Source organism: Stenotrophomonas sp. OVS01A, from assembly GCF_019969775.1.
GTDB lineage: Bacteria > Pseudomonadota > Gammaproteobacteria > Xanthomonadales > Xanthomonadaceae > Stenotrophomonas > Stenotrophomonas indicatrix.
In genome coordinates, this window is sequence record NZ_JAHXYV010000004.1 from 171,945 (window position 1) to 229,615 (window position 57,671).

Consider the following 57,671-nt stretch of genomic DNA (forward strand, 5'->3'; position numbering starts at 1 on the left):
CTGTGTCAGTGATGTCAACGCGGCCTGGATCCGCCCTCTCCGTTCATCCGCTTACCAGCGCCAGGGTCTCCCGTTCGCGCTGCTCTTCCCGCACCAACCGCTGCAGCAGCAGGGCCAGGGTCACCACGTCCTGGTGGTTGTGGTCGGCCACCCGGCGCAGATTCACCGCATCACCGCCACGCAGGTAACGCAGCCATGCGGCGGGGGCTTCCGAGCCGGGCAGGTCATCTTCGCGCACCACGCGCAGCAGTTGCCGCTCGATGGTGGACAGCTTGCAGTTCTCCCACGTACCGCGGTAACGGCGGCGAGTGGGATACAGCAGGTCGACATGGTCCAGCGCGGTGATGGGATCGGCCCGGCGGGCCAGCCGATAGCGCGTCTTCAGCAGAGGGGCGTCGTAGCTGCGGCCGTTGTAGCTGCAGAACACGGTATGCGGCTGCAGCCAGCGGGCGAAAGCGGCCAGCATCTCCTCCTCGGCAGCCATCGTCGACATCAGCAGCTGGCGGATGCGCAGGCCTTCGCCACGCTGCGGGCACACATGCCAGTCGGCCGCGCCGATCATGAAGGCGCGGGTGCCGGTGCCGCCGGCCAGGCCGGTGGTCTCGGTATCGAAGAACAGCAGGTCGCGCGCAGCCACGTGCTCACCCTCGCGCTTGGCGAAGGCCAGCGACAGCGGCATGGCGGGAATCGGCTGCGGCAGCAGTGACTCGATCAGGAACAGGCCGGGCGCAATCTCGTTGCCGGGCAGTTGGCGATCCTGCGCGCTGGCGCGTGCCGGCGCAGGTCCACCCCGCGAGCGCATGCCGAGCAGGCGATGCAGGCTGCCGACCTCGGGCCGTCGCAGTGTTGCCGGCGCAGGCGTGGTGGTGGCGGTGCCGGTCGGCTTGTGGCGGATCTCCTGTTCCACCCAGGCAAACACCGAACGCTCGGCCGGTGGCTGCCGCGCATCGTTGGCGGCCATCAGTGCCGGCGGCGTCTGCTGCGTCGGCGCGGCAGGCGTGGCTGCTTTCGGGTCACCCGCCTGCTTGCGAAGCAGCCGCAGCTTGTCCAGGCTCAGGCTCACGGGGCGATCAGCTCCATCGGGTCGCGCGTGCTCACCACCACATCGGCCACCTGCTGGCAGGCCTGCGCATCGAACAGGTCGAGCACGCGCAGCGCCAGCGCACGCGGCGAGGTTTCATCCTGTTCCTGCGCGGCCAGCACCGGGCCGACGCAGGCAGGGCAACCCGCCTTGCAGTCGCAGCGCTGTACCAGTTCGCGCGCGCGCTGCACCAGCTCGGCCTGGCGCTGCCACAGCGGCTCGCTCAGGCCGACGCCACCGGGGAAGTTGTCGTACAGGTATACGGTCGGCACGAATTCCTGCAGCAGTTCCACCGCGCCAGGCTCGCCATCGCTGCCCCGCAGCTGGCCGCGCCCGCTCTGGTCGGCAATCGCGATCCAGGTGCCATCGCCGTTGCCCACCGACTTCTGCAGGTCGCGCGCATCGGCCATCACCGCCACCGTGGCTACGATGTGCAGTGCATAGGCGGCGCCGAGGAACCCATCCAGCGCATCCTGCTTGCTGGCGAAGGCGCGCAGCAGCAGCGCCTGCGGCAGCTGCCACCACACCGCGGTGGTGTGCAGTTCCTGGTCGGGCAGGTTGACCGGGCCGTAGCCGATGTTCTCGTGGGTGTAGTAGCGGATCTTCTTGTAACCGGCCACGCGGCGCACCACGTGCACTTCGCCATGGTGCGAATCACCACGGCCGGCCACGCCGCCATCGAAACGGTCCAGCACCTTGAGCCTGGTGAAGTCGATGCTGTCGGTGTAGTAGTCCACGTGGGTGCGGGTGACGTAGGCCTTGCGGCCTTCCCAGTCCAGCGTTTCCACCTGGTAGGGCGTGGACTGCACCATGTGGATGGCGCCTTCGTACAGGGTCAGCGCTGCAGCGGAGTAGTCCACTTCGGCGATGATCTGCTGGCGGCCATCGCTGCGGTCGACCACCACGAAGTTGCCATCGGCCACCGCGCGCAGGCTGACCGCGTTGGCCGGATAGCTGTCGGCGATCCACTCCCAGCGTTCGCCTTCGCGGTGGATGACCTCGGTTTCGGCCAGTGCTTCCAGGAACACTTCAGGATCGATCGGGCCGAAGCCATCGCCGACCCGGAACGGCAGTTCGAACGCCGCGCAGCGGATGTGATCGAACAGGATCAACGGCTGGTCGGGCGCGATGCGTGCGTGTTCCGGCGACGCCTCGGCGAAGAAGTCCGGATGGCGCACCACGTACTGGTCCAGTGGCTGCGAACTGGCCACCATCACTCCGAGCGCGGGCTGCTGGCGGCGTCCGGCGCGGCCGAAGCGCTGCCAGGTGGCAGCCACGCTGCCGGGGTAACCGTTGAGAATCACCACGTCCAGGCTGCCGATGTCCACGCCCAGTTCCAGCGCCGAGGTGCTGACGATGCCGTCGATGTTGCCGGCACGCATCGCACGCTCGGTCTCGCGGCGCTCGGTGGGCAGGTAGCCGCCGCGGTAGGCGCGGATACGCGGTGGCTTGCGCGGATCGTGATCGAAGATGTCCTTCAGGTACTTGGTCAGCACCTCCACCATCAGCCGGGTCTGCGCGAACACCAGCGTCTTCAGGCCGGATTTGATCGCGATGCGGGCGATGCGGTTGCTCTGCGAGCGCGCCGAGGCACGCAGGCCCAGATCGGGGTTGATCACCGGCGGATTCCACAGCAGCACCTGCTTCGGCCCGCTGGGTGCACCGGATTCGGTGATGGCGGTGACCGGTGCTTCGATCAGCGCCTCGGCATGCGCCTGCGGGTTGCCGATGGTGGCCGAGCACAGGATGAACTGCGGTTGCACCCCGTAGAACGCGCAGATGCGCTTGAGCCGGCGCAGCACGTTGGTGACATGGCTGCCGAACACGCCGCGATAGGTGTGTACTTCGTCGATGACGATGTAGCGCAGGTTCTCGAAGAACTGCGCCCACTTGGTGTGATGCGGCAGGATCGCCTGGTGCAGCATGTCCGGGTTGGAGACCACGATGTCGCCATGCAGGCGGATCGCCTGCCGCGCGTCGCCCGGGGTGTCGCCGTCGAAGGTGAAGGCCTTCACCCCGAGGTCGCCGGCGCGGTTGAGCTCCAGCAGTTCGGCCACCTGGTCCTGGGCCAGTGCCTTGGTGGGGAACAGGTACAGCGCCTTGGCCTTGTCCTGCATGGCAGCGCTGACCACCGGCAGGGTGTAGCACAGCGACTTGCCGCTGGCGGTGGGGGTAACGATGGCGACGTGGTCGCCACGCTGGCTGGCCTCCCAGGCCTCTGCCTGGTGGCTGTAGAGCTGTTCGATGCCACGTGCCTTCAGTGCTGCAGTCAGGGCCGGTGGCACGGAATCGGGAATCGGCGCGTAGCGGCCTTCGCGGCCGGGAATGGCGAAGCTGCCGGTGATGCGGTCCTGGTAGCGGCGCTGCAGGCGTGCACTGAGCAGTGCGCCATCGCGTGCGGGCAGGCCATCACGGGTGGCGAGCTGCTGCTCCGCATCGGCGGTGCGCTTGGCGAGTTCGTAGGCCATGGGAAGTCGATTTTCAGGGGTTCACATGGCAACACAGATGGATCTCAGCATGTGAGACGCCGCGACGGGATGGCGTGAATCATTCAGTGCCGGGGGCCGGGCGCGCCTTGAGCGCGGCGCCAAGTGCGGCAGTGCGGCTGACGGACCGACGAACACACACGACGAGCATCAGCACGTGCCAGCCCGCCGCCAACAGCGCGAACAGCTGCCAATGGAGTACGCCCGGCCAGCCCAGGTCCGGCCGCTGCGGCAGGGGCAACCAGATGACGCCGAGCACTTGTAAAAGCAGCAGCAGGCCGAGCCAGGCCAGGTGCCAGAACCCCCCGCTGGCCGGGTAGCTCAGCCGGTCGCTGGCCAGGCACCATCCTGGTCCGGCGGCCAGCACCTTGCCATCACAGGCGCGTACATCCAGGCGCATCGAGCGACCCGTGGTGAATCCCTCGGCGTCCACCCACTCCCATGGAAGCTGCACGCGCAGGTCGTTGCCCAGCAGCCACGCCCGCGATGTCTGTCCGTTCCGCTGGTATGCGCGCAGGCGCCCCTGCACCTGCAGCACGCGCTGTGCCGTCGCAGGGCCACTGCGGCGCGGTCGACCCAGCCAGAACCCCAGGCCGGCAATGGCGAGCAGGGGCACTCCTGACAGGTAGCTGACATCACACGGCAGGGGCAGGCAGAGCAGGCCGGACGCATCGGCAGCGGCCCATAGCGCCAGTACCGCGATCAACAGCGCGGACGGGCGCAATCCGGGTCCGCGTCGCATCGCGACTTCTTCCGGTGTCTCCAGACGCTCGCCCCGGATCCTGCTGGCGGCTGCAACCGGTCGCATTGCGGCCACATGGAATCCATTGAGACGCACCACAACGGCCCAGCGTTCGCCCAGCACCACTTCGGCGTCATTGTCCGCCGCAAGGTGTGGGCATGCCTGCCGCGGCAGCAGCACGGGAATGCCACCCAGCAGGCCGTCGGAGACCGGGTAGTGGCGGCTGACGGAGCCTCCGGTGAACTTTCCGCGCAGTACCTGCACCTGGTCGTCATGGACGCAGCCGGTCAGTGCGCGCACCGTTGCCAGTGCCGCGTGTTCATCGGCATCCAGCGTTCGCAGTGCGCTGCTCCGGCGCAGCGAGGCCAATCCGGTGCGGACGCGCGACGTCCATTCGGCAACGGCGGCAACGATCATCGCCAGCAGCAATGCGAGTACGACCAGCAGCGCAGCGCGGGACATCAGCGGCCGAACCGCTGCAGCGACATGGAGGTGGAGGGCGGTGCCATGGTCGACAGCGGAATTGGGAAATACCGCAGCTTGTCGGCCCAGCGTCCTGATGGGAATGACGATTATTGCAAACTTCGGCGCGCCGGCCGGGTCCGGTGATGCGGGACACAGCCTGAACGCCCACGTGGTTGCCAACGAAATCTGAAGCCCGCATCCGTATCCTCGACACTTGGACGCAACAGGCAAGGGCGGATGGCTGTGGCAAAACGCGCAACGCAGGGAGCACTTCTGGCCGGCCTGCTGCTGGCCGGCATCGCGCAGGCGCAGCAGGCGCCCGTGGCAGTGCCCGATCCTGCCCCTGCAGCCCCTGCAGCCCCTGCAGCCCCTGCAGCCCCTGCAGACGCGCCGGCGGCAACCACGCCGGTTTCCAGCACCCTGCCGCAGGACACCGTGACCACGCTGGGCGAAGTGCGCGCGCTCAAGCCCGAAGACGACCAGCCGCTGGACCTGTACCGCTTCAAGAACCCGATGCGCGCGGAGAACAACCGCTTCAGCCGCGACTGGAGTGAGCCGCCCTCGCCCGAGCAGGTCAGTATGGGCGGCGGTTACATCATGATGGGCGTGGTCAAGGGCGTGATGGCTGCGGCCAAGGGCCTGAACAAGATCACGGGTGGGCCGGACCAGATCCAGTCGGCCATCGCGCGGCCGCCACCGGAACTGAGCGCCGAGCAGCAACGGCGCGCGCTGCAGTTCTGCGCCCAGCAGGATGGTTGCGGCGCACCGCCGGAGAAGTAGGCGGTATCCTGCGGGCCTTCCCTTCGAGGCTGCCTGGATGCTGCTGCGTACCCTGTTCCTGCTTGCAACGCTGAGCCCGCTTGCCGCGTCCGCCAGCGACCTGACCGATGGCGGTTCGTGCCGCAATGGCGCGTTCCCTTCGGAACAATCGGGCTTTGCCTTGGCCAAGGTGGTGGGCACGCCGCGCCTGTACCTGCTGGGCGACATGGACGGCTGCCCGGCCAAGGGTGAACCCGCCTGCCGCCAGCGTAGCTACGTGGTGAGTGGCGACACGGTGGTGACCGGGCGCGATCTTGGCCGCTACCGCTGCGCGTTCTTCCCGAACAAGGTGGGTGGCAGCGCAGGCTGGGTGGATCGCAGCAAGCTGCAGGTGGTGCCGGTACCCGCGCCGACGCTGCAGGCCTGGTCGGGAGACTGGGAGGACAGTGACAACGGCCTGCGCATCCGCGTGCGTGACGGCCAGCTGCATGTGGAAGGCGATGCCTACTGGCCCTCGGCCAACCCGACGCCGGCAGAACGCCCAGGCGGCCCGAACATCGGCGCGGTAAGCGCGCAGGCAGTACCGCGTGGTGCCCAGGTCGACTTTGTGGAGGACACCTGCACGGTGCACGCGCAGCTGCTGGGCGATGTGCTGATCGTGGCCGACAACAGCGAGTGCGGCGGCATGAACGTGCGCTTCAACGGTGTGTATCGGCGCAAGTAAATCCACGCCATGCGTGGATGAAACGCGCGGACGGCCCGGCGCCAACCAAGGCGGCATCTACCCTGCACGGCATCAGTAGATCCACGCCATGCGTGGATGGTGTCCGCGATCCAAACGGTGGGGTCAGGGCCCTTTCGCAGGCGAAAGGGATCCGACCCCGGGATCAACCCCGGGATCAGCGTCGGCGCTCCAGCCACCAGAGCAGCGATGCGCACAGCACGAACGCCAGCCACCACGGCCAGCGCGGCCCTGTTACACGCTGGCTCGCCTGCGCGGTTGCTGGCGCCGCAGTGGCCAGCCGCTGCGCGGTGGCATCCATCATCGCCTGCCGGTGCAGGGCAGGGGCCTGCTTCGGATCGAACACGTAGCGCCACTGCGTGCGGTCGCCGTGCTGCAGGCGCTGCCAACCGGCCTGGCGCGGCCACCAGCCCGCGCATCGTGCTGTGCCGGTGGTGCTGTCGACGATCAGCGGCACGCCATCGCCGCGTCCGTCAAAGGCCCGCAGCGGTGCCTGCACGCCGCACAGCGACTGCCGTTCGCCGGCCCAGGCCAGTGCCTGTGTCGACCACGGTCCTTCGGTACCGGGCTGCGCGCGAGCGAGGGCGGCGAACACCGTGCTCCACAACTCACCGTGGCGATCCTCGCGACCGGCCAGTACCCAGCGCCAGCTGTCAGTGATCGGCAGCAGCCCGATGCGCCCCTTGCCGACGGCGCGCCACCCACCGATGGGCTTGCCGTCGCGATCCTGCAGCAGGGGGCGGCTGTCGGCTGCCTGCAGCGCCAGGTACTCCAGCGCCGGCAGCGCCGCGGCGTGCGACGCGCGGTCGGCGTCTTCGCCATCCGTGGTGGGCAGGGTGCCGGCGGCAAGCGGCCCGCGACGTGCCTGCAGCATCGTTGCGTCACCCTCGCCGGGCATCGCCGCAACCTGACTGCTGGCATCGCCCTGCACAGGCAGGCCGAGATCACGCAGGCGTTGCCGTGCGCTGGCTGATGGCGCGCCGGTACTGCGCACCAGCAGGCCCAGGCCATCGCGCAGGGCCTGGCGCACGGCCGCCAGCTGAGCAGCACCGAGCGCGGCCAGGCTGCGTTCGTCGAGCAGCAGCAGATCGCTGCGCGCCAGCGTGGAGGCGTCCAACGCCACGTTGCCGTCGCCCAGGCTGAGGCCTGCGCCGGTCTCGGCCTGCACCTGCACGCGGATGCCGGCATCAGTGGCCCAGCGGCGCAGGTACTTCAGCTCGGCGCCGGGGGCAGCCGAGCGCACCAGCACGCGCAGCGGAGCGGCGGCCAGTGTCTGCTGCGGCACCGGCACGCTGTCGGCCACATGGCCCTGCGCATCCAGCAGGCGCAGCTGGAACACGTTGCGGCCCTCGGCGCGGGCGATGCCGCTGAGCTGCACGTGGCCATCCGCTGCCAGCGGTGCACGATCGACCACCGCACCGGCCGGGTCCAGCAGTTCGGCCTGCGCGCGGTCTACCCCACGTGCCTGTGCATGCACATCGAAGCGCGCGCCGGGAGCGGTGTCCACGGGCGGCTGCAGGGCGATCCAGCCGTTGGCTGCAGGGGGTGCCTGCCAGCGCGTATCGGCGGGCAGCACGGCATCGCGGTCACGCGCGGCCAGGCCGGCACCGATCAGTGTCACCGTGGAGGACGGATAGCGGCGCAGTGCGGTGGCCAAGTCCGGCACGCGCGCTGCACCGGCCATATCGGTTGCTTCCGGCAGCAGCACCCGGGTGCCGCCGGTGGGCAGTGCACCGGTCTTGTCGGCCCCGGCGCCGATCACCACCAGGCCGGCCAGGGAGGCGCGCTGTGAGGGCGGCAGCAGGCAGACGTACAGCAGCGCAGCGGCGGCCGCCTGCAGCGTGAGCACGGCGATAAGACGGCCGCGCCTCTGCGTGGGCGAACGCAGTTGGCGTGCACTGGCCACGAGCACGATCAGCGCCAGCGCCACTGCGACCCACACGTTCAATGCCGATGTGCTCATGGCTGTGCCTGCAGCGCGTCGAGGTAGCGCTGGCCCATGGCATCGGCCGCACGGCGTCGCATCACCTGCGGCAGTGGCCGCTGCAGTGCGCGCCACAGCTGCGCGCGCAGGCGTTGCCGGCACTCGGTGCAGCCGGGGTCGATGCGTAGTTGTTCGATGGCGGCAGCCAGGTCCAGTGCATCGGGCAGGAAGGCATTGTTGCGCTGCTGCCAGGTGGCGAGCTTGTCCAGATCTGGCGTGCCGTCCTCGTCGCCCAATCGCTGCCAGGCCTCGACGACGGCCGGATCGGGCGGCGTGCGCGCGGCCAGCGGCAGGTCGCGGCTGGCCAGCCCGGCACGGTCGCCGCTCAGGCGCCGGCTCTCGTCGATCGGCGGCAGCTCCGGGCCGACGCGGGCCAGATAGATGCGCTCGGCCTGCTGCACCTGCTTGATGAACGCCAGCGCCTTGTAGGCAAACGGCAGGGCCTGCTCGGGGCGGCCCTGGCGCAGCTCGCCTTCGGCCGACCACATCTGGTCCAGCGCGGCCTTCAAGGTGGCGCGTGTCTGCGGGTCAAGCAGCGTCGCCGCCTCGGCGTGGTCGTGGGTATGCCCGTACTCGGACAGCACGTCGGTGGCGCTGCCGAACACCGGTGGCGTGTTATTGCCGCTGGCTGCGCCACCGTGGTCGTGGCCGTGCTCGTCGTGTGCGCCGGCCTCGGCGCCGTGACCGTGCTCATGATCGTCATCGTGTGCGTCTGCCGCCGGCGTATCGCTGGTGGGCAGGTCGCTGGTCGGCGGTGGCTTCGGCGCGCCCTCGCTTTCTTCGCCCAGGAACTGGCCGTAGCGCAGGCGCAGGATGCGCTGGTCGACGCCGATCGCATCGCTGCGCTTGATGAAGGTATCGGCGGCTACGCTCCGGCGTTCGCGGATCAACGCCTCGGCGTCGATGATGATCTGCCGCTGGCTGCGGAAGTACGCGGGCAGGGTCTTCTTGATGCGGCCTTCCAGTTCGGCACCGAGCACGGACTCGGCGCTGGGCAGGCGCAGGATCACGCTGCTGCTGCGGCCGATCTGTGCTGCCGGCGCGTGGTTGTCGCGCACTTCCAGCTGGGCGATCACATCGTTGCCGGGCTGTGCGCCCAGCGCGGCCAGATCAAGGGTATGGGCAAAGCGCCGTGCCTTCGCCTCGCCGCTGCCGCTGAGCGTCACGCTGCGGCGTACGAAGGTGATGTTCTCGCCGCTGCCCTGGGTGATGGTGATCGACAGCGTCGCTTGTGGGGAGACGCCATGATCGTCGCTGGCCTCGAAGCGCAGCGTCCACTGCCGTTGCCCGGGGGTGCCCAGCACCAGGCTGGTGGCAGGCTCGATCACGCGCACCGTCGGCGCACGGTCGGCGACCACGTCGAGCCGATGCAGGCGGGTTTCGGCCAGCGCCGGTTCGCTGACCACGCGATACAGCACCGGGGTACGCGCTACGTCCTGCGCCTGCCATTCACCATTGCGCTCGCGCAACGGCAGGCGTCGACCGTCGTGGAACTGCAGCCAGGCGTTGCTGGGTGCACGGTCGAAGCGCAGTGACCAGGACAGGCGACTGTCGGCGGCGACCTTGGCGTCGAGTGCGTTCTGCGTACGTGTGGGTTGGCCGGTGTAGGCCGGTGCGTCGATGCGCAGTCGAGTGGACTGCAGGCGCAATGGACCGGCCTTGGCGCTGCTTTGCGGCGAGGCAGGCGCCGTTGGGCGCGGTGCGCCGCTGTGCGGCCAGCCCAGTGCCAGCACAGCGACGGCGATGCCGCCAATCCAGCACAGCGCCACTGCCCTGCGTGGCCAGCGTGGTCGCAGCTCGGGGAGGTTGTGTTCAAGCGCAGCCAGCACGTGCGTGCGCTGGCGCTGCTGCAGTGGGTTGAGCGCAGCGCCATCGGCAAACAGCAGATCGGCGCTGTCTTCGCTGGCGCCACTGGCATCGAGCCTGCGCTGCAACCAGCGTCGGTCCAGCTGCCGGGCGCGCATCGTCGCGGCGGCCGCAATGATCAGCAGGGCCACGGTCGCCACGACGCAGGCGATATCGAAACCGGACACGCGCAGCGCGAGTGCCGCTGACGCCAGCGCCCACGGCAGGCCCAGCAGCAGGGTGATCGCCGCGCGGCGCCGACGTGCGCGCTGCCATGCCTGTTGCAGCGCCTTCATGGTGCAGCCCTGCGTCGCGCGCTGCTCGCCATCCAGCGCTCAAGCGTGAACAGCAGCACGATCACCAGCAGCAGCCAGGCGGTGGGTTCGCGCAGGGGCGGCGTTGCGGCGGGCAGGGGCGCCTGGCGTGGTGCCTGGTCCCGCGCATCACCCAGCTGCGGCGTTGATGGCGGTTGCAGGGCCTGCAGCAGGTCGCGCGGCAGGCCGTCATCGCGCAGTGCACTGTTGCGGGCCACGTTCCATTCGCCGGGCAGATGCAGCAGGCGGCCCTGGCCGATGCGCTGCTGCCACAGCAGCGGTGCATTGTCTGCATCGCGCAGCAGTACGGGTGCACCCGCTGGCGGTTTCGCAGCGGTCAGCACCGTGCCGCCCTGCTGCAGCCAGCGCTGCCAGGTGCCAGGCAGCGCATCGGTGGCGGTCCATACGCCGATCTCGCCGCGGGCAGGCAACGCGTCGTCGGCCAAGGGGGCCGCCAATGGTTGCGTGCTCCACGCGCGCTGCAACGCGCCCAGCCATTGCAGCGCAGCGGCCGGTGCATCGCTGCGCGTACGCAGGCGTGGTGCCGGGGAAGCGTGTGGCGGCGCGGTGATGGCCAGCGCGTGTGGCTGCCACTGCACCTCCCGCGACAGCTGCAGGCGGGCACCATCAAGGCCGGGCAAGGGGTCGGGTACGTGTACGGTCAGCGCGGTGCCGGCCGGCAACTGCGCGTCCAGCTCACGCAGCAGGCTGGGCAGGGCAGCAGCGTTGGCCGGCGCTGGCTGGTCGACGGTGGGGAAGCCCGGCGCCAGCCAATGCCAGTTGCGCGCATCGGTGCTGCCGCGCAGCGCGGTCGCGTCCAGGCCCGGTGCCACCACCGTCCACGCTGCTGGCACGGGCGCAGGACCGGTCAGCGCCGGGCGCGCCAGCAGCAGGGCCAGTGCGGCCAGCAACAGCAGGCGCACCAGCAACAGCGGCCAATCATCGAAGCGGATGCGCTGCCGCGGTCGTACCTGGGCGCGCAGCCAGCGCAGCGCAGCGAAATCCAGTGGCGTGTAGGGATGACGGCGGGCGAGGTGGATCAGCAGTGGCAGCAGCCATGCGGCCAGCGCCGCCAGGCCCAGCGGGAACAGCAGGCTCATGCGCCGCCCCTGCGGCCGAACAGCGCCTGCAGCGGCTGGTCCAGCGGCTGATCCAGCCAACCGGTCGCGCAGGCGATGCCACTGGCCTGCAGGCGCGACTGCAGCGCGGCGCGCGCCTGGGTGAAGCGCTGCAGGTAGTCGGCGCGGATCGCGGCGCCATCGCCGAGAAGTTCATCGCCCGTTTCCGGATCGCGGAAACGATGGCCTGCGTCGAAGGGGAAATCGCGCTCGTCGGCCGTCAGCACCTGCAGCAGCATCACCTCGCGGCGGGCGCTGGCCAGCTGCTCCAGCAGCACGATGCCCGCGTCGTCGAAGCCATCGCCGATGGCCAGCAGCAGATCGCCGGGGCGCACGCGCTCCCACAGCGGTCGCAGCCGCTCTGCGGCCGGCCATGCGCCGCGCGCCTGCAGGGCATGCAGCTGCAGATGCACGCGGTCGCGCTGGCGCGCGCCATGCGCGGCCGGCACCAGCTGCAGGCCTTCGCCGTTGATCGCCAGCAGGCCGAAGCGATCACCCTGCTGCAGCGCCAGCTCGACCACGCAGGCAGCCAGCTGCCGCATGTGGTCCAGTCGGCTGCGTCCGGGCGCTGTACGGTCGGACTGGCCCGCCGAGGCCGTGGCATCGAGCAGCAGCCAGACGGCAATCGGGCTTTCGCGCTCGGATTCGCGCACGAAGAAGCGGTCCGAGCGCGCATACAGCTTCCAGTCGATCTGGCGCAGTTCGTCACCGGGCTCGTAGGCGCGGTACTGGGCGAATTCCAGGCCGGCGCCGCGGCTGCGGCTGGCATGCTGGCCGATGCCGCTCGCACCGCTGGCCAGGCGTGGCCGCAGGCGCAGCGCACGCAGGCGCGCACGCAGGTCGGGTGGCAGCAGCAGCGGCGTGCCTGCGGTCACCAGTGGATCAACCCGGGAAGGGAACGGCCTGCAGCAGTGCGGCGACCACATCGTCGGCCCGCTTCTGCTCGGCTTCGGCGGCAAAGGACAGCAGCAGGCGATGGCGCATCACCGGTGCCGCCAGCGCCTGCACATCCTCGCGGGTGGCGGCGAAGCGTCCCTGCAGCAGGGCGCGCGCCTTGGCGGCCAGCACCAGCGACTGCCCGGCACGCGGACCCGCGCCCCATTTCACCCACTGGTTGATCGCTGCCGGTGCACCATCGCCGGGGCGGCTGGCGCGGACCAGGCGGGTGATCCAGGCCAGCACGTCGGGGCTGACATGCACTTGGCGCACCGCCGCCTGCAGCGCGATCACCGCTTCGGCATCCATCACCTTCGGCACGCTTTCCGTGGCACCGCCGGTGGTCTGTTCGAGGATCTGCCGCTCTTCTTCCTCGCTGGGGTAATCGACCAGCACATGCAGCAGGAAGCGGTCCAGCTGTGCTTCGGGCAAGGGGTAGGTACCGGCCTGTTCGATCGGATTCTGCGTGGCCAGCACGAAGAACGGCGCCGGCAACGTGTAGGTCGTGCCGGCGTAGCTGACCGTACGCTCCTGCATCGCTTCCAGCAGCGCCGCCTGGGTCTTGGGCGGGGTGCGGTTGAGCTCGTCGGCCAGCAGCAGGTTGGTGAAGACCGGGCCCTGCTGGAAGCGGAAATGGCGATGACCGGTGCCGTGGTCTTCTTCCAGCAGTTCGGTGCCCAGGATGTCGCTGGGCATCAGGTCCGGGGTGAACTGCACGCGCCGGAACTGCAGTTCCAGTGCCTGCCCCAGCGAGCGCACCAGCAGGGTCTTGCCCAGCCCCGGCGCGCCTTCCAGCAGGCAGTGGCCACCGGCCAGCAGGCCGATCAGCAGCTGCTCGACCACGGTGTGCTGGCCGACCACGGCGTGGGCCAGGGCGCTGCGCAGCGCATGCAGGCGCGGCAGCAGGGAATCGAGGTCGGGGGAGGTCATGGGCGTGGTCCGTTCAATTGTTCAATGCGTACATCACGATGTTGACGCCGAAGCGGGTGTTGTCTTCGGCCAGGAAACGCTTGTTGCGCCAGTCGTAGTCCCACTCGCAGCCGTAATCCTTGTTGCTGTAGAGCAGACCCAGCCGGCCATCGACCTCGATGCCTTTCAGGTAGTCGTGCACCAGGTCATCGCCCCAGCCGTTGAGCTCGAAGCTGGTCGCGGGCGGGCCGTCGGGGAAGCGGAAGAAGCTGCGGTACAGCGCGTGGCCGTTGGGCAGTTTCTGCAGCGCCTTCGGCCCGAACAGCCGGCCCATCTGCGCTTCGAACGAGGTGGCGAACAGGCCGTCGATATCGTGGTTGCAGTCGTCGACGAAGACGAAGCCACCATTGCGCACGTAGCGCACGAAGTTCTGCCGTTCGGCGGCGTTGAACTCGACCAGGGTGTGCCCGGCCAGGTAGCAGAACGGCGCTTCCAGCATGCGCGGGTCGGCCAACGCCACCACGCGTTCCTGCGGGTCCACCCGCAGGGAGGTGTAGTCGATCAGCGAGGTGATCAGGTTGGACGGCATGCGCGCGTCCACGTCCCAATCGCCGGAGTCGTACTGCAGGCGGGTGAACCAGAAGTCGTAGCGCGAACTGCGCGGGCCTGCCTGCGCCCATGCCGGCAGCGCCGCCGCCGAAGCGGCAGCGGCCAACCAGCGCAGGCAGGCCCGCCGATCCATCAGACCGCGTCGGACAACGAGGTAAAGGTGAAATCGCGCAGCTTCATCGGCGGAATCATCATCACGAAGTTGGACTCGTCACCGGCCACGCGCACCGGCTTGCCCAGCTCTTCGATGTTGTTGAGCATGATCACCGGCGATTCGTTGAAGCGGAAGTTCTTCACCGGATGCTTGATCTGCCCGTTCTCGATGTAGAAGGTGCCATCGCGGGTCAGGCCGGTCAGCAGCACGGTCTGCGGATCGACCATGCGGATGTACCAGGTACGGGTGACCAGGATGCCCTTCTGGGTGCCGCGCACCAGTTCGGCGGTGCTCTTCTCGCCACCGCTCATCAGCAGGTTGCCGGGCGTGGCCTTGGCGGTCTTGCCTTGCTTCTGTGCCCAGAAGCGCGAGTAGTCGAGGTTGGCGACCTTGCCGTTCTCGATGATGGCGATGCGCTCACGCGGCATGCCCTCGTTGTCCCACGGCAGCACCGGCGCGTCCGGGTGCCACGGGTCGGCATGCATGTTCACGCGCGGATCGTAGACCTGCTCGCCCAGCTTGTTGCCACCGCCCTTCTTCGACAGGAAGCTGCGCCCTTCATCGGCCGAGCGTGCGCTGAAGAAGTTCATCATGAAGCTGATCAGGCCGGCGGCTGCTGCTGGCTCCAGGATCACCGTGTACTTGCCGGGTTCCAGTGCCTTGGCTTCCTGCGACTCGGTCGCCTTGCGCATGGCGATGCGGATGTCCTGGTCGGCCTTGAAGTCGGCAGCGTCCTTCAGGTTGCGACCCACCCAGCCCGAACCACGGCCGTCTTCGGTGCGCACGGTGCAGGTGTAGTCGAAGTTGGTGGTGCGCTGGTAGCCGAAGTTGCCATTGCTGTTGGCCGTGGCGTAGAAACCCTGGCCGTCTTCGAGGAAGCCGGCAGCGATCAGCCCGTTGCCACGGCACGGCGCGATCGAATCGGCGGCGACCTTGGCGCGGAAGGCCGGATCGATGGCGGCGGTGGATTCGCTGAAGGTCGGGCTGGGGCGGTAGGTCTGCTTGCCGATGGCCGGCATGAACTCCGGGTTTTCCGGGGCCAGGCGGGCCAGGTCTTCGGCGCGACGCACCACGCGCTGCAGCGCCGCGTCGTCGAACTCGTTGATCGAGGCGGTACCCACGCGCTTGCCGAAGGCCACGGTGACGGCCAGTTCGGTGTTGTCGACGATGCCGCTGGTGGACACGTTGTTCAGGGCGAAACGGATGTTGCCGTTGATGGAACCGGCCAGTACGGCCGTGCACTCATCGGCCTTGGACAGGGCGATGACCTTGTCGAGGATGGCCTTGGCCTGGGCTTCGGTGAAGATACTCATGGTGTAAGGGCTCCTGACCGGTCAGCCGAGGCTGCGTGCGGTGTTGATGACGTTGATGCCGTTGAAGCGCGCGGTGGACGAACCGTGCGAGACCGCCGAGACCTGGCCGGGCTGGCCCTTGCCATCGAAGAACGAACCGCCCAGGCGGTAGTCGCGTTCATCGGCCACGGCGCTGCAGGCATTCCAGAATTCCGGCGTGCGGATCTGGTAGGCCACGTCTTCGAGCATGCGGGTGATCTTTCCGTTCTTGATCTCGTAGAACAGCTGGCCGCCGAACTGCGCGTTGTAGCGCTGCTGGTCGATCGAGAACGAACCATCCCCGATGATGTAGATGCCGTTCTCCACGTCCTTGATCATGTCCGACACGCTCAGCGGCGACTTGCCCGGCGCCATGGACACGTTGGCCATGCGCTGGAACTGCACGCTGGACCACGAGTCGGCATAGCAGCAGCCATCGGATTCGGTCTTGCCGAGGATGTGGGCCTGGTCGCGGATGGTCTGGTAGTCGACCAGCTTGCCGTTGCTGATCAGGTCCCAGCGCTTGCACTTCACGCCTTCATCGTCGTACGCCACGGCGCCGAGGCTGCCCGGCTGGGTCTTGTCGGCAAAGATGTTCACGTGCTCGCTGCCGTACTGGAAATGCTGCTCGCGCTTGTCCAGGGTGGCGAAGCTGGTGCCGGCGTAGTTGGCTTCGTAGCCGAGCACGCGGTCCAGTTCCAGCGGGTGGCCGATCGACTCGTGGATGGTCAGCCAGGTGTGCGACGGATCCAGGATCAGGTCGTACTTGCCGGGCTTCACCGACGGCGCCTTCAGCTTCTCCTGCGCCTGCTTGGCCGCCGCGATGGCATCTTCCTTCATGTCGTAGGACGAGCCGTAGTTGACCACGCCATTGGGCGTGAGCACCTTGCCGGCAGCCGCGCCATCGAGGTACTCGTAGCCCAGGCCCATCGGTGCGGACAGGCCTTCGCGGGTGCGGAACTTGCCGCTGGCCTTGTCGATGGCGGTGATCGTCATCGGTGCCCAGATGCGGTGCACGTCCTGGTCGATGTAGGAACCGTCGGTGGAGGCGAAGTACTTCTGCTCGTTCACCAGGAACAGCATCGAGTTGACGAAGCTGGCACCGGCGCCCATCGCCGCAGCGTTGACGTCCAGCAGCAGGTCGACCTTCTCCTTGATCGGCACCTCCATCGCGTTCTTGCGGATCGGCGTCTTCCAGCTGACCTCGCCCACGCCCGGCGCCTTGGCCAGCTGCACCGGCGCGGTCTGCACGCCTGCGTTGGCCTTGGCGATCGCCGCGGCCTGCTGCGCGGCACGGGCCACGTCGGCGGTGCTGAGCGCATTGGTGGCGGCAAAGCCCCAGGCGCCGTTGACGATCACGCGGATGCCCACACCGGTGGACTCGGTGTTGACCACGTTCTGCACCTTGTCCTCGCGGGTGATCACGAATTGCCGCAGGTAGCGGCCGATGCGCACGTCGCAGTAGGTGGCGCCGGCGCTGCGCGCGGCCTGCAGGGCGGCGTCGGCCAAGCGCTTCTTCAGCGCAGGGTCGAGGCTGGACTGCAGTTGCTCGGCGGCGATCGCCTTGCCGAAGAACGACGGCACGATCAGGCCGCCAGCGGTAAGCCCGGTCAGGGCCAGGAAGTCACGTCTGTGCAAGGCTGCTCTCCATGAAGGACGGGTGGCTCAAGCGCCGAGACTGCGCGCGGTGTTGATGATGTTGATGCCGTTGAAACGGGTGGTGGACGAACCGTGCGAGACCGCCGACACCTGGCCGGGCTGGCCCTTGCCGTCGAAGAACGAACCGCCAAGGCGGAAGTCGCGTTCATCGCAGATGGCGGTGCAGGCGTTCCAGAACTCCGGCGTGCGGATCTGGTAGGCCGCATCCTCGACCATGCCGGTGATCTTTCCGTTCCTGATCTGGTAGTACAGCTGGCCGCCAAACTGCGCGTTGTAGCGCTGCTGGTCGATGGAGTACGAGCCGCGGCCATGGATGTAGATGCCGTTCTCCACGTCCTTGATCATGTCCTCCACGCTGAGCGGCGTCCTGCCCGGCGCCAGCGAGACATTGGCCATGCGCTGGAACTGCACGCTGGACCACGAGTCGGCATAGCTGCAGCCATGCGAGGCGTCGCGGCCGAGGATGTGCGCCTCATCGCGCGTCGCCTGGTAGTCGACCAGGATGCCGTCGCGCACCAGGTCCCAGCGCTGGGTCTTCACCCCTTCGTCGTCGTAGCCGACCGCGCCGAGGCTGCCCGGCTGGGTCTTGTCGGCGAAGAAGGTGACGATGTCGCTGCCCCAGCGGAAACCAGCATCGCGCTTGTCCAGCGTGGCGAAGCTGGTGCCGGCGTAGTTGGCCTCGTAGCCGAGCACGCGGTCCAGTTCCAGCGGGTGGCCGACGTTCTCGTGGATGGTGAGGAACAGGTTGGACGGATCCAGCACCAGGTCGTACTTGCCGGGCTTCACCGAGGGCGCCTTCAGCTTCTCGCGCGCCTGGCGGGCGGCGGCGATGGCGTCCTCGACCGGGTCATAGGAATCACGGTACGCAGTGATGCCACCGGGCAGCTGCACCTTGCCGCGTGCATCGCCATCAAGGAACTCGTAGCCCATGCCCATCGGCGAGGACAGGCCCGCGCGGGTGCGGAACTTGCCGCTGGCCTTGTCGATGGCAGTGGCGGTGAAGGGCAGCCAGATGCGATGGATGTCCTGGTCGATGAAAGAACCGTCGCTGGAGGCGAAGTACTTCTGTTCGTTGACCAGGAACAGGGTGGAATTGATGTAGTCGGCGCCCGCATTCAGCGCGGCGGCGTTGAGCGCCAGCAGCAGCTCGACCTTGTCCTGGATCGGCACTTCCATCGCATTGCGGCGGATGGGTGTCTGCCAACGCACCTCGCCGACCGCCGGGGTGGGCGCCAGCTGCACCGGGCGGGACTGGATGCTGGCATTGGCGCGGGCGATGGCGGTGGCCTGTTCGACGGCGGTGCGCACCGCCGCTTCGGTCTGCTGGTGGGTGGCGGCGAAACCCCACGCACCGTTGACGATCACCCGCACGCCCACACCGGACGATTCGCGGTTGGTCACGTTGCCGACCTGGTGCTCGCGGGTGATCACCGACTGGTTGAGGTAGCGCCCGATGCGCACGTCGCAGTAGCTGGCCTTGGCCGAACGCGCGGCAGCGAGGGCGACCTCGGCCAGGCGCCGGCGCTTGGCCGGGTCGACCGGGGCCAGCAACTGCTCGGCGGCGATCAGCCGCGAATGCGGCAGGGCCAGGCCCGCCAGGCCCAGAGCGGAAAATGCCAGGAACTCACGTCGTTGCACAGCGTCTCTCTCTCACTTCCGTGCGGCCGGCAAAGGACCGATCCGATCACGTCAACTCCTCGACTTTCGCCAGCGGCGGACATTCGGGCAAGTGACTGCAGTCATGGTCGGGGAGGGTTTCGGCAGGGCTTGCAGCCCTGCACCTGCTGTAGTGCCGGCCGCTGGCCGGCAACCTCAGCAGCAACGTCAACGTCAAAAGCGGGCTCTCCGTGGGTGGGCGGCGCGGTGTCGGAGTGCGGGGACGCCGTGAATCCGTCCCTGGAGGCTTGGCAGCCGCATCCATGCGGCTGACACCCCACACCGCCCCACCTCTGACAGATCTCCGCGGCTGTTGGTAGGTGTCGACCTTGGTCGACACATCTGTCAGGTATCGAAATAAATCTGGGGTCAGATCCGTTTTCCGCAGGAAAACGGATCTGACCCCAAGAGCCGTTCCAGCAGATCGCGGAGAACTGTCGAAGGCGGGATGGGTCCGGTGGCGGGGGTGTCCGCGGCATGGATGCCGCGGCCAAGCCCCCAAGGGTGAGGGCGCTTTGCTTGCGAAGCACTGCTTCGCAAGCGCCCGAACGTACAGCCGCCAGCGGCTGGGCCGGTCTGGGGGTTTACGGCGTCCCCCGCCACCGGACCCAACCCGCCATCCCACAGGAAGCCCGCATTTGCTGTTGCTTCGGCTGTTGCCCCGGCTCCTGCCTCTGCAGGTGCAGGGCGCAGCCCTGCCGAGCAATACCCCCCTCGTGCACAATGAGGCCGACCCCGCCTGGACGCCGTCTCGATGTCGAGCAAGCCGTATTCAGAAGCCTGCGAACGCAACCGCGAACCGATCGCCGCTGCGCTCGACCCGTGGATGGGAGATCGCCACCGGGTGCTGGAGATCGGTAGCGGCACCGGCCAGCATGCTGCTTTCTTCACCGAGCGCTGGCCATGGCTGCGCTGGCAGCCCAGCGACCATCCGGATCATCTGCCGGGCATCGAGGCCTGGCGCGCGGAGGCGGCGCTGCTGAACCTGCTGCCGCCGGTGGCGCTGCAGGTGGAACTGCCGCCAGCGCCCGGCCTGAGCTTGCCGGAAGGCAGCACGTTCGACGCTGCATTCAGTGCCAATACCCTGCACATCATGAGCTGGGAGCACGTGCAGGCGTTGTTTGCCGCACTGCCACCCCTGCTGCGCCACGGCGCGTTGCTGGCGGTGTACGGCCCGTTCAACTACGGCGGTCGCTACACCAGCGACAGCAATGCGCAGTTCGATGCGTGGCTGAAGGCGCGTGATCCGCGCAGCGGCATCCGCGATAGCGAAGCGGTGCAGGCACTGGCCGCCGACAACGGCTTTACCCGCCTGGGGGATGTGGCGATGCCGTCCAACAACCGTCTGCTGCTGTGGCGGTTGGGGTGATCAGGCGTCGGGTTGTTCAAACTGCCGCAGGCAGCGCTGACAGCTCATATCGATGGCATCGAGCAAGCGGTTCAGTACCGGGTGACAAATCCCCTCCGCGTGGAGTTCCGCATGTAACTGTCGCGCGAGCGTGGGAAGTTGGCTGGCCATGTCGAACAATCCAGACAGTGCCTTGTCTGCATCAAGTCTCATTGCCTCAGCGGTAGACCGCCAATCCATCAAGCGGACGTCCCACCAGCGGTAGTGGCTGCCAATCTTCATCGCCATCTTGATCTTGCGGTGCTCAAGTTCGGTGTAGGGCAGGGCACTGGAGATATCGTACAGAGGGGCAAGGCGGGCCCTTCCCTGGGCGCCTATCAGCAGCGAATAATTCTTCGCGTGCGCATCCGTGCCGCCGATGAGGTAGTTGAATTGCAGTGCCTGCAGCAGTGCCTCGACATCCGAGCGCGGTTGACTGGAGTGATCCCATAGCGCTCGTGCAAGATCGGCAGGACCGGGTCCACCCTGATTCTGATACTTGATTTGGGGCATCACGCCCAGAGCCTGGCAGAAGTCTTCCTGGTGTACACGCTGCCATCCAGCCGCCGTACGTATGCGGTCGTATCGCCTTACGGAGATTGCCTGTGCGTCTTCCACGCAGATCATTTCAGCAAACGCGGCGGACATGCCAACGTGTCTGGCCAGACGTAGGCAGAACACCTCATTCTCGATGAATCCGTCGTAGTCGCCGCTGGGTGGCTTGAGGATATGGGTCGTTGGAATACGACCGGCGGGAATCTCCCAGCCCCCGTCGTCGCGCTGTAACAGGGCGATCTTGGCTTGCGCCCCGGCCAGGCTGAACTGTCCGACATCATCGAGTCGCCGTGCTGCGGCTTGGTCCACACGTACACGCTGCAGGCGTTGGGCGATTTCATGCGTGGACAGTGGCTCCTGCCTGTCGCTCTCGCCCGAAAGGACGGCCGCGAGCCGTTCACTTCTCACAAACTGGACGGCTCCCGCGCAGTCCTCACCCACGTGGGAGAGCAATGCGACCGGATTGCGGGCTGATACATGGAATCGCGAGGCCCATCGTTGCAGCAGTACCTCGTTGTCCGGAAGCAGTCCCCACAGCACCGCCGATAGCGTTGCGCTGGGCGCACTGTCCTGCGCCAACGGAAGTGCGAGAGACAAGGGATAGGCCCCCGGCGTCTGGCGCCAACTGTCCGCGTAACGGAACGTTGGATGCCCATGTGCATCCTGCCCAAGGTATCCAGCCACTCTGTTGGAAAGGAGTACGTTGAGGTCCATGCCGGAAGCGCGGTTTCCAGGGAGAAGAGGTTCTCAGAGATCCTTGCTGCGGTTACGACCATCGATCGGCACACCTGCCTTGCGACGTTCATCCGGGTACAGCCGGTTGCCATCCACGATAGTGTCGATATCGGGCAGCACTAGAGGCATTTCCGACGAATCAGCAACGGATGACTCGCCCTCGACGTTACCGACGGTCAGTACCAGGCCGAGTACATTCAGTGTCCGCAGTACAAGTTGCAGTTCGGCCCGGGGTTTGCCCTTCTCCATTTCGATGACCCACTGCCGGCTCACTCCCACGCGTTCGGCCAACTGCGCCTGATCCCAGCGGAGTGTCTTGCGACGTTGGCGGATGACCACGCCCAGGTCTCGGGAAGTTCGGAGGACGTCCATTCCGCGAATGTATGCGCTCGACGACATCCAGGCAATAGTCGCCGTTCGATGACATTTCGTCGAATGTAATCGAACGGCGACTATTTACAAAATGTCAGCGTTCGTTGTCATGAAGCGACGGTATGCGTGGGGCAGGCAGAGGCCGGCCAGCGGCCGGCACTCCCTTCAAGCCACCTGCACGATATGCAGCGCCTTCGGGTTGCGCCACTGCGCCAGCAGCACTGCTTCGCGGGCCTTGGCCTTCTCGAAGTGCGCTTCCTTGACGTGGCCGAAGCCGCGGATGTGCTCGGGCACGCTGGCAATCTCCACCGCCAGTGCCAGGCGGTCGTCATCCAGTCCGTCGATCAGCTGCTGCACAGTCGCCTCGTAATCGGTGATCAGCTGGCGCTCCATGCGACGCTCTTCGGTGCGGCCGAACACATCCAGGCGACCACCGCGCAGGAACTTCAGCTTCGCCAGCAGGCCGAACGCCTTGAACATCCACGGGCCGTATTCCTTCTTCTGCAGCCGGCCCTGTTCGTCCTTCCTGGCGAACAGCGGCGGTGCCAGATGGAAACGCAGCTGGTAATCGCCTTCGAACTGCTGCTGCAGGCGCCGCTGGAAATCGCCGCTGGTGTACAGACGCGCCACTTCGTACTCGTCCTTGTACGCCATCAGCTTGAACAGGTAGCGGGCCACGGTTTCGGTCAACGCGGTGGAGCCGCCGATGCGCTCGGCTTCGGCCGCGCGTACGCGCTCGACCAGGCTGCGGTAGCGGTTTGCGTAGGCGGCATCCTGGTAGTCGGTCAGGAAGGCCGAGCGGCGCTCGATCATCTCGTCCAGCGAGCGCGACAGGCGCGCGTCGTCCAGCGGCAGGAAGGCGACATCACCACCGTGCGTCGGCAGCCCGCGCAGCTCGCGCTCGTCACCGGTGTTGCGCGGTGCGGCGGTAGCGCCCCACTCGTTGCCTTCCCATTCGCCCGGCGGCAGCGCATGCAGCGGGCCCGGCGTGTTCTCGGTGTCGGTGTGGCGGTTACGCACCAGGCCGGCGGCCTGCTGCACGGCCTGCGGATCGACCGCGGCCAGGCGGCCCCAGGCGAAGGCCTGCTGGTTCATCGCCACGGCCGCGCCGTTGAGTTCGATGGCGCGCATCAGCGACTCGAACGACAGCGGCACCAGGCCCTGCTGCCAGGCGTAGCCGAGGATGAACAGGTTGGCGGCGATCGCATCGCCGAGCAGCGCGGTGGCCAGCTGGGTTGCGTCCAGCAGCAGCGGCTCCTCGCCACCCAGGGCCACGCGCACGCCGGCGATGATGTCGGCGGCGGGGAACTGCATGTCCGGGCGGGTGGTGAAGGTGCCCGGCATCGCTTCGTAGGTATTGAGCACCACCTGCGAACGGCCGGCGCGTACCTTCGACAGTGCCCAGTAGTCGTTGACCACCACCATGTCGCAGCCCAGCACCAGATCGGCTTCACCAGCGGCGATGCGCACCGCATGGATGTCGTCCGGGCGGCGGGCGATGCGGATGTGCGTGGTCACTGCGCCACCCTTCTGCGCCAGGCCGGTCTGGTCGAGCACCGAGGCGCCCTTGCCTTCAAGGTGACCGGCCATGCCCAGCAGGGCGCCGATGGTCACCACGCCGGTACCGCCAACGCCGGTGATCAGGATGTTCCAGGGTTGCTCCAGGGTGCCGCGCACCACCGGTGCCGGCAGGTTGTCCAGCAGCGTGGAGGCATCGCGCTTGCTGCCCTTGCGCGGTTGCCCACCGTGCACGGTGACGAAGCTCGGGCAGAAGCCGTTGACGCAGGAATAGTCCTTGTTGCAGTTGGACTGGTCGATGTCGCGCTTGCGACCGAACTCGGTCTCCTTCGGCAGCACCGACACGCAGAAACTCTTCTTGCCGCAGTCGCCGCAGCCTTCGCAGACCAGCGAATTGATCATCACCCGCTTGGCCGGGTCTTCCAGCTTGCCGCGCTTGCGGCGGCGGCGCTTCTCGGTGGCGCAGGTCTGTTCGTAGATCAGGATCGAAACACCCTTCACTTCGCGCAGGCGCTTCTGCACCGCATCCAGCTCGCTGCGGTCGTGGAATTCCACGTCGCTGGGGAAATGCTCGCGCTGGCGCGTCCACTTGGCGATGTTGTCCGACAACACCATGATGGTGTGGATGCCCTCGGCCCGCATCTGCTTTGCGATGTCCGGCACGCTCAACGGGCCGTCCACCGGCTGCCCGCCGGTCATCGCCACCGCGTCGTTGTAGAGGATCTTGTAGGTGATGTTGACGCCTGCGGCGATCGCCTGGCGGATGGCCAGCGAACCGCTATGGAAATAGGTGCCGTCGCCCAGGTTCTGGAACACGTGCTGGGTGTCGGTGAACGCGGCCTGCCCGGCCCACGTCACGCCTTCGCCACCCATATGGGTGAAGGTGTCGGTGCTGCGGTCCATCCAGGTCACCATGTAATGGCAACCGATGCCGGCCAGCGCACGCGAGCCGTCCGGCACGGTGGTGGAGGTGTTGTGCGGGCAGCCGGAGCAGTAGTGCGGTACGCGCGGGAAGCTGGCGCGCGGCAACGCAAGCTCGGCTTCCTTCTCCTGCATCCACTGCAGGCGCTGCTCGATGGATTCGTTGTTGAAGAACTTCTGGATGCGGCGACCGATCACGCCGGCGATGGTGGCCGGGGTCAGTTCGCCGGTGGACGGCAGGATCCACTCGCCGGCCTCGTCGTACTTGCCGACGATGGACGGGCGCTGGCCCCAGCTGGCCGGCCAGTTGAAGAACTGCTCCTTCATCTGGCGCTCGATGAAGGCACGCTTCTCCTCCACCACGATGATGTCTTCCAGGCCCTGCGCAAAGCGCGCGATGCCTTCCGGTTCCAGCGGCCAGGTCATGCCGACCTTGTACACGCGGATGCCGATGTCGGCGCAGGCCTGCTCGTCCAGGCCCAGGTATTCCAGGGCCTGCAGCACGTCCAGGTAGCTCTTGCCGGTGGTGACGATGCCCAGCCGCGCACGCGGCGCGTCCATCACCACCTTGTCGATGCCGTTGGCACGCGCGAAGGCCTGCGCGGCTTTCACCGCATAGCGGTGCAGGCGCATCTCCTGGTCCAGCGGCGGATCGGGCCAGCGGATGTTGAGGCCGCCGGCGGGCATGTCGAAGTCCTCCGGCAGCACGATGCGCCGGGCCAGCGGATCAACCTCGACCGAGGCCGACGATTCCACCGTCTCGGCAATCGTCTTGAAGCCGACCCAACGCCCGGTGTAACGGCTCATCGCCCAGCCGAGCAGGCCCATGTCGAGGATGTCCTGCACGCCGGCCGGGTTCAGCACCGGCATCATCGCGCTGACGAATTCGTCCTCGCTGCCATGCGGCAGCGTCGAGCTGCGGCAGGCATGGTCATCGGCGGCCAGTGCCAGCACACCACCATGGCGCGACGTGCCGGCGGCATTGGCGTGCTTGAACACGTCGCCGCAGCGGTCCACGCCCGGGCCCTTGCCGTACCACATGCCGAACACGCCCTGCACGTTGGCACCGGGGAACAGGTTGGTCTGCTGGGTACCCCACACCATGGTGGCGCCCAGGTCCTCGTTGAGGCCCGGGGTGAACTTCACCTTGGCCGTTTCCAGGTGCTTGCGCGCGCGCCACAGTTCCAGGTCGAAGCCGCCCAGCGGGCTGCCGCGATAGCCACTGATGAAACCGGCGCTGTCGATGCCCGCAGCTTCGTCGCGCAGGCGCTGCATCAGCGGCAGCCGCACCAGCGCCTGCACGCCACTCAGGTAGATCCGCCCTTCGTTGCGGGTGTACTTGTGGTCGAGCGTGTAATCACGGTCGAGCAGGTCGGCGGAAGCGGGCGAGGTGAGTTGCGCGGTACTGGTCATGGCTGGCCTGTCAGGATCGGCTGGCACCGGCCGCGCAGGTGCACGCGGCGGGAAAGGCGCGAATTGTAACAGTGGGGGGCCAGGGCCCCCGGCACTCGCGCCGGGGCCGTGCTGGGGTTAGGATCGGGGAGAGAGAGGGAGGGTTGGTGTTTCAACCTTGGGGGAATTGGGATGTCAGTTGCAGGACAGTTCCTGGCCGGCGTGTTGCTGGTTTCGGGAGCGGCCACTGTGTGGGCCGCGCCGGCATTGCCGGCACCGCAGGAGTTCTATTTCGACAGCGACGCCGCTGCCGCGCCGATCACGGTGGTGCAGGGTGAAGGCGAAGACCTGGTGGCACAGCTGCTGAAGCATCGCGAGCGTGGCCGCAAGGGGCTGGAAGCCACGGCGCAGCTGGCGTCGGTGGCCATCGCGCAGGGGCGCGCGGAACTGGGCGACAAGCTCTATCGCGAGGCACTGGCCGAGGCGCCGGTGCAGAGCGCGCTGGGCCGCAGCGTACGCTGGAACTATGGCTGGGACCTGTTGCGGCAGGGCCAGGCGCTGGCCGCGCTGGAACAGTGGCAGGCCGCTGCCAGCACCCTGCGCAGCAATCCGGGCTGGGTACCGCCGAGCTATGCGTTGGCGCTGTGGCGGGCCGGCCAGCAGCAGGAGGCGGTGAAGTGGTATGCCGCCGCCGTACGGACCGAGCCGGGGCAATGGCGCGACAGCAGTCATTACGCGCAGCTGTTGCCGCAATGGCGCGACGACGAGCGTGCCACGCTGGGTGAAGTACAGCAGGCCTGGGCGGCCGCACCTCCAGCCTGGCCCTGACAGCGGCCGGCCGCTGGCGGCGTGCAAGGGGGCCTACAATGGTTGGCCCTTCGCTGCCATGAGCTCCGGATGCGCCAACGCGCTACCTTGCTGTTGTTCCTGTCGCTGCTGCTGCCAGGGGGACTGAATGCTCAGGACCGGTCCGTGCCGGACTGGCTGCAGCCGGTCGTCACCCGCATCGCCGCCCTGCAGGCCAGCGATGTCCCGGCCGAGCGCTGGCAGGGGGCCGAGTTGTCGCTGGCATTGGGCGTACAGGCCGACGGCCAGCGCCTGACCGATGCCGATGCACTCACGCCGGTTTTCCTGGACGCCTGGCAGGCCGCGCCAGCGCACCGCTTCCACCGCCACCGCCTGTTGCGGCTGTGCCAGGGCACGCTCACCTGCGGTGACCCCGTCGGTCGCAATCTTGGCTTGCCCACGGCTGCGCCCACAGGTGCCGGGCTGTTGCCGTCACTGCTGGAGGCGCAGCGTGCGGATGATCAGGACAACGGCGAGGGCGCGTGGCAGGCGGTGCAGGTGGCCTGGCGGTTGGAAGAAGTCGGCATGGCGACACAGCAGCTGCGCGCCGCCTCGGCACGGCAACCGTTCGGTGATGGGACGCGGCGGCTGCTGGCGATGCAGCTGCAGGCGCTGGCAGGGGTGTCGTTGTCCGACACGCCGCTGGAGGAGGCGGGCCGCAGCCCGCGGCAGATCGTCGAAGACGCCCTGCTGGGGTCGCTGGAGGAACGCACCTTGTGGGACTTCGCCGGCATTGCGCTGTGCGGGCAGGCACAGCACAGCGCAACGTGCAGGAGGCTGGCCACGCAGATGACAGCCAGTGGCGATCTGGGTCTGCAGGAACTGGCGCTGCGGCTGGTGCCCGCCGATCCTGATGCCCAGCGCGCACTTTACTGGCTGCAGTGGCAACAGCTGAGTGCGCGGCGGCGGGGGCTGCCCGCCGGCTACCTGCAGCGCGCCGCGCGCGAAGGCACGACGGCAGCCATCAGCCGCCTGTTGCAGGAAAACGGTCTGCCGCTGACCCCGCCCGCTGGCTGGAGCCCAGACACCGCACCCTGACCGACAGGGAATCCACGCCCTGCGTGGATGGACGCGGTGGCGGCGACCCTCAGTCGTCCGCGGACACCGTGCGCCCCGACGCCCATTCCCGCAACGCCGCCACCTGCTCGGCCATCAGCACCGACAACGGCCGTGTCGTGCGGATCTCGCCCATCAGCAGCTCGGTGTCCAGCGGCCGGCCTTCGGCATGCGCCGAATACAGCCCGGCCACGATCGCCTGCTCGATTTCCGCACCGGAAAACCCGTTGGCCGCTGCGGCCAGTGCCGGCAGCGCGAAGTCGTCGGCATTGAGCTGGCGCCGTCCCAAGTGCAGCCGCAGCAGTTCCACGCGCACATCGGCCGAGGGCAGGTCGACGAAGAAGATCTCGTCGAAGCGGCCCTTGCGCAGCAGCTCGGCCGGCAGCTCGTGCACCTGGTTGGCGGTGGCCACGATGAACACCGGCGCCTTGCGCTCGGCCATCCAGGTCAGCAGGTAGCCGAGCACGCGGCGCGACACGCCGCCATCCTCGGTGCCGGTGGCCAGGCCCTTTTCGATCTCATCCATCCACAGCACGCACGGCGCCAGCTGCTCGGCCGAGGCCAGTGCCTGGCGCAGGTTGGCTTCGGTCTCGCCGTGGTACTTGTTGTACAGCGCGCCCACGTCCAGGCGCAGCAGCGGCACGCCGAAGCCGGCGGCGGTGGCCTTGGCCAGCATCGACTTGCCGCAGCCCTGCACGCCCAGCAGCAGCATGCCGCGCGGCGGGTCCAGCCCGGCCGGTGCCGAGCCGGCGATGAAGGCGACGCGACGCTGGTTGATCCAGCGCTTGAGCCGGTTGGCGCCGGCCACATCGCCGAAGCGCGCGCTGTCATGTTCAAAGAACAGGTGGCCGCTGCGGTTGAGCAGCTCGAACTTCAGCCGCGCCAACTGTGGCAGGTCGTCGTCGCGCAGCGCGCCATCGGCATAGATCAGCTGCCGCGCGATGCGCCGCGCATCGACCAGGCTCAGGCCCTGCAGGTTCTTCAGGATCTTCTTGACCGCTTCGCTGTCCACTTCCACCCGGCGCCCGCCGTGTTCGCGTGCATAGGCATCGGCTTCCTCGCGCAGCATCTTCAACAGTGCATTGGCGTCGGGCAGGCGCGGGTTGAAGCGCACTGCCAGCGCTTCCAGTTCGGCCGGCAGTTCCACCTTGGCGCCGATCAGCACCAGCACGTGCGGTTCGCTGTGGCGGCGCTGGATCAGGTCGCGCAGGGCACGCTGGTGGCTGGCGTAGCCCAGGTAGGGGTGGAAATCGAGCAGCAGGTACACGCCGCGCTGGTCGGCTTGGCGGATCATCTGCAGTGCGGCGCTGGCATCGGGCGGACCGACCGGCTCGTCCTCGCGCTCCAGGTCGATGCGACGCAGGCCCTCGGTGATCGACCAGCGGTGCAGGGCCCGCCAGACATGCATCAGCGTCTGCCGGAACAGCTCGACGATGCGACCCTCATCCTGGGTCTCGACCACGATCAACGGCGTGTTGGCGCGGATCAGTGCGCTCAGGTCCTGCAGTTCGCTCATGGCGGTTCGATCCTTCGGGGGCGCCACGATAGCAAAGGCCGGGGGCACTGGTTCAGCACGGCTCTACCTTCCGTCACCATCGGCGGTGTACGCTCGGGGCACGTACCCGGAAGCGAGGCTGGCATGAAGACGATCCTGGTGGCCGGTTCCAAGGGCGGGGTGGGCAAGACCACCATCGCCACCCACCTGGCCGCGTACGCGGCATTGCAAGGCAAGGCCACGGTGATCGCCGATGCCGACCCGCAGGGCTCCAGCACCCGCTGGGCACAGCGCCGGGCCGGGCTGGAAAGCGCGGTGCTGCCGATCGACGTGTACCGCAAGAAGCAATGGGCGCAGAAGCTGCCCGACGGTACCGATACCGTGGTGATCGATGCACCGGCCGGCGCGCTGGCCGACGATATCCCGCATTTCCTCGACGCTGCCGATGCCGTGGTGGTGCCGGTGCTGCCCTCGGCACTGGACATCGAAGCCATCGTCGGCTTCCTCAACAGCCTGGCCCAGGTACCGCGCGTGCACAGCCGCAAGCTGCCGGTCGGGCTGGTGCTGAACCGCACCAAGCCCTGGACCCAGACCTCGCAGCAGGCCCTGCAGATGTTGGCTGACTGGCCCTATCCGGTGGTCGCCCAGCTGCGCGACAGCCAGAGCTATGTGGTCATGACCGGCCTGGGCCGCAGTCTTTTCGATTACCGCTCCGCCCAGGTGCGCGAGCACCAGGCCGACTGGGAACCCCTGTTGTCCTGGCTGAAGCTGTAACAGCCGTAGGTCTCCATCCCTTCATTGGAATCCCGCAATGCGCGAACTGATCCTGCTCCGCCACGCCCACGCCGAACCGGCCACCACCGGCCAGGCCGACCTCGACCGGCCGTTGTCGCCGGTGGGGCTCGCTGAAGCCGAAGCCGCCGGCAAGTGGCTGAAGGAGAACAACCTGCTGCCGGACTGCGTGCTGTGTTCACCGTCGCGGCGGACCCGCGAAACCCTGGAAGCGGTGATGGCAGCCATCGGCTATGTCGAAAAGCGCCTGGAAGACCGCATCTACGAGGCCACCCCCGGCACCCTGGCCGCGCTGGTGGACGAGCGCCGTGACCTGGACCGGGTGCTGATCGTCGGCCACAACCCCGGGCTGGAGCAGCTGGTGGCGCTGATGACCGATGGCACCAGCAGTGATTACCGTGGCATGCCGCCGGGCGGCGTGGCCGTGCTCGGTTTCGCCCGCGAGGCGACGATCGAGCCGGGCGTGGCCAGCCTGAACGCCTTCTGGTGGCCGTGAGCCGATGAGGTTGGCGTTGCCGGGCCGCTGTCTGCTGCCAGTCGTTCTGGCGATCGGCCCGGCCTGGGCCGCCACACCGCCACCGACCGCGCTGCCGGCGGTCGTGGCCGAACCGCCGCGTACGCTGCAGCTGGATGTGGTGCGCTCGCAGATCGGTTTCGAAGTCCGCACCCGCTTCGGCCAGCGCATCGAGGGCGTGTTCCCCCGTTTCGAGGGGCGTATCGAGGTGCTGTCCGATGGCCGCCACCAGGTCCACCTGAAGATGTTCACCCGCACCGTGGAGATTCCCGGCAAGGACCGCTATACCGGCTGGATGCGCGGCCCCGAGTTCTTCGACGCCGGTCGTTACCCGTTCGTGGAGTTCGACTCGCTGCCGTACTGGCCGGAGACGGTTGCCGAGGGCGGCGGTATCGACGGCCGGTTGACCCTGCGCGGGGTCAGCCATCCGGAGACGCTCAAGGTCGAGAAAGCGGAATGTGCCCGACCCGGCTATGATTGCGACGTCGTCAGCCGCGGTACCGTGCAACGAGGTCGGTATGGCATGGACAGCTGGCAGCTTGCCTTGAGTGACCGAGTGACTTTCGTATTGCGTGCGCGCCTCAGCGAGGCGCCGAAACCGTGAATCCTTTGCTGCGTGTATTGGCGCTGGCAACCGTGTTGCTGGGCAGCGGCTGCGCGTCGCTGTCGCATGCCCAGCGTGATCGCGCCGAGGCGATTGCCGTGCAGGCGCGCTCGACCCAGGTCGATTGCCAGCAGGCCGACCGCTGCGCGCTGGATTCGCCCCTGCGGGCACTGGCCGGCCGGGCGTTCAGCGAATCGACCCCGGACCAGCCGCGGCACTACGCCACCCTGCTGGACGAGGGCGAAGGTGCGCTGGTCGCGCGCCTGAACCTGCTGCGCAGCGCCACCCGCAGCATCGACCTGCAGACCTACATCTTCGACAAGGACGACAGCGCCCGCCTGGTCATCGACGAGCTGCTGGCGGCATCGCGGCGCGGGGTGAAGGTGCGGTTGCTGATCGACCAGCTTTCGGCGATCTCCGACCTGCAGATCCTCGGCGCACTGGCCGGTGCCCACGAGAACTTCCAGCTGCGGGTCTACAACCCGACCTTCGGCAAGGCCCGTCTGAACTACTTCGACTATGCCGGCAGCGTGCTGTGCTGCTTCCGCCGCTTCAACCAGCGCATGCACAACAAGCTGCTGGTGGTTGACGATGCGATCGGCGTGGTCGGTGGGCGCAACTACCAGGACGACTATTACGACTGGGACCGCGAATACAACTTCCGCGACCGTGACGTGCTGATCGCCGGCCCCGAAGCACGCGCGATGGCGGCCAACTTCGATGCCTTCTGGCGCGCGCAGCGCAGCGTGCCGGCCGAGCGCCTGAACGATGTCGGCCGTACCCTGCTCAAGCAGGGCGTGCCGCTGCTGCCGCCGGCACAGTTCCGCAGGCCCGAGCGGGTGGAGCGGGTCAGCGAGGAAGCCAACGACGTCGCCTTCGTCACCCGTTCGTTCGTGGATACCGCCCTGCCGGTCGCCTCGGTGCGCTATGTGGCCGATCTGCCGCGCAAGCACCGGCGTGAGCGCGCCGACGCCCCACTGGCCGGGCAGCATGTCACCGAGCCGCAGCTGGACGCACTGATCTCCAGTGCGCAGCACGAAGTGATTCTGCAGACGCCCTACCTGGTGCTGTCCAAGCCGGCACAGAAACTGTTCCGCGAGCTGCGCAAGCGCCCGCAGCCGCCGCGCGTGGTGGTATCCAGCAACAGCCTGGCCGCCACCGACAACCCGATCGTGTATGCGCTGTCCTACAAGTACAAGCGGCGCAACATGCGCGAGCTGGGCTTCAACATCTTCGAATTCAAGCCGTTCCCGCTGGATGCCCCGGTCGATTACCGCAACCTGCTGCCCGACCCGATCGCAGCGCCGGGCAGCGATACCGGCCGCAATCCGCTGCTCGGTGGCAGCGCGGCGGGCAGCAATGCCGGTGGCGGTAGTGGTGGTGATGCGGTGGCCGCTGCGGATGTGGACGACCGGCCGGCGCGGGTGATCCATCCGCGTACCGGCAGTGCGTATGAGAATGCCCGTGCGCGCCGGCGTGCTGCCGGCAGCGAAGTCGAGACCCGCCTGCTGCGTACCGAAACGCGCCCCTCGTTCCTGGGCAGCAAGGCGGTCAACAAGCCGCTGCCGGTCACCCGCAAGGGCGCGCGCATGGGCTTGCATGCGAAGTCGCTGGTGGTCGACCGCCGCATCGGCGTGGTCGGCACCCACAACTTCGATCCGCGCAGCGAGAACTACAACACCGAAGGCGCGGTGATCATCGACGATCCGGCCTTCGCCGAGCAGCTGGCCCAGAGCATCCTGCGCGATACCCACCCGCAGAACTCCTGGACGGTGGCGCCGCGTGCCAAGCCGCCGGTCCTGTCCGGCCTGAACTACAGCGTCGGCAAGGCCTCCGAGGCGCTGCCGATCCTCGACTTCTGGCCGTGGCGCTACGCCACCGACTACGAGTTCAAGCCCGGCCCGGACTGCCCGCAGCCACTGCCGCGGCAGAGCGCCGATTTCCACCGTTGCTATGTCGCGGTGGGCGACTTCCCCGAGGTCAATGTCGGGCCGAAGTGGCTGCTGGTGCGCATGCTGACCGCATTCGGCGCCGGCCTCGTTCCCATCCTCTGAAGGTAGCCGCATGACCCAGGTATTCCGCGAAGCCGTTTCCATCGAGCAGCTCAACGCACTCAGCCGCAATACCGCCATCGATACCCTCGGCATCATCTTCAGCGCCGCTGGCGAGGACTGGCTGCAGGCGACCATGCCGGTGGATGAGCGCACCCGCCAGCCGTACGGCATCCTGCACGGTGGCGCCTCGGTGGTGCTGGCCGAAACCCTCGGCAGCAGCGCCGGCAACCTCTGCGTGGATACCGCCAAGCAGGTCTGCGTGGGCCTGGAGATCAACGCCAACCACGTACGCGCCGTGCGTTCGGGTACGGTCACCGGCACCGCGCGCGCGGTGCACGTGGGCCGCAGCACCCAGCTGTGGGAAATCCGCATCGAGGACGAGCAGGGCCGGCTGGTCTGCATCTCGCGGCTGACCCTGGCCGTGGTGGCGGCCGGGCACGGTTGAGCCGTCGCGGCATCGGTGACGGCGGCGGAACCCAGCGTTCCCCGCCGATGGCCGCCGTCAATGAGACTTATGGCCGAATTCGGCTGGCAGCGATGGCAGCCCTCCGGTATCGTGCGTGGATGACTTCCCCCACTCCGGCCCCCCGCGGCGGCGTGGCGCGTGTGTGCCGTTACCTGTACCGCGTACCGCTGCTGTTGGTCCACATCACCGTGTTCCTGCCGCTGATCCTGATCGGCATGCTTCCGCCATGGGGCGAGCTGCGCGTGGGCGATGCCACCTTCGGCGCCAAGGTAGTGAACTGGTGGCAGGGCGGCCTGATGTGGATCTTCGGCTTCCGCCTGTCGCGCGTCGGCCAGCCGCTGCCGGGCGCAGTGCTGTTCGTCGCCAACCATGTCAGCTGGGTCGATATCTCCATCCTGCACAGCCAGCGCATGATGGGCTTTGTCGCCAAGCGCGAGATCGCCAGCTGGCCGGTGGTCGGTTGGCTTGCCGCGCGCGGCCAGACCATTTTCCACCAGCGTGGCAACACCGAATCGCTCGGTGGGGTGATGCAGGTGATGGCCGACCGCCTGCGCGCCGGCAAGGCGGTGGGCGTGTTCCCGGAAGGGCGTACCCGCGGCGGCCATGACGTTGGCCCGTTCCATGCGCGCATCTTCCAGGCCGCCGTCGAAACCAGCGTGCCGGTGCAGCCGGTGGCGCTGATCTACGGCGTGCGCGGGGATGCACAGACCATCGTGGCCTTCGGCCCGGGCGAGAGTTTCTTCGCCAATTTCCTGCGCCTGCTCGGTGAGCCGGCGCGGCATACCGAAGTGCATTTCCTGGAGCCGATCGGCACCCAGGACCTGGAAGGCCGTCGGCGCATCGCGGAAACCTCGCGCGCGCGCATCGTGGCGGCCATGAGCGGGGATTGAGGCGAGGGTGGCCGTGTCTCCGCCACCGACCCTCGACGCTGATGCGCCGATGCTCACCGCGTCCGACTATCAGCCGCCGCGCTGGCTGCGCAATCCGCACCTGCAGTCGATGCTCAGCTCCAGCCGCATGCGCCTGCAGCGCGGCCTGCTGCTGCTGGCCGCCACCGGCGCGGTCAGCGAGGAGCTGATCCTCGATGGTGGCGAAGGTGTGCGGCTGCAGGGCTGGCACAGCCATGTCGAAGGACGCGAACCGCGCGGCATTGCCCTGCTGCTGCACGGCTGGGAAGGCAGCGCCGAATCCAGCTACATGCGCATGGCCGCTGCCCGCATGCTGGAGCAGGGGTTCGACGTGGTGCGGTTGAATTTCCGCGACCACGGCAACACCCATCACCTCAATCCCGGCATCTTCCACTCCAACCTCATCGACGAAGTGGTGCATGCCGCAGGCGATGTCGCCCAGCGCTGGCCCGATCTGCCGCTGGTTGCAGCCGGCTATTCACTGGGCGGCAACTTCGTGCTGCGGCTGGCCCTGCGCGCACCGGCCGCCGGTGTACCGCTGCAGCACGTGGCCGCGGTCTGCCCGGTGCTCGACCCCGGGCTGACCATGGAGAACATCGAGAACGGCCCGGCGATGTACGACTGGTACTTCCGCCGCAAGTGGGCCGGCTCGCTGCGGCGCAAGCGCGATCTGTTCCCCGAACTGAGCGACTGCGACGACCGTGTGCTGAACATGGACATCCGTTCGCTGACCGCCTGGCTGGTCGAGCGGCACACCACGTTCGGTTCGTTGCAGGCCTATTTCGATGGCTACTCCATCGCCGGCGACCGCCTGTCCACGCTGCAGGTACCTGCTGACATCCTGATGGCGCAGGACGATCCGGTGATCCCCTACGCGACCTTCCGCGACTGGCAGCTGCCGCAGCAGGCGCGGCTGGAAACCGCCTGCTGGGGCGGCCACTGTGGCTTCCTGGAAAACTGGCGCGGCGATGGGTTCTCCGAGCGCTGGGTCGCACAGCGCCTGCGGCGGGTCCTGCCGGGCTGAACCGGCACCGGCGCGCGGCCCGCTACAATGCGGGTTTGACCTTGAACCGGACGGCCATGCAAGACCAGATCCTCCAAGCGTTGCGCCAGAACGATGCCGGCCAGGCCGTGCAGCTGGCCCAGGCGTGGACCCGTGACGAACCCGGCAAGGCCGAGGCCCACCGCTGGCTGGCGCTTGCGCTGCAGCAGCAGGGCCAGGCCGAGGCCGCGATGGAGGCGTTGCAGCAGGCGCTGCAGCTGGCCCCCGATGATGCGCAGCTGCACCTGCAGCACGCCGGCCTGCTGCTGGCACTGCGCCAGTTCGACGGTGCCGATGAAGCCCTGCTGCGCACCACCGGGCTGGACCCCAACGCCTTCCCGGCTTACCTGATGCAGGCGCACCTGGCGGTGGGCCGCAACGATTTCGACGAGGCCCAGCGGCTGTCGACCCTGGCCTCGCGGCTGGAGCCGGACCATCCGGAACTGCTGACCATCGATGGCATGGTCGCGCTGCGCCGCGGCGACGCCGACCGTGCGCTGGCCCTGTTGTCGGCGGCCAGCCAGGCGCTACCGGACGATACCCGCGTGCTGTACGCACTGGGCTTTGCCTACCTGGGCAAGGACATGCTGGCGTTTGCCGAGCAGGCGTTCCGTCGCGTGCTGGCGTTGAACCCGAAGATGTCCTCGCTGCACGGCATGGTGGTGCAGCTGGCCTTGCGCCAGGGCAACGTGGAGGCCGCCGCCGAGGCAATGCAGCAGGCGCTGCAGGAGCCGGAGCTGGACGTGCCGCCGATGCGCCGCCTGGCCGGCGAACTGGCACTGCGCAGTGGCCAGCCGCTGCAGGCGCTGGAGCACCTGCTGCCGCTGCTGCAATCGCTGCAGGGTGATCGCCAGGTGCTGCAGCTGCTGCTGATGTCCTGGCAGCGCCTGGGCCGCGAAGATGAAGCCCGCACACGCCTGGATGACGCTCTGGAAAGCAATGACCAGCTGCATGACCTGTGGCTGGCACGACTGGCCGTGGAAGACGTCGGCAGTGCCGGCGCCGTAGCCGTCGTGGAGCGCTGGATGGCAGCGATGCCCGGCCACCTGCCGGCGCTGGAAGCGCGCATGCGCCTGCATGACATGGCCGGCGAGCATGAGCAGGGCGAAGCCATCGCCGAGCGCATCACCACCCTGGAACCGGGCCGCGTCAGCGGTGAAAGCCGTCGCGTCGAGGGGCTGCTGCAGCGTGACCCGGCCGCCGCCGTGGAGCGCGTGCAGGCCCTGATCGCACAGGCACCGGAGGGACACCGCGCTGATCTGCGGACCTGGCTGGGCGAGATCCAGGATCGCGCCGGGCAGCCGGAAGAAGCGCTGCGTACGTGGATGGCGCTGCAGACCGACCAGGCTTCGCAGCGGCTGCCGTTGCCGCCGCAGGCCAAGGCACCGCCGAGCTGGCCGGAGATGGCCAGCATCGACGAAGCGACGCGCGACAGCGGCTCGGCGCCGATCTTCCTGTGGGGCGCTCCGGGTTCGGGCGTGGAGCGGGTGGCAACCGGCCTGGCCGCTGCCAGCCCGGTGCTGCGCAGTGATCGTTACACCGCCACGCCACCGGACGATGCCTTCCAGAACTACAACACGCTGCAGGACCTGGCGTCGGGCGTGCTGAGCCCGGAACGCCTGGTCGAGCGTTGGCGCGAGCACCTGCCCGCCCGCGGCCTGGAAAGTGACACCGTGATCGACTGGCTGCTGTGGTGGGACAACGCGCTGTTGTGGGCATTGCGCCCGCAGCTGCCGCAGGGTCGCCTGCTGCTGGTGCTGCGCGACCCGCGCGACATGCTGCTGGACTGGATCGCCTATGGTGCCGCCGCGCCGCTGGCGATGACCTCGATGGCCGAAGCCAGCCAGTGGCTGGTGCGTTCGCTGACCCAGATCGCCGCGCTGCACGAGGAAGACCTGTATCCGCACGTGCTGCTGCGCATCGACGACATCGGCAACGATGCGCATGCGATGGCCGACCTGCTGGGCCGCGTGTTCGGGCGTCCGATGCCTCCGGCTGCACAGCTGGGTGCACCGCGCCTGCCTGCCGGTCACTGGCGCAGGTATCGCGACGTGATGGGCGCCGCGTTCGCCCAGCTCACCCCGGTCGCGGTGCGGTTGGGTTACCCGGAAGAGTGAGGAGCATCTGATGCAACTGAGCAGTCACAGCCTGGTCAACGGTGCGCCGATCGACCGTGAGTTCGCCGCCGGCGATGCCGCCGGCTTTGCCCCCGACCGCAACCCGCACCTGGCCTGGAGCGGCGTGCCCGATGGCACCCGCTCGTTCCTGCTGGTGTGCGTGGACCCGGACGTGCCAACGGTGCCGGAAACGGTCGGCCGCGATGACATGAGCGTGCCGCGCGATCAGCCGCGCGGCGATTTCGTGCACTGGGTGATGGCCGACATTCCGGCCTCGGTGCAGGAGATCGCCGCTGGCAGCTGCAGCGATGGTTTCGTGGTGAAGGGCAAGACCGCGCCGGCCGGCCCGGCCGGCAGCCGCCAGGGCCTGAATGATTTCACCGGCTGGTTCGCCGGCAATCCGGACATGGCCGGTGATTACCTCGGCTACGACGGCCCGTACCCGCCGTTCAACGACGAGCGCGTGCACCGCTACTTCTTCCGCGTGTTTGCGCTGGATGTGGCCACGCTGTCGTTGCCGGAACGCTTCACCGCCGCCGATGCGTACCGTGCAATGCACGGCCACGTACTGGCCGAAGCGGCGCTGCACGGCACCTACACGTTGAACCCGGCGTTGGCCTGATAACAGCCTTCGGGTAGTGCCGGCCGCTGGCCGGCATCCGCTGTACGTGGCAGCCGGCCAGCGGCCGGCTCTACCCACCAGCGAAGAAGGGCGGCCAGTGGCCGCCCTCTTCATTTCGCCGGCTGCGGCGCGGGTTTGAACACCAGCACTTCGCCCTTGGCATTGCGCACGACCAATGCACCGGTGTCGTCCAACGCGAGGGTGGGTGCGGTATCGCGACCGTGAAACAGCGTTTCGGCTCGCCGTTCCTGCGCATCCACCTTGGGATTGATGCACAGCGCGGTGGTCCGGATGCCGCTCTCCAGGATCAGCCCGTCGTCCTGCAGGTGGTAATGACTGCTGGCCTGGTTGCACAGGTTCAACTCGCTCATGTAGCCGGGCTGGAAGCGCAGCGTGTACGGCGCCCGGCCCCTGACGAACAACGCGTCGATACGCTTGCCCTGCGCGTCGGTGGCGCGCGTGAGCTGCCACGGATGGGCTTCAAGCTGGTCGGTGGTGGGTGTGCTGGCGGCGCGTGCACTGCTGCCAATGCCAATGCCGATGGCCAGCCAGGCCAGTGTGAGCATGTACGTCCGTTTCATGCCGATCTCCCTGATGCATGTGGGTAGTGCCGGCCGCTGGCCGGCATGTTCCGCAGGTCGCCTGAGCTGTGTGCAGCCGCCGGCCAGCGGCCGGCCCTACCCACAACGAAGAAGGGCGACCTCGCGGCCGCCCTCCTGCATTACTTCTTCTCGATGGCCGACTCGACCACCATGTCCAGCACGTACGCCTGCGACGGCGCATCGGCCGGCGGGTTCTTCACTTCGTAGCGCTTCACACGCACCACGTTGCGCACGCCGTCTTCGTGAGTGTAACCCTCGATGTTGCCGTAGAAGTTCTCGAACTTGCCCGGCTCGCCCTGCTTCAGGCCCTTGTCGTCGAACTTCACTTCGCGCACCTGCAGGCACTGGTAATCCGGGATCAGCGGGTGCGAGCACTTCTCGGTCTTCGCAGCCACTTCCAGGAACACGGTTTCGCCGGCGCCGCCATAGCGCGTTTCAGCGGTCGGTTCCGGGTTGAACACCAGCACGTCGCCCTTGGCGGTGGTCAGGGTCAGCACGCCGTTGGCATCCTGTTCGGCCTTCAGTTCGCCCTGCAGACGGCTGGAGACGGCTTCGTCCAGCGCCATCAGCGCCTTGTCGGTGCAGGCCATCATGGTCGAGGCCATCGCGCTCACGCTCAGCTTGCCATCGGCCAGGGTGTAACCGCCGCCCATGCGGTTGCAGGTGTTGCTGACCGACAGGCGGCCATCAACGAAGTCCAGGGTGACCGGCTTGTCGTCGCGGGCGAACAGCGCATCGATGCGCTTGCCATCGGCCGCGGTGGCCTGCTGCAGCAGCCAGTGCTGGCTCTGCAGGCGCTGCGCATCCAGGTGTGCCAGCGCCTTCTGGTCGCCGGCCTTGGCCGCGGCCGGGGCCAGGTCGTCACCGCCGGTACCGGCCGGGGCAGGGGTCTGACTGCAGGCGGCCAGCAGGGCCAGCGGGAGGAGCAGGGTGAGCTTGCGGTTCATGGTGATTCTCCTTGGGGAACCGAGGGGGAAACGGACCGGGGCCGGCAACGGGGTTCCCGTGCCCCGGCGCTGTTCAGCTGCCGGATGGCAACCACAGCAGCAATGCAGCGCCCAGGGCGATGCGGTAAATCGCGAAGGCCGTGAAGCGATGCGACTTGATGTAGCCCATCAGCCACTTCACTACGACGAAGCCGGTGATGGCTGCGGCAAGGAAGGCCACGCCAACGTCGGTCCAGTTCTCGCTGCCCAGGTTCCCTTCCTTGGCCAGTTCCAGGAAGGTGTAGGCGCTGGCGGCGAACATGGTGGGAATGCCGACCAGGAACACGAACTCGGCAGCGGCCGCGCGGCGGCTCAGGCCCAGCAGCATGGCCAGGAAGATCGCCGAGGCCGAGCGCGAGGTACCGGGGAACACGCCGGCCAGCACCTGCGCCAGGCCAACACCGATGGCCACCGTCCAGGTCACCTGGTCGCGATCGGGCAGGCGCGCGGTATAGGCCTCCACCAGCAGCATCCAGATGCCGCCGATGATCAACGCCCAGGCCACCGGGCTGACGGTTTCCGGCAGCGACCAGCCGGCCTTGCGCACCACCAGGCCGACTACTGCGGTTACCAGGAAGGCCGCGCCGAGCTTGAACACGTACTCGCGGTTCTCGCGCTGGCCGAAGCCGGTGGCCAGCTGCAGCAGGCGCTGGCGGAACACCAGCACCACGGCCAGGATCGCACCGGCCTGGATGATGATGTTGAAGAAGTCCGATCGCGCGCCCAGCCAGTGCTGGGCGATCAGCAGGTGGCCGGTGCTGGAGATCGGCAGGAATTCGGTCAAGCCTTCGAGGATGCCCAGCAGCAGGGCGGAGAGCAGGTCGGACATGGACGGTGCGGGCGCTGGCGGCGGAAGAAGCCCGAGAGAATAGACGATCCACGCCGCACCAAACGGGTGCGTGCGGTAATCCGCGCACCCGTTTGGTGCATGTGCGTCTGCACCGCGCTGGGGCAGGCGCTTTGAAATCAACAACTTGTGAAGGCCGAAAAGTTGGCACGGTCGTTGCTGTACCTCAGCAGGCATTCATTCCCATCCGAGGTCGTACCGATGTCCGTGGAAAACGTTGAGAAGCTGATCAAGGACAACCAGATCGAGTTCGTCGATCTGCGTTTCGTCGACATGCGTGGCGTCGAGCAGCACGTCACCTTCCCGGTCAGCATCATCGAGCCGTCGCTGTTCGAAGAAGGCAAGATGTTCGATGGCAGCTCGATCGCCGGCTGGAAGGGCATCAACGAATCGGACATGGTGCTGCTGCCCGATACCGCCAGCGCCTACGTCGACCCGTTCTATGCCGATCCGACCATCGTGATCAGCTGCGACATCCTCGACCCGGCCACCATGCAGCCGTACGGCCGCTGCCCGCGCGGCATCGCCAAGCGCGCCGAGGCCTACCTGAAGTCCTCGGGCATCGCCGAAACCGCGTTCTTCGGCCCGGAGCCGGAATTCTTCATCTTCGATTCGGTCCGTTTCGCCAATGAAATGGGCAATACCTTCTTCAAGGTCGATTCGGAAGAAGCCGCCTGGAACAGCGGCGCCAAGTACGACGGCGCCAACAGCGGCTACCGTCCGGGCGTGAAGGGCGGTTACTTCCCCGTTCCGCCGACCGACACCCTGCACGACCTGCGTGCGGAGATGTGCAAGACCCTGGAACAGGTCGGCATCGAAGTGGAAGTGCAGCACCACGAAGTGGCCACCGCCGGCCAGTGCGAGATCGGCACCAAGTTCAGCACCCTGGTGCAGAAGGCCGACGAACTGCTGCGGATGAAGTACGTCATCAAGAACGTCGCCCACCGCAACGGCAAGACCGTCACCTTCATGCCCAAGCCGATCGTCGGCGACAACGGCAGCGGCATGCACGTGCACCAGTCGCTGTCCAAGGGCGGCACCAACCTGTTCTCCGGTGACGGCTACGGCGGCCTGAGCCAGCTGGCGCTGTGGTACATCGGCGGCATCTTCAAGCACGCCAAGGCCATCAACGCCTTCGCCAACTCGGGCACCAACAGCTACAAGCGCCTGGTGCCGGGCTTCGAAGCCCCGGTGATGCTGGCCTACTCGGCGCGCAACCGTTCGGCCTCGTGCCGCATTCCGTGGGTGTCCAACCCGAAGGCGCGCCGCATTGAAATGCGCTTCCCCGATCCGATCCAGTCGGGCTACCTGACCTTCACCGCGCTGATGATGGCCGGCCTGGACGGCATCAAGAACCAGATCGACCCGGGCGCACCGAGCGACAAGGATCTGTACGACCTGCCGCCGGAAGAAGAGAAGCTGATCCCGCAGGTCTGCTCCTCGCTGGACCAGGCGCTGGAAGCGCTGGACAAGGACCGCGAGTTCCTCAAGGCCGGTGGCGTGATGAGCGATGACTTCATCGACGGTTACATCGCGCTGAAGATGCAGGAAGTGACCAAGTTCCGCGCGGCGACCCACCCGCTGGAATACCAGCTGTACTACGCCAGCTGACCGGCTGCGATGGCGGTGGGTAACCCCTCCCACCCGCCGCCATCGCATCCGTCTTTGCGGCTGGGGAGCCGCAGGGCGGGCTCCGGCCCGCCGTGGTAGAGCGGACCGTTGGTCCGCTGCATTGGAAACGCGGGCCCTTGGCCCGCAGATCCAGGGGCAAGAGAGAGACCGGACACGCGACATGGGCCGCCCTCCCTCCCGCGTCGGCCGTGCAAGGAGAGAGGCACGGCTGTCCCGGCCCGATTCGTGTCCGGTGCAACAGCCACGGCCATCACCACGATGGCCCGTGGTTGCCTGATGCCATCGCGCGTTCGCGCGCTGGCCCCATCCACCATCGGGACATGCGCATGAAACTGATCTCCGCCATCATCCGACCGTTCAAGCTCGACGAGGTCCGAGAGGCCCTGTCCGATGCCGGCGTGTCGGGCATCACCGTGACCGAAGTGAAAGGCTTCGGCCGCCAGAAGGGCCACACCGAGCTGTATCGCGGTGCCGAGTACGTTGTCGACTTCCTGCCCAAGATCAAGATCGAAACCGTGGTCACCGACGAACGTGCCGACGCAGTGATCGAAGCGATCCAGTCGTCTGCAGGCACCGGCAAGATCGGCGACGGCAAGATCTTCGTGACCGCTGTCGAGCAGGTCATCCGCATCCGCACCGGCGAAATCGGCGCCGACGCGCTGTAAGCCCCCTTCCGGAGACTCCCCCATGAAGATGCGCCTTTTCACCGGGTGGCAAGCCCGGTTCCATCTGGTGTGCCTGCTGATGCTGTTCAGTGCGCTGGCCGCCGGTGTCTGGCCAGGCAGTGCACATGCCCAGGCCCAGGTCACGCCGCTGCAGAGCGAAGCCGTGGCCGTCGAGCCCTTGCAGGACCCGACCGCCGCTGCGCCTGCGGCTGCCGAAGCGGTGGCCGCGCCCGCCTATGACCATGGCGACGTCGCCTGGATGCTCACCTCCACCCTGCTGGTGCTGCTGATGGTGGTACCGGGCCTGGCCCTGTTCTACGGCGGCCTGGTGCGTTCGAAGAACGTGCTGTCGGTGCTCAGCCAGATCCTGGTGGTGTTCTCGCTGGTGCTGCTGTTGTGGGTGGCCTATGGCTACAGCGCAGTGTTCAGCGCCGGCAATCCGTTCTTCGGCTCGTTCACCGAATTCGCCTTCCTCAAGGGCTTCACCCCGGAGTCGGTGGGCAACACGCCGATCAAGGGACTGCCGGACTACCTGTTCGTCGCCTTCCAGTCGACCTTCGCCGGCATCACCACCGCGCTGATCGTCGGTGCCTTCGCCGAGCGCATCAAGTTCCGCGCGGTGCTGCTGTTCTCGGCGCTGTGGTTCACCCTCAGCTACATCCCGATGGCGCACATCGTCTGGGGCGGCGGCTACCTCGGCGAACTGGGCGCGATCGATTTCGCCGGTGGCACCGTGGTGCACATCAACGCAGGCGTGGCCGGTCTGGTGGCTGCATGGTTCGTCGGCAAGCGCCTGGGCTACGGGCAGACCGCATTGAAGCCGCACAACGTGCCGTTCACCTATATCGGCGCGATGCTGCTGTGGGTCGGCTGGTTCGGCTTCAATGCCGGTTCTGCCGCCGCCGCCGACACCGTCGCCTCGCTGGCCTTCCTCAACACTGTGCTGGCCACCGCTGCTGCGGTGCTGGGCTGGACGCTGGTTGAAGCGATCAGCAAGGGCAAGCCGTCGGCACTGGGCGCGGCCTCGGGTGCGGTGGCAGGCCTGGTCGGCATCACCCCGGCATGCGGCACCGTCGGCCCTCTCGGTGCGATCGTCATCGGCCTGGTTGCCGGCGTGGTCTGCGTGTGGGGCGTGACCGGCCTCAAGCGTCTGCTGAAGGTGGACGACACCGCCGACGTATTCGGTGTGCATGGCGTGGGCGGCATCGTCGGTGCGATCCTCACCGGTGTGTTCAGCGCGCAGTCGCTGGGCGGCACCAAGGCCGATCTGGATATCGGCCACCAGGTGTGGGTGCAGGTGGTCAGCGTCGGCCTCACCGTGCTGTGGTCGGCCGTGGTGACCGCAGCCATCCTGCTGCTGGTCAAGGTGGTGGTCGGCCTGCGGGTGACCGAGGAGGCCGAGCGTACCGGCCTGGATGTGACCTCGCATGGTGAATCGGCCTACGAGGCCTGATGCATCTACATGGTGGGTGCCGACCGTTGGTCGGCACTGCACCTGCTCTGGTAGGTGCCAAGCTTGCTTGGCACTGCTCCTGCGCTGGACTACTCCTGCTCTGGTGGGTGCCGACCGTTGGTCGGCACTGCATCTGCTCTGGTAGTTGCCAAGCTTGCTTGGCACTGCTCCTGCGCTGGATTGCTCCCGCTCTGGTGGGTGCCGACCGTTGATCGGCACGGTCGGTGGCCCAGCCACGCATGGCGTGGCTCTACTGCATCGTCCGGGCTTATCGCGCACAATCGGGGCATGCACCCGATCCGCACTTCCCTGATGCTCTCGGCCTGCCTGCTGCTGGCCGCCTGTGCCTCCACGCCGCAGGAAACCCGCAACCCGCTTGCCACCTGGGTGCCGTCGCCGAACCAGAACGCGCGCACGCCGGTCATCATCGTCATCCACCACACCGAGCAGAAATCGGTGCAGCAGAGCCTGCACACGCTGCGTACCGCCAACAGCGGCGGGCGGGTCAGTGCGCATTACCTGATCGGCGCCGATGGCCATCGCTACCAGCTGGTGGCCGATGAGCGCCGCGCTTGGCACGCCGGCTCCGGGCGCTGGGGCACCATCACCGATCTGAACTCCGCGTCCATCGGCATCGAGCTGGACAATGACGGTCGTACGCCCTTCAGACCCGCGCAGATCGAATCGCTGATCGTGCTGCTGCGCGACCTCACTGACCGGCTGAACATCCCGCCGCGGCAGGTGATCGGTCACGCCGACCTGGCACCGACGCGAAAGGAAGATCCCAGCCGCTTCTTCCCGTGGCAACAGTTGGCCGAAGCCGGTTTCGGCGTGTGGCCGCGCGCTGCCGATGGTGCTGCGCCGGAAGGATTCGATGCATGGGCCGCGCTGGCGCGCTTCGGTTATCCGCTCGACAACCGCGAAGCAGCGGTACGGGCGTTCCACCGCCGTTTCCGTGGCAGCGACACCCTGCCGAAAGCCCTCGACGCCGAAGACGCGCGCATCCTGCATTCGCTGTTGCTGCAGACCCCGTAGCCGGTAGCGCCGGGCCATGCCCGGCGAGCGCACCGCGCGGGATCCGCTTCTCGCCGGGCATGGCCCGGCGCTACCCAAGGTTGCCGCGCCACCATCGGCCCCACTACATTGCGACGATGATCACTGTTACGTCGCCGCGCGCGCTCCTCACTTTCTTGGCCGTTGCCCTGCTTGCCGGCTGCGCCACCACGGGCACCCGGCCTGAAGCGCCGGCCGCTGCCAAGCCCGCTGCCGCCACCTACGCCAAGGTCGACTGGAAGGCTCTCCCGGCCGTGACCGATACCGACCTGCAGGCCGGCTTCGCCGCTTGGCGCAGCAGCTGCACCCGCCTGAAGAACGATGCGACCTGGGCCAAGCCCTGCGCGACCGCCAACACCGTGTCCGACAAGGACGCCAGCGCGATCCGCGCATTCCTGCAGCGCGATCTCGATGTCTATTCCCTGCGCGCCGGCGGCCATCGCGCCGACGGCCTGATCACCGGCTACTACGAACCCATCTATCCGGGCAGCCTCACCCGTACCGACACCGCCACCGTGCCGGTGTACGGCACCCCCGATGATCTGGTGGTGGTGCAGTTGGACAGCGTCTATCCCGAACTGAAGGGCAAGCGCCTGCGCGGTCGCGTGGAGGGCAAGGTGCTCAAGCCCTACGACGATGCCGGCAGCATCGCCAGCAAGGGGGCCAAGGCGCCGGTGCTGGCCTGGCTGACCGATCCGATGGACCTGCAGCTGCTGCAGATCCAGGGTTCGGGGCGGGTGCGCCTGGCCGATGGCAAGCAGGTGCGGCTGGCCTATGCCGAACAGAACGGCCATCCCTATCGCGCGATCGGCCGCTGGCTGGTGGAGCAGGGCGAGCTGAAGAAGGAAGACGTCACCATGGACGCGATCCGCGCGTGGGCGAAGGCACATCCGACACGCGTACCGGAACTGCTGCGCAGCAATCCCAGCTACGTGTTCTTCGTGCGCAGCGCGGACAGCCCGGAAGGTCCGCGCGGTTCGTTGAACGTGCCGCTGACCGCCGGCTACAGCGTGGCGGTGGATCGCACCGTGGTGCCGCTGGGCAGCCTGCTGTGGCTGTCCACCACGCGCCCGGACGGCACGCCGGTGGTACGCCCGGTGGCCGCGCAGGACACCGGTGGCGCCATTGCCGGCGAGGTACGTGCCGATCTGTACTGGGGCAGCGGCGATGCCGCCGGCAAGCTGGCCGGCGACATGAAGCAGCAGGGCAACCTGTGGCTGCTGTGGCCGAAGGGTGTGGCGTTGCCGCAGTAGGTCAGCAGGGGGCAGATCCCCCTCCGCAGGAAAGGGATCTGACCCCCATATGCCTGATAATGGCGCCATTCCGAACTTTCCGGTCGCGCATGCGGCCAGGACCCATGCAATGAAATACGCAAAGAACAACGCAAAATCCAACACGAAGAAGTACTACAAGCACTGGGCCGAATCGGGCCTGGGCAAGGGCAACGTGCTGATGGAAGCCCGTGGCGAGAAGATCGTGCGCCAGGTGGAAATCTACGGGGCCAAGGTCGTGTGGGCCGATGAAACCGGCCAGAGCGATGACCGCTTCGTGCTGGCCGACCAGCCGGTGTCGTTCATGGACTTCGACGAAGACGACGAGATCAGCGCGCGCGAGTTTGAAATTGCTTGGAAGAAGGCCCGGGAAGCCACCGGCTACCCCGTCTAACGTCGAGGGAGCTGCAGTCATCGGATGGCTGGTGGAATCGAAATGTTATAAAGTTTCATTTCCAGCCTCCCGTCCGCCCCCTGATGAAGACTCCCACGCTGGTGGCCGCGCTCGCGGCCGCCCCGTTCGCCCCTGAAGCATTCGCCCAGTCCGCCGACGCCGCGCTCACCCTGGGCAAGGTCGATGTGCACCAGCACAGCGAGGGGCAGCTGAGCGCACACCAGGTGCTGACCTCGGTGGACGTGCTGGGCGCGGACCAGATCGAAAACCGCAACGTGTCGCACAGCTGGGAACTGCTCGGGCAGATGCCCGGCATCCAGCTGACCGAAACCCGGCAGGGCGCCGAGTCGGGCAAGGTCAGCTTCCGCGCCTTCAACGGCGAGGGCTACCTCAATGCGATCAAGACGCTGATCGACGGCATCCCCAGCAACGTCAACAGCGGCAACCAGCGCTTCATCGACATGCTGTTCCCGCTGGAAATCAGCTACATCGAAGTGGTGCGCGGTACCAACGATCCGCGCTACGGCCTGCACAACATCGGCGGCAACGTGAACTTCGGCACGCGCCAGGGCGGCACCTACACCGACGCGCGGCTGGCCTATGGCAGCTACAACACCCGCGATGTGCAGCTGGCGGTGGGCCGCGAAGCCGACGGCTTCGCGCAGAACTACTTCGTCGGCACCCAGGCCAGCGACGGTTACCGCGACCACGACAGCTCGAAGAAATACGCACTGGGCGGCAAGTGGTTCTTCGGTTCGCTGGAGGAGGGGCTGCGCATCGGTCTGACCGCGCGCGCCTACCATCACCAGGCCGACGAACCCGGTTTCATGACCGCGGAAGAGCTGCATGCGGGCCGTCGCCGCAGCGACCTGCGCAACGCCAATGACGGCGATGACCGCGACATGCGCCAGTTCGCCGCGCACCTGGACATGAAGCTGTCCGACGCGGTGACCTTCGGCACGCGGCTGTACTACAACCGCTATGAAGACGACCGTCGTGTGACCTTCAGTGACCTGCCCAGCGGCAACCTGCCGCGCCAGCGTCGTGTCTGGGACGAGCGCCAAGCAGGCCTGCTCGGCACGCTCACCTGGCAGGCCAGCCCCATGCTTACCGTGGAAGGCGGGCTGAACTACGAGCAGCAGGACAACGGCTACCGTCGCGAGCGCTACGCCTACGCCGAGCCCACCGATTTCAGCCAGGCACCGGCACGCGTGCAGAACAACGACCGCCACAGCTTCGACAACTGGGGCGCTTACGTGCAGGCCATCTACCAGCCAGCCGACGCATGGAAGATCGTGCCGGCTTACCGTGTGGACCGTTTCAGCGGCCGCACCCGGCTGATGAACGGCGCCACCGGCCGCCTGCAGGACTACGGCAGCATCGGCCAGCCCAAGCTGAGTGTCATCCACAGCCTGGGTGAGCACACCCACGTCTACGCCAACTGGGGCCGTACCTTCCAGGTGCTGACTGGTTCCACCGCGCCGGCCTACCTCACCCCGGGGCAGGCACCGATGCAGCCCTCCACCAACACCGGCATGGAGCTGGGCCTGAAATTCCAGCCCTTCGCCGGCAGCCAGGCCCGGCTGGCGGTATGGCAGCAGGACGCGGAAAACGAAGTGTCCAACATGCCGGCCACCGGCACCACGGTCATGCTGGGCAAGACTCGCCGCCGCGGCGTGGATGCGCAGATCAGCGCGCAGCTGGGTGACGCGTGGACGCTGTGGGCCTCGCATGCCTACCAGGAGGCGAAGATCACCCGCGACGACCGCGCCGCCGGCGTGACCCTGCAGGGACGCGAAGTGGCCGCCACCCCGCGCCACATCAGCAACCTCGGCCTGGACTACCAGGCCAGCGATGCCCTGCAGCTGGGCCTGCAGGCACGCGCGCAGGGCGATTACTACCTGGAAGAGCGCAACGCCACTGGCAAGTTCGGCGGCTTCGCCGTGCTCGACCTCAGCGCGAAGTATCAGATCACCCCGGCCTGGAGCGTGGACCTGCAGCTGAAGAACGTGACCGGCCGCGAGTATGCCTACGCGTGGTACGACAGCTTCTTCTGGGACAGCGCCCGGCCGATGTTCTCGCCCGCCCCGGGCCGCGCGGTCTTCGTCGGCCTCAACATGAAGCTGTAACCGCAAAGCCGGTAGTGGTCGAGCTTGCTCGACCTGCAGGGGTCAGCGCCCTTTCCTGACGGAAAGGGATCCGACCCCGGACCCCGCAGCGCAAGGGGTCAGATCCCTTTCCGCGAGGAAAGGGCTCCGACCCCGGACCCCGCAGCGCAAGGGGTCAGAGCCCTTTCCGCGAGGAAAGGGCTCTGACCCCACACCCACGTTTTGCACTACATTGGTGCAATGTCCGACCCCACGCCCCCGCCGTCCCTCGATGCCCTCGGCACGCCGTTGGCCTGGGCCGGGCCCGATGGCCGCATCGCCGGCTGCAACCCGGCCTTCGCGCGCTGGCTGGGCGTCAGCGGCCGGCGCCTGCTCGGCCAGCCGTTGGCCGCGCTGGAAGTGCAGGGTGAGGCGCTGGCCCATTTCCTGGCCCGCGATGAGCGCGACAGCCTGCGCCTGAACCGGCTGGCGTTGGCGCTGCCGGGCGAAGCCGCGCGTTTTGCCGAAGGCTGGATGAGCCGCCGCGACGATGGCGGCTGGCTGCTGGAGGCGCATCCGGTCGATGAGTTCCCCGGGCTCGACCCGACCCAGGCCCTGCCCAGCGCGCTCAGCGCAGCGCTGAAGGGCCTGGCGCACGAACTGCGCAATCCGCTGGCCGGGTTGAAGGGCGCCGCACAGCTGCTGGCCCGCCGCGCGGCGCAGCGCGATGCCAGCGAACGCGAACTGATCGACCTGATCGGCTCGGAGATCGAGCGGCTCAATGGCCTGCTGGAGCAGCTGCTGTCACCGGCACCCGCCGCGCCACATGCGGCGCTGAACATCCACGCCGCGTTGGAGCGGGTGCTGCGCCTGGCCGAGAACGAGGCCGGCTGGGCGGTGCGCCTGCAGCGCGACTACGACCCCAGCATCCCCGAATTCGGTGGCGACGCCGACCGCCTCACCCAGGCGGTATGGAACTTGGTGCGCAATGCCATCCAGGCCGGTGCCGGCAACATCACCCTGCGCACCCGCGTTGAACACGGTGTGCGCATCGCCGAGCAGCTGCACACCCTGGCGTTGCGGCTGGAAATCGCCGACGACGGCCGTGGCGTGCCCGAAGAACTGGCCGAACATCTGTTCCTGCCCCTGGTCAGCGGTCGCGCCGAAGGCACCGGCCTGGGCCTGGCGCTGGCCCAGCAGGTCGCGCGCGAGCATCGCGGCACGCTGACCTACCGGTCGCGCCGGGGCCATACCGTATTCACCCTGCTGCTGCCGATCGGCAACGGCACCGCCGCCGCCGAGGAGGCCCCGCGCGATGTCTGAGTCTTCCGCGTCCCCGCCGTGCATCTGGGTCGTCGACGATGACCGCGCCGTGCGCTTCGTGTTGTGCACCGCGCTGCGTGAGGCCGGCTACCAGGTGGTCGACTTCGACAGCGCCGCCCCCGCACTGCAGGCGCTGGCTGATAGCCCGCCGCCTGCGCTGCTGTTCACCGACGTGCGCATGCCCGGCGACGATGGCCTGGTGCTGCTGGACAAGCTGAAGGCCGCGCTGCCGCAGCTGCCGGTGGTGGTGATGTCGGCCTACACCGACGTCGCCAGTACAGCCGGTGCGTTCCGCGGCGGCGCGCACGAGTTCCTGTCCAAGCCGTTCGATCTGGACGACGCGGTGGCACTGGCCCAGCGCGTACTGCCTGCGGTGGCGCCGGCCATGGCCGCGCCGACGCCCGCCGCAGAAGCCGCCAGCGACCAGCCGCCGCAACTGGTGGGCGATACGCCACCGATGCGCGCGCTGTTCCGCGCCATCGGCCGCCTCGCGCAGGCGCCATTGGCGGTGCTGATCATCGGCGAAACCGGTACTGGCAAGGAGCTGGTAGCCAACGCGCTGCACCGCGAATCGCCGCGTGCGCAGCATCCGTTCGTCGCGCTGAACACCGCCGCCATTCCCGCCGAGCTGCTGGAAAGCGAGTTGTTCGGCCACGAGGCCGGTGCGTTCACCGGCGCGCAGCGGCGCCACATCGGCCGCTTCGAGCAGGCCAACGGCGGCACCCTGTTCCTCGATGAAATCGGTGACATGCCGTTGCCGTTGCAGACGCGCCTGCTGCGCGTGCTCGCCCAGGGCGAATTCTTCCGCGTGGGCGGACGCGAACTGATCCGCGTCGACGTGCGCGTGGTCGCCGCCACCCACCAGGATCTGGAAGGGCTGGTCGCGCAGGGAAAATTCCGAGCCGACCTGCTGCACCGCCTGGACGTGGTGCGCCTGCAGCTGCCGCCTCTGCGCGAGCGCCGCGAGGACATCGCGCAACTGGCCACCACGTTCCTGGCCGCTGCCGCGCGCAGGCTCGATACGCCGCCCAAGCGGCTGACCGCCGCCGCCCTGCAGGCGATGCGCGAGCACGATTGGCCGGGCAACGTCCGCGAACTGGAAAACGTGTGCTGGCGCATGGCCGCACTGGCCGCCGCCGATACCATCGGTGTGGCTGATGTTGATACCGCGCTCAACCGCACCCGCAGCCGGCGCAGCAGCGCGGCCGCCGGTGACCCGGGCCAATGGGAAGCGCTGCTGTCCGAATGGGCACGCCGGCAGCTGGCCGAGGGCACCGAGGGCCTGCACGCGCAGGTGCGCGAACGGGTCGACCACGCCCTGTTGGAGGCCGCCCTGCAGATCACCCACGGTCGTCGCGCCGAAGCCGCCGCGCGCCTGGGCCTCGGCCGCAATACGCTTACCCGCAAGCTGGGCGCCGGTCGCCGCCGCGGCGGCCATTGAACGGTGCCTGCACGCGATCCTCGCACCCGCTTGCCGAACTGTTGATCCTCCATGGACGATGCCGTCCGTAGTGTTACCTGCAAGGAGTCCTCGATGCGTTTGTCCTTCGCCCTTCTGCCGCTGTCCGCTGCCGTGCTCCTGTCTGCCTGTGGCAGCGCACCGAAGAAGCCGCAGCCCACACCGCCGCCGGTGGTCACCACGCCCGTGGCCCAGCTGGCCGAAGCAAACCTGGCGCCAGCCTCGGCCAGCATCGTCAGCGGCCGTCTGGTGTTGAAGACCGAAAGCGGTGGCGTGCACTTGACCGGCCTGGTTGGCGGCCTGCAGCCGATGCAGCAGGCCGGCTTCCACATCCACGAGCGCGGTGACTGCAGCGCGGTGGACGCCAGCAGCGCCGGCAACCACTTCAATCCCGCCGGTGTCGCCCACGGTCGTGCAGGCAGCGGCAAGCACCACCTCGGTGACATCGACAACCTGCAGGCCGACGCGCAGGGCCGCGCCAACATCGATGTGCATCTGAAGGGCGTTACCCTGGGCGGAGGCGCCGCCACGGATATCGCCGGGCGTGCACTGGTCGTGCATGCCAGGGCCGACGACTATCGCAGCCAGCCCGCCGGCAATGCCGGCGTCCGCATCGCCTGCGGCGTGATCCGGGTAACCCGCTGATCACACCACCGGCATTTCCCAAGGAGAGTTTCCATGCGTCTGATCCACACTTCGCTGTTCGCGGCCATCGCTGCACTGGGCCTTGCCGCCTGCAACCAGCAGCCGGCAGCGCCGGCAGCCGAAGCTCCGGCCACCACCCCGGCCGAAGGTTCGGCAGCACCGGCCGATCCGGCCACTGCACCGGCTACCGCAGCGGCCCCGGCAGCCGATGCCTCGGCCACTGCCGAACTGGCACCGACCCAGGGCAATGAAACCAAGGGCTCGATCACCTTCAAGCTGGTCGACGGCAAGGTGCACGCATCCGGCCAGATCAGTGGCCTGAAGCCGGGCAGCGAGCACGGCTTCCACATCCACGAGAAGGGTGACTGCAGCGCGCCGGACGGCATGAGCGCCGGCGGCCACTTCAATCCGGGCAAGCAGGACCACGGCAACGTCGCCACCGATCCGCACCACGGTGGCGACATGCCCAACATCAAGGCCGACGACAAGGGCGTAGCCACCATCGACAGCCCGGTGTCGAGCAACGTCAACATCGGCAAGGGTGATGATTTCGACATCATCGGCCGTGGCCTGATCGTCCACGCCGACGCGGACGACTACAAGACCCAGCCGACCGGCAACGCCGGTGCGCGATTGGCGTGCGCGGTAATCAACAAGGCACCGTAAGAAAACGAAAACGCCGGCGCAAGCCGGCGTTTTTCAGTTGATCCGCCGGGCATGGCCCGGCGCTACCGTATTCCGTGGGTAGCGCCGGGCCATGCCCGGCGGCATTACCTGGTCGTCAGCGCGCCAGCAGTTCGCGCGCGTCCTGGCCGGCTTCGCAATGCACGAACAGCACCGGCACACCGTGCGCTTCCAGCACCGCGGCCATCTGCCGCTGGCGCATCAGGAACTGCTCGTAGATGCCCTGCAGGCGCTCGCAGTCGCCCTTGCCGTGGTTGTAATGCGCGCACCAGCCGGCCGGGTCGAACAGCGCCATGCGCGCTTCGCCCTGCGTATAGCGCAGCAACGGCTCGGGTGCGTCACTCAGCCACTCGTCCTGGCCCGGGGCCATGATCGCGGTTTCAATCAGCGGCCACAGCGCGGCCAGTCCCTGGTTGTCGTACTGCATCGACATCATCGCGGCCAGGTCGTTCACGGTGAAATAGCGTGCGTGCTCGACGCGTGCACCGAACGTGTTCTGCGCCATCAGCGCGGTATCGGCATGGGCCATGCCATTGGCCAGCAGCACCTCTTCCAGGGCATCGGCCACGGCTGTCGTGGTGGCCACGTCGGTACCGGTCAGCAGGAACGGCACCACCCGCAGGCCACCGCCTACCAAGGTAGCGTCGGCCTGGAACGGCAGCGGCACATCACCGCTGGCGTCGGCGCCGAAGGCCAGCACGCGCGGGCCCTGGTTGCTGCCGGGCGCGCGCATCTGCAGTTCTTCCAGGCGGCGATGGATCGGCCAGCCCGGGCGAAGCACTTCGGCCGGATCGAAATGGGCGGCGGCGAACACCAGGTCCAGCTCGGCCACCTGTGGCACCAGCTTGGACAGGTCGCGGCCGACGCGTTCGGCCAGTTCACCGGCCTGTTCAGCGCTGAGCACCGCCTGGCGGGGGATTTCGCCGCCGGCCAGTTCCAGGGCCAGCACGCCAAGGGCATTCATCGCAGGGTCGGGTTTGCTCATGGTTCCACGGTTGGCCCATCACAGGGCGGCAGCTACACTTGGCCCCATTATGCCTGCTCTGTCGTGCAGGCCATGTTGCAGACACCCTCATCCATGCCAGGTATCTCCATGCCCAACGCTCGTCCCGTCGCCATCCTCGGTGGCGTCCGCATTCCGTTCTGCCGGCAGAACACCGCGTATTCGGATGTCGGCAACCTCGGCATGTCGGTGCGTACGCTGGGAGCGCTGGTCGAGCGCTTCGGCCTGCACGGCCAGCAGCTGGGCGAAGTGGCGATGGGTGCGGTCATCAAGCACTCCAGCGACTGGAACCTGGGCCGCGAAGCCACGCTGTCCTCGGGCCTGTCGCCTTTGACCCCCGGCATCACCCTGCAGCGCGCCTGCGGCACCTCGCTGGACAGCATCATCACCGTTGCCAACAAGATCGCCCTGGGCCAGATCGAGTCCGGCATCGGCGGTGGTTCGGACACCACGTCCGACGTGCCGATCGTGTACGGAAAGAAGCTGCGCGCGCGCCTGCTGGCTGCCAACCGTGCCAAGAGCACCGGCGACAAGATCCGCGCACTGACCTCCGGCTTCAAGTTCGCCGAGCTCAAGCCGGAGTTTCCGGGCGTGGCCGAGCCGCGTACCGGCAAGAGCATGGGCGACCACTGCGAGGACATGGCCAAGGAGTGGAACATCTCGCGCGACTCGCAGGACGAGTGGGCGGTGTCCTCGCACAAGAAGCTGGCCGCAGCCTATGAGCGCGGCTTCTTCAATGACCTGATCGCACCGTTCCGCGGCGTCGAGCGCGACAACATCCTGCGTGCCGACACCTCGCTGGAGAAGCTGGCCACGCTGAAGCCGGCCTTCGACAAGGTATCCGGCCGTGGCACCCTGACCGCAGCCAATTCCACCCCGCTGACCGATGGCGCCGCCGCCGTGCTGCTGGCCAGCGAAGAGTGGGCACGCGCACATGGCCACGAGCCGCAGGCCTACCTGCGCGACGCACACGTGTCGGCCGTCGATTTCGTGCACGGCGAAGGCCTGTTGATGGCGCCGACCGTGGCCGTGCCGGAGATGCTCAAGCGCAACGGCCTGACCCTGCAGGACTTCGACATCTACGAGATCCACGAAGCCTTCGCCGCACAGGTGCTGTGCACCCTGCGTGCGTGGGAGAGCGAGGATTACTGCCGCAACCGCCTCGGCCTGGATGCGCCGATGGGCCGCATCGACCCGGACAAGATCAACCTGCTGGGTTCGTCGCTGGCCACCGGTCACCCGTTCGCCGCCACCGGTGCACGCGTGATCGCCACGGCGGCCAAGCAGCTGGCCGAGCGCGGCGGTGGCCGTGCGCTGGTGTCGATCTGCACCGCCGGCGGCATGGGCGTGGTGGCGATCGTCGAACGTTGAACGCCACGGTAGTGCCGGCCGCTGGCCGGCAACGTTGGAATTGAAAACGCCGCCCGATGGGCGGCGTTTTTGTTATCCCGGTGGGCTCACACGCCAACCAAGGTTGGCGACTACCGAAGCGGGTCACGGCATCCGCGGGTTGCCAAACGCGTCGCGCTCTTCATTGGCGTCGTACACCGGCGGCAGCGGTGCAATCGACTGCTCCTCGACGGTCGCATGCAGCGGCGGGTCAACCACCGCTGCCGGTGCACGCACCAGCGCCACGCTGTCTTCGCCTCGCTGCAGGCGCAGCGCGTTGGCCAGGCACTGCGCGGCCAGCACGTGTTCGCCACGTTGCGCGAAGGCTTCGCCCAGCGCTTCCCATGCAGGGGCACCGGCACCCGCGGCGATGGCTTCATGCAGGAACGCATCGGCCGCGTCCCACTGCTGCTGCGCCAGCGCGATGCGGCCCTGGGCCAGGCGCAGGGCCGCCGAGTCGTCATGCACGTTGCGCCAGCGCTGCAGGTTGGCCTGGCGCGTGGCCAGACGTTCGGCCGGCAGACGGCCATACACGGCCACCAGTTCGTCATCCCAGCGGTGGTCCAGCGCCTGCTCAAGCGCCAGCAGTGCCGGTTCGTCCCAGTCCAGTGCAACTGCACGGGTGGCGTAGGCGGCAACTACGTCCGGGGTCGGTCGCAGCGCCTTCGGCGTGGCTTCCCACTGCGCAGCCAGGGCGTTGACGTCGCCCGCTTCCAGCAGTGCCTGCGCGGCCAGGCGTGCTTCCAGCTCGCTGCTGGCCTCGGCCGGAAGCACCTTGGTCTGGCGCAGCGCGCCCAGCTGGCCGTAAGCCTCGTGCGCGCGGCCAGCACGTGCCAGCGCTTCGGTACGCAGCCACAGACCACGCGGCGGCAGCGGCTGGATCGCCGCCACATCCAATGCGTTGATCGCATCCACCGGCAGATCGTTGGCCAACAGCTGCTCGGCACGCAGCAGTGCCTGCAAGGTCGCATCGCTTTCGCCCAGGCGCTGCAGCAGCGCCTCTGCAGCGGGTGCATCGGCCCGCACCTGCGCGCTGCGCACGGCATTGGCCAGGGCAACCCCGCTCACTTCCGGATCCTTGGCGGCGCCATCCAGCAGCTTCTCGGCGCGCTGCCACTGGCCATGCTCATAGGCCAGCAGACCATCGATCAGGCGCACCCGGCCCTGCTTGCGGCGGTAGCGGCCCCAGGCACGGAACGGTGCGGCGATCAGGCTCCACAGCAGCCACAGCACCAGCACGCCGATCACCGACAGCAGCGCTACCTTCGGCAGGTTGCTGTGGTAGTCGTAGCCGCCATAGCGCAGGGTCACTTCGCCGTAGCGGTTCAGGTCATCGGTGCCGAGCCATTGCGCGGCAACTACGCCAATGGCCACGGCCAGCAACAGCACGACCAGTGATTGCAGGGGTTTCATACGGGCTTACCTCCGGTCGGTCTGGGTACGCAGTTGTTGCAGGGTGCTGCCAAGCACGGTGTCATCGGCCTGCAATGGCAGCGAGCGCAGGGCATGGAGTTCAGCACGTTGCGCGCGCAGGTCCGGTGAATCCGGCCAGCGCCGCTGCGCCCAGAGATCGATTCTGTTCAGCGCGGCATCGCGGCCTTTGCCGTCGCCGCGCTCGATCGCTGCGCGGGCCAGGGTCAGTTCCAGCTGCAGCGCCGTATCTATGGTGGCGCGCTCGGCCGACGTCAGCGGGCCGTTCAGGCGGCTCGGGGTGATATCCACGAAGGGCGCCAGCGCGGCCTGCCACCACGGTTTTGCGGTGTTGTTGGCCGGCGTCTGCGCGATCTGCGAAGGCAGGCCCTGCAGGGCCTTGCCCAGCGCGTCCAGGCGTTGCAGTGACAGCACGCGCGGGCCAGCGCCCAACGCATCCAGCGCGTTGCGTTCCTGCACCAGTGCCTGGCGCAGGTTCAGGCCGTCGCTGTCGGGCAGATCGGCCAATGCAGTGGCGGCCAGCGCATACAGCCGGCGTGAGCCTTCCACGTCATCGGCGAA

Annotated in this window: 48 protein-coding genes (1 of these 48 only partly in view); 26 read left to right on the top strand and 22 right to left on the bottom strand. The window is 67.8% G+C overall.

Going from position 1 to position 57,671, the window contains the following annotated elements:
• Window positions 1-43: 43 nt before the first annotated feature.
• From LC407_RS15475 to LC407_RS15485, 3 genes are all read right to left on the bottom strand, one after another.
• Complete coding sequence (locus LC407_RS15475; RefSeq protein WP_223483148.1) at window positions 44-1,063, bottom strand: ribonuclease H-like domain-containing protein; 1,020 nt, start codon at window positions 1,061-1,063, stop codon at window positions 44-46.
• Complete coding sequence (locus LC407_RS15480; protein WP_223483149.1) at window positions 1,060-3,549, bottom strand: DEAD/DEAH box helicase; 2,490 nt, start codon at window positions 3,547-3,549, stop codon at window positions 1,060-1,062. The genes LC407_RS15475 and LC407_RS15480 overlap by 4 nt, the downstream gene beginning before the upstream one ends.
• A 79-nt stretch (window positions 3,550-3,628) precedes the next feature.
• Window positions 3,629-4,771 carry an intracellular growth attenuator family protein gene (locus LC407_RS15485; protein ID WP_223483150.1) on the bottom strand — a complete coding sequence of 381 codons (1,143 nt, stop codon included), beginning with the start codon at window positions 4,769-4,771 and terminating at the stop codon, window positions 3,629-3,631.
• A gap of 240 nt (window positions 4,772-5,011) precedes the next feature.
• On the opposite strand from LC407_RS15485, the gene LC407_RS15490 reads away from it, so the two are divergent.
• Window positions 5,012-5,554, top strand: coding sequence for a hypothetical protein (locus tag LC407_RS15490; RefSeq protein WP_223483151.1), 543 nt, complete (start codon window positions 5,012-5,014; stop codon window positions 5,552-5,554).
• A gap of 37 nt (window positions 5,555-5,591) precedes the next feature.
• Window positions 5,592-6,257 carry a hypothetical protein gene (locus tag LC407_RS15495; RefSeq protein WP_223483152.1) on the top strand — a complete coding sequence of 222 codons (666 nt, stop codon included), beginning with the start codon at window positions 5,592-5,594 and terminating at the stop codon, window positions 6,255-6,257.
• Window positions 6,258-6,432: 175 nt separating this feature from the next.
• On the opposite strand, the gene LC407_RS15500 is transcribed toward LC407_RS15495, so the two are convergent.
• The 9 genes from LC407_RS15500 to LC407_RS15540 are packed head-to-tail and all read right to left on the bottom strand — an operon-like array spanning window position 6,433 to window position 18,772.
• Entirely contained in the window at window positions 6,433-8,238 is a 1,806-nt protein-coding gene (locus LC407_RS15500) for a hypothetical protein (RefSeq protein ID WP_223483153.1), read from the bottom strand.
• Complete coding sequence (locus tag LC407_RS15505) at window positions 8,235-10,400, bottom strand: hypothetical protein (protein ID WP_223483154.1); 2,166 nt, start codon at window positions 10,398-10,400, stop codon at window positions 8,235-8,237. The genes LC407_RS15500 and LC407_RS15505 overlap by 4 nt, the downstream gene beginning before the upstream one ends.
• Window positions 10,397-11,518, bottom strand: coding sequence for a BatA domain-containing protein (locus LC407_RS15510; protein ID WP_223483155.1), 1,122 nt, complete (start codon window positions 11,516-11,518; stop codon window positions 10,397-10,399). The genes LC407_RS15505 and LC407_RS15510 overlap by 4 nt, the downstream gene beginning before the upstream one ends.
• Window positions 11,515-12,411 (bottom strand): DUF58 domain-containing protein, encoded by an 897-nt coding sequence (locus tag LC407_RS15515; protein WP_088100821.1) that lies wholly within the window; start codon window positions 12,409-12,411, stop codon window positions 11,515-11,517. Before LC407_RS15515 ends, LC407_RS15510 begins: the two co-directional genes overlap by 4 nt.
• 7 nt (window positions 12,412-12,418) lie before the next feature.
• A complete protein-coding gene (locus LC407_RS15520; RefSeq protein ID WP_154878986.1) occupies window positions 12,419-13,402 on the bottom strand; it encodes a MoxR family ATPase in 984 nt (327 codons plus the stop codon).
• 13 nt (window positions 13,403-13,415) lie between these two features.
• Entirely contained in the window at window positions 13,416-14,123 is a 708-nt protein-coding gene (locus LC407_RS15525) for a DUF4159 domain-containing protein (RefSeq protein ID WP_223483156.1), read from the bottom strand.
• Window positions 14,123-15,457 (bottom strand): TldD/PmbA family protein, encoded by a 1,335-nt coding sequence (locus LC407_RS15530; protein ID WP_025876012.1) that lies wholly within the window; start codon window positions 15,455-15,457, stop codon window positions 14,123-14,125. The genes LC407_RS15525 and LC407_RS15530 overlap by 1 nt, the downstream gene beginning before the upstream one ends.
• Window positions 15,458-15,478: 21 nt before the next feature.
• Window positions 15,479-17,113 (bottom strand): TldD/PmbA family protein, encoded by a 1,635-nt coding sequence (locus tag LC407_RS15535; RefSeq protein WP_025876010.1) that lies wholly within the window; start codon window positions 17,111-17,113, stop codon window positions 15,479-15,481.
• Window positions 17,114-17,140: 27 nt separating this feature from the next.
• Window positions 17,141-18,772, bottom strand: a complete 1,632-nt coding sequence (locus LC407_RS15540) for a TldD/PmbA family protein (protein WP_025876008.1) — start codon at window positions 18,770-18,772, stop codon at window positions 17,141-17,143.
• Between the two features lie 772 nt (window positions 18,773-19,544).
• Between LC407_RS15540 and LC407_RS15545 the strand changes: the two genes are divergently transcribed.
• Complete coding sequence (locus LC407_RS15545; RefSeq protein WP_223483157.1) at window positions 19,545-20,159, top strand: DUF938 domain-containing protein; 615 nt, start codon at window positions 19,545-19,547, stop codon at window positions 20,157-20,159.
• Here LC407_RS15545 and LC407_RS15550 read toward each other — a convergent pair whose 3' ends face one another.
• From LC407_RS15550 to LC407_RS15560, 3 genes are all read right to left on the bottom strand, one after another.
• Window positions 20,160-21,446 carry a type II toxin-antitoxin system HipA family toxin gene (locus LC407_RS15550; RefSeq protein WP_025876004.1) on the bottom strand — a complete coding sequence of 429 codons (1,287 nt, stop codon included), beginning with the start codon at window positions 21,444-21,446 and terminating at the stop codon, window positions 20,160-20,162. It abuts the gene before it with no gap.
• A 33-nt stretch (window positions 21,447-21,479) separates the two neighbouring features.
• The gene (locus LC407_RS15555) at window positions 21,480-21,806 is read right to left on the bottom strand and encodes a helix-turn-helix domain-containing protein (RefSeq protein ID WP_317850723.1); all 327 of its coding nucleotides are present in this window, start codon (window positions 21,804-21,806) and stop codon (window positions 21,480-21,482) included.
• A 198-nt stretch (window positions 21,807-22,004) separates the two neighbouring features.
• Entirely contained in the window at window positions 22,005-25,691 is a 3,687-nt protein-coding gene (locus LC407_RS15560) for an indolepyruvate ferredoxin oxidoreductase family protein (RefSeq protein WP_025876000.1), read from the bottom strand.
• A gap of 171 nt (window positions 25,692-25,862) precedes the next feature.
• Here LC407_RS15560 and LC407_RS15565 point away from each other — a divergent pair, with 171 nt between their 5' ends.
• Window positions 25,863-26,498: a tetratricopeptide repeat protein gene (locus LC407_RS15565; RefSeq protein ID WP_025875998.1), complete on the top strand. Its 636-nt coding sequence runs from the start codon at window positions 25,863-25,865 to the stop codon at window positions 26,496-26,498.
• A gap of 69 nt (window positions 26,499-26,567) precedes the next feature.
• A complete protein-coding gene (locus tag LC407_RS15570; RefSeq protein ID WP_223483159.1) occupies window positions 26,568-27,554 on the top strand; it encodes a hypothetical protein in 987 nt (328 codons plus the stop codon).
• A 49-nt stretch (window positions 27,555-27,603) separates the two neighbouring features.
• Here the strand turns inward: LC407_RS15570 and LC407_RS15575 are convergent, their stop codons facing one another.
• Window positions 27,604-29,088 (bottom strand): AAA family ATPase, encoded by a 1,485-nt coding sequence (locus tag LC407_RS15575; protein ID WP_025875996.1) that lies wholly within the window; start codon window positions 29,086-29,088, stop codon window positions 27,604-27,606.
• Between the two features lie 123 nt (window positions 29,089-29,211).
• Here LC407_RS15575 and LC407_RS15580 point away from each other — a divergent pair, with 123 nt between their 5' ends.
• The 9 genes from LC407_RS15580 to LC407_RS15620 all read left to right on the top strand — a co-directional run bounded on the left by LC407_RS15580 (window position 29,212) and on the right by LC407_RS15620 (window position 38,186).
• Window positions 29,212-29,841, top strand: coding sequence for a ParA family protein (locus tag LC407_RS15580; protein WP_025875994.1), 630 nt, complete (start codon window positions 29,212-29,214; stop codon window positions 29,839-29,841).
• A 37-nt stretch (window positions 29,842-29,878) separates the two neighbouring features.
• On the top strand, window positions 29,879-30,355 hold the full coding sequence (locus LC407_RS15585; RefSeq protein WP_032977995.1) for a histidine phosphatase family protein: 477 nt from the start codon (window positions 29,879-29,881) through the stop codon (window positions 30,353-30,355).
• A 4-nt stretch (window positions 30,356-30,359) separates the two neighbouring features.
• On the top strand, window positions 30,360-30,977 hold the full coding sequence (locus LC407_RS15590) for a YceI family protein (RefSeq protein WP_033832699.1): 618 nt from the start codon (window positions 30,360-30,362) through the stop codon (window positions 30,975-30,977).
• The gene (locus LC407_RS15595) at window positions 30,974-33,031 is read left to right on the top strand and encodes a phospholipase D family protein (protein WP_025875988.1); all 2,058 of its coding nucleotides are present in this window, start codon (window positions 30,974-30,976) and stop codon (window positions 33,029-33,031) included. The genes LC407_RS15590 and LC407_RS15595 overlap by 4 nt, the downstream gene beginning before the upstream one ends.
• A gap of 10 nt (window positions 33,032-33,041) precedes the next feature.
• Window positions 33,042-33,476, top strand: a complete 435-nt coding sequence (locus LC407_RS15600) for a hotdog fold thioesterase (RefSeq protein ID WP_105163223.1) — start codon at window positions 33,042-33,044, stop codon at window positions 33,474-33,476.
• A gap of 119 nt (window positions 33,477-33,595) precedes the next feature.
• Window positions 33,596-34,387 carry a lysophospholipid acyltransferase family protein gene (locus LC407_RS15605; protein ID WP_025875984.1) on the top strand — a complete coding sequence of 264 codons (792 nt, stop codon included), beginning with the start codon at window positions 33,596-33,598 and terminating at the stop codon, window positions 34,385-34,387.
• 7 nt (window positions 34,388-34,394) lie between these two features.
• Window positions 34,395-35,429 carry an alpha/beta fold hydrolase gene (locus LC407_RS15610; protein ID WP_025875982.1) on the top strand — a complete coding sequence of 345 codons (1,035 nt, stop codon included), beginning with the start codon at window positions 34,395-34,397 and terminating at the stop codon, window positions 35,427-35,429.
• A 56-nt stretch (window positions 35,430-35,485) separates the two neighbouring features.
• On the top strand, window positions 35,486-37,564 hold the full coding sequence (locus LC407_RS15615) for a tetratricopeptide repeat protein (RefSeq protein WP_025875980.1): 2,079 nt from the start codon (window positions 35,486-35,488) through the stop codon (window positions 37,562-37,564).
• Window positions 37,565-37,574: 10 nt separating this feature from the next.
• Window positions 37,575-38,186 carry a YbhB/YbcL family Raf kinase inhibitor-like protein gene (locus LC407_RS15620; RefSeq protein ID WP_059063140.1) on the top strand — a complete coding sequence of 204 codons (612 nt, stop codon included), beginning with the start codon at window positions 37,575-37,577 and terminating at the stop codon, window positions 38,184-38,186.
• Between the two features lie 110 nt (window positions 38,187-38,296).
• On the opposite strand, the gene LC407_RS15625 is transcribed toward LC407_RS15620, so the two are convergent.
• The 3 genes from LC407_RS15625 to LC407_RS15635 form a co-directional block, all read right to left on the bottom strand.
• Window positions 38,297-38,767, bottom strand: a complete 471-nt coding sequence (locus tag LC407_RS15625; protein WP_223483160.1) for an META domain-containing protein — start codon at window positions 38,765-38,767, stop codon at window positions 38,297-38,299.
• Between the two features lie 140 nt (window positions 38,768-38,907).
• Window positions 38,908-39,735, bottom strand: a complete 828-nt coding sequence (locus LC407_RS15630) for an META and DUF4377 domain-containing protein (RefSeq protein WP_223483161.1) — start codon at window positions 39,733-39,735, stop codon at window positions 38,908-38,910.
• Between the two features lie 73 nt (window positions 39,736-39,808).
• The gene (locus LC407_RS15635) at window positions 39,809-40,603 is read right to left on the bottom strand and encodes an undecaprenyl-diphosphate phosphatase (RefSeq protein ID WP_033832703.1); all 795 of its coding nucleotides are present in this window, start codon (window positions 40,601-40,603) and stop codon (window positions 39,809-39,811) included.
• A gap of 219 nt (window positions 40,604-40,822) precedes the next feature.
• Here LC407_RS15635 and glnA point away from each other — a divergent pair, with 219 nt between their 5' ends.
• From glnA to LC407_RS15690, 11 genes are all read left to right on the top strand, one after another.
• Window positions 40,823-42,232 (top strand): type I glutamate--ammonia ligase, encoded by a 1,410-nt coding sequence (gene glnA / locus LC407_RS15640; RefSeq protein ID WP_010487206.1) that lies wholly within the window; start codon window positions 40,823-40,825, stop codon window positions 42,230-42,232.
• A 347-nt stretch (window positions 42,233-42,579) separates the two neighbouring features.
• On the top strand, window positions 42,580-42,918 hold the full coding sequence (locus tag LC407_RS15645; protein WP_004134334.1) for a P-II family nitrogen regulator: 339 nt from the start codon (window positions 42,580-42,582) through the stop codon (window positions 42,916-42,918).
• Between the two features lie 22 nt (window positions 42,919-42,940).
• A complete protein-coding gene (gene amt / locus LC407_RS15650) occupies window positions 42,941-44,371 on the top strand; it encodes an ammonium transporter (RefSeq protein ID WP_025875965.1) in 1,431 nt (476 codons plus the stop codon).
• 288 nt (window positions 44,372-44,659) lie between these two features.
• Window positions 44,660-45,406, top strand: coding sequence for an N-acetylmuramoyl-L-alanine amidase (locus LC407_RS15655; RefSeq protein ID WP_223483162.1), 747 nt, complete (start codon window positions 44,660-44,662; stop codon window positions 45,404-45,406).
• 116 nt (window positions 45,407-45,522) lie between these two features.
• Window positions 45,523-46,677: an MltA domain-containing protein gene (locus tag LC407_RS15660; RefSeq protein WP_223483163.1), complete on the top strand. Its 1,155-nt coding sequence runs from the start codon at window positions 45,523-45,525 to the stop codon at window positions 46,675-46,677.
• Window positions 46,678-46,786: 109 nt separating this feature from the next.
• Window positions 46,787-47,089: a hypothetical protein gene (locus tag LC407_RS15665; RefSeq protein WP_033832709.1), complete on the top strand. Its 303-nt coding sequence runs from the start codon at window positions 46,787-46,789 to the stop codon at window positions 47,087-47,089.
• An 83-nt stretch (window positions 47,090-47,172) separates the two neighbouring features.
• The gene (locus LC407_RS15670; protein ID WP_223483164.1) at window positions 47,173-49,218 is read left to right on the top strand and encodes a TonB-dependent receptor; all 2,046 of its coding nucleotides are present in this window, start codon (window positions 47,173-47,175) and stop codon (window positions 49,216-49,218) included.
• Window positions 49,219-49,437: 219 nt separating this feature from the next.
• On the top strand, window positions 49,438-50,499 hold the full coding sequence (locus LC407_RS15675) for an ATP-binding protein (protein ID WP_223483165.1): 1,062 nt from the start codon (window positions 49,438-49,440) through the stop codon (window positions 50,497-50,499).
• Window positions 50,492-51,940, top strand: coding sequence for a nitrogen regulation protein NR(I) (ntrC, locus tag LC407_RS15680; RefSeq protein ID WP_100437163.1), 1,449 nt, complete (start codon window positions 50,492-50,494; stop codon window positions 51,938-51,940). Before LC407_RS15675 ends, ntrC begins: the two co-directional genes overlap by 8 nt.
• A gap of 93 nt (window positions 51,941-52,033) precedes the next feature.
• Entirely contained in the window at window positions 52,034-52,603 is a 570-nt protein-coding gene (locus LC407_RS15685) for a superoxide dismutase family protein (RefSeq protein ID WP_025875951.1), read from the top strand.
• Window positions 52,604-52,636: 33 nt separating this feature from the next.
• Window positions 52,637-53,269, top strand: coding sequence for a superoxide dismutase family protein (locus tag LC407_RS15690; protein WP_080150281.1), 633 nt, complete (start codon window positions 52,637-52,639; stop codon window positions 53,267-53,269).
• A gap of 115 nt (window positions 53,270-53,384) precedes the next feature.
• Here LC407_RS15690 and LC407_RS15695 read toward each other — a convergent pair whose 3' ends face one another.
• Window positions 53,385-54,272 (bottom strand): hypothetical protein, encoded by an 888-nt coding sequence (locus LC407_RS15695; protein ID WP_025875947.1) that lies wholly within the window; start codon window positions 54,270-54,272, stop codon window positions 53,385-53,387.
• 93 nt (window positions 54,273-54,365) lie between these two features.
• Between LC407_RS15695 and LC407_RS15700 the strand changes: the two genes are divergently transcribed.
• Window positions 54,366-55,661, top strand: coding sequence for an acetyl-CoA C-acetyltransferase (locus LC407_RS15700; RefSeq protein WP_088100805.1), 1,296 nt, complete (start codon window positions 54,366-54,368; stop codon window positions 55,659-55,661).
• Between the two features lie 123 nt (window positions 55,662-55,784).
• Here the strand turns inward: LC407_RS15700 and LC407_RS15705 are convergent, their stop codons facing one another.
• Both LC407_RS15705 and LC407_RS15710 read right to left on the bottom strand, forming a co-directional pair.
• On the bottom strand, window positions 55,785-57,092 hold the full coding sequence (locus tag LC407_RS15705; RefSeq protein WP_032978029.1) for a heme biosynthesis HemY N-terminal domain-containing protein: 1,308 nt from the start codon (window positions 57,090-57,092) through the stop codon (window positions 55,785-55,787).
• A 6-nt stretch (window positions 57,093-57,098) separates the two neighbouring features.
• On the bottom strand, window positions 57,099-57,671 hold the 3' portion of the coding sequence (locus tag LC407_RS15710) for a uroporphyrinogen-III C-methyltransferase (protein WP_059063155.1). 408 nt of this gene lie beyond the right edge of the window; the window shows 573 of its 981 coding nt (coding positions 409-981); the start codon falls outside the window, past its right edge; its stop codon occupies window positions 57,099-57,101.

Coding starts and splice junctions, on each gene's coding strand:
- LC407_RS15480 (WP_223483149.1), bottom strand. CDS start 3,549: ATGGCCTACGAACTCGCCAAGCGCACCGCCGATGCGGAGCAGCAGCTC.
- LC407_RS15485 (WP_223483150.1), bottom strand. CDS start 4,771: ATGTCCCGCGCTGCGCTGCTGGTCGTACTCGCATTGCTGCTGGCGATG.
- LC407_RS15490 (WP_223483151.1), top strand. CDS start 5,012: ATGGCTGTGGCAAAACGCGCAACGCAGGGAGCACTTCTGGCCGGCCTG.
- LC407_RS15495 (WP_223483152.1), top strand. CDS start 5,592: ATGCTGCTGCGTACCCTGTTCCTGCTTGCAACGCTGAGCCCGCTTGCC.
- LC407_RS15500 (WP_223483153.1), bottom strand. CDS start 8,238: ATGAGCACATCGGCATTGAACGTGTGGGTCGCAGTGGCGCTGGCGCTG.
- LC407_RS15505 (WP_223483154.1), bottom strand. CDS start 10,400: ATGAAGGCGCTGCAACAGGCATGGCAGCGCGCACGTCGGCGCCGCGCG.
- LC407_RS15510 (WP_223483155.1), bottom strand. CDS start 11,518: ATGAGCCTGCTGTTCCCGCTGGGCCTGGCGGCGCTGGCCGCATGGCTG.
- LC407_RS15520 (WP_154878986.1), bottom strand. CDS start 13,402: ATGACCTCCCCCGACCTCGATTCCCTGCTGCCGCGCCTGCATGCGCTG.
- LC407_RS15525 (WP_223483156.1), bottom strand. CDS start 14,123: ATGGATCGGCGGGCCTGCCTGCGCTGGTTGGCCGCTGCCGCTTCGGCG.
- LC407_RS15530 (WP_025876012.1), bottom strand. CDS start 15,457: ATGAGTATCTTCACCGAAGCCCAGGCCAAGGCCATCCTCGACAAGGTC.
- LC407_RS15545 (WP_223483157.1), top strand. CDS start 19,545: ATGTCGAGCAAGCCGTATTCAGAAGCCTGCGAACGCAACCGCGAACCG.
- LC407_RS15550 (WP_025876004.1), bottom strand. CDS start 21,446: ATGGACCTCAACGTACTCCTTTCCAACAGAGTGGCTGGATACCTTGGG.
- LC407_RS15560 (WP_025876000.1), bottom strand. CDS start 25,691: ATGACCAGTACCGCGCAACTCACCTCGCCCGCTTCCGCCGACCTGCTC.
- LC407_RS15565 (WP_025875998.1), top strand. CDS start 25,863: ATGTCAGTTGCAGGACAGTTCCTGGCCGGCGTGTTGCTGGTTTCGGGA.
- LC407_RS15570 (WP_223483159.1), top strand. CDS start 26,568: ATGCGCCAACGCGCTACCTTGCTGTTGTTCCTGTCGCTGCTGCTGCCA.
- LC407_RS15575 (WP_025875996.1), bottom strand. CDS start 29,088: ATGAGCGAACTGCAGGACCTGAGCGCACTGATCCGCGCCAACACGCCG.
- LC407_RS15580 (WP_025875994.1), top strand. CDS start 29,212: ATGAAGACGATCCTGGTGGCCGGTTCCAAGGGCGGGGTGGGCAAGACC.
- LC407_RS15585 (WP_032977995.1), top strand. CDS start 29,879: ATGCGCGAACTGATCCTGCTCCGCCACGCCCACGCCGAACCGGCCACC.
- LC407_RS15590 (WP_033832699.1), top strand. CDS start 30,360: ATGAGGTTGGCGTTGCCGGGCCGCTGTCTGCTGCCAGTCGTTCTGGCG.
- LC407_RS15600 (WP_105163223.1), top strand. CDS start 33,042: ATGACCCAGGTATTCCGCGAAGCCGTTTCCATCGAGCAGCTCAACGCA.
- LC407_RS15605 (WP_025875984.1), top strand. CDS start 33,596: ATGACTTCCCCCACTCCGGCCCCCCGCGGCGGCGTGGCGCGTGTGTGC.
- LC407_RS15615 (WP_025875980.1), top strand. CDS start 35,486: ATGCAAGACCAGATCCTCCAAGCGTTGCGCCAGAACGATGCCGGCCAG.
- LC407_RS15620 (WP_059063140.1), top strand. CDS start 37,575: ATGCAACTGAGCAGTCACAGCCTGGTCAACGGTGCGCCGATCGACCGT.
- LC407_RS15625 (WP_223483160.1), bottom strand. CDS start 38,767: ATGAAACGGACGTACATGCTCACACTGGCCTGGCTGGCCATCGGCATT.
- LC407_RS15630 (WP_223483161.1), bottom strand. CDS start 39,735: ATGAACCGCAAGCTCACCCTGCTCCTCCCGCTGGCCCTGCTGGCCGCC.
- LC407_RS15635 (WP_033832703.1), bottom strand. CDS start 40,603: ATGTCCGACCTGCTCTCCGCCCTGCTGCTGGGCATCCTCGAAGGCTTG.
- glnA (WP_010487206.1), top strand. CDS start 40,823: ATGTCCGTGGAAAACGTTGAGAAGCTGATCAAGGACAACCAGATCGAG.
- LC407_RS15645 (WP_004134334.1), top strand. CDS start 42,580: ATGAAACTGATCTCCGCCATCATCCGACCGTTCAAGCTCGACGAGGTC.
- amt (WP_025875965.1), top strand. CDS start 42,941: ATGAAGATGCGCCTTTTCACCGGGTGGCAAGCCCGGTTCCATCTGGTG.
- LC407_RS15655 (WP_223483162.1), top strand. CDS start 44,660: ATGCACCCGATCCGCACTTCCCTGATGCTCTCGGCCTGCCTGCTGCTG.
- LC407_RS15660 (WP_223483163.1), top strand. CDS start 45,523: ATGATCACTGTTACGTCGCCGCGCGCGCTCCTCACTTTCTTGGCCGTT.
- LC407_RS15665 (WP_033832709.1), top strand. CDS start 46,787: ATGAAATACGCAAAGAACAACGCAAAATCCAACACGAAGAAGTACTAC.
- LC407_RS15670 (WP_223483164.1), top strand. CDS start 47,173: ATGAAGACTCCCACGCTGGTGGCCGCGCTCGCGGCCGCCCCGTTCGCC.
- LC407_RS15675 (WP_223483165.1), top strand. CDS start 49,438: ATGTCCGACCCCACGCCCCCGCCGTCCCTCGATGCCCTCGGCACGCCG.
- ntrC (WP_100437163.1), top strand. CDS start 50,492: ATGTCTGAGTCTTCCGCGTCCCCGCCGTGCATCTGGGTCGTCGACGAT.
- LC407_RS15685 (WP_025875951.1), top strand. CDS start 52,034: ATGCGTTTGTCCTTCGCCCTTCTGCCGCTGTCCGCTGCCGTGCTCCTG.
- LC407_RS15690 (WP_080150281.1), top strand. CDS start 52,637: ATGCGTCTGATCCACACTTCGCTGTTCGCGGCCATCGCTGCACTGGGC.
- LC407_RS15695 (WP_025875947.1), bottom strand. CDS start 54,272: ATGAGCAAACCCGACCCTGCGATGAATGCCCTTGGCGTGCTGGCCCTG.
- LC407_RS15700 (WP_088100805.1), top strand. CDS start 54,366: ATGCCAGGTATCTCCATGCCCAACGCTCGTCCCGTCGCCATCCTCGGT.
- LC407_RS15705 (WP_032978029.1), bottom strand. CDS start 57,092: ATGAAACCCCTGCAATCACTGGTCGTGCTGTTGCTGGCCGTGGCCATT.